A 56,695-nucleotide genomic window follows, 5' to 3' on the forward strand; every position below is an offset into this window, starting at 1 on the left:
TGCGCGACCTCTCTGTGACCTGCGCTCCCCGAACAGTAATCCTCAACAACCGACAATTTCGCCTGCTCTGTGTACTTTTTCATGACACCCCTGGATGTTGATGTCCAACATTTCGGGGTCAGATCAATATAAGTGGACACCATTTTTAGCCTTTTTAAGCGGACGCCCATGCCACAAGAACGCCGTTCCTATTCCAAGTCCTTCAAGGCCCAGGTCATTGCTGAGTGCGCCCAACCTGACACTTCAATTGCCAATGTCGCCTTGACCCACAACCTCAATGCAAACCTCGTCCATAAATGGATTCGGGTGCATGCGCAGAAAAACCTGACACTTCAAACCGCCTTCATCCCGGTCAAGACATCGCCGCCGGCGCCGATGCATCAGGCCCTTCCTGCTACGATCCTAATCGAAGTGCCGCATTCAAAAGGCGTGGTCGTGGTGCGTTGGCCGGCAGAAAATGCAGCGGCGTGTTCTGCTTTCCTGCGAGACCTGCTGCGATGATCCGCATCGACTCCATCTGGCTCGCCACCGAGCCCATGGACATGCGCGCCGGCACTGAAACTGCGCTGGCGCGGGTTGTGGCGGTGTTCGGTGCGGCGAAGCCGCACTGTGCTTATCTGTTTGCCAACCGTCGTGCCAATCGCATGAAAGTGCTGGTGCATGACGGCGTGGGGATTTGGCTTGCCGCCCGGCGTTTGAATCAAGGACGTTTCTTTTGGCCGGGCGTGCGGCACGGCTCTGAAGTCGAGTTGGATGCAGAGCAACTTCAAGCCTTGGTGCTCGGCTTACCTTGGCAACGCGTCGGTTCCGGAGGAGCCATCACGGTGCTCTAACTTGTCTGCCATGGCGCGCTTGCCAGCGCAATTGGCCCATCAGTCTATCGTCGCCACCAGCCCTCTCTGGCAAAATCGGCGGCATGACTTTGCATCCAAATCTCGATCAATTAAACCCTGAACAACTGCGTGCCCTGGCGGCGCAGTTGATCCAGCGCGTCGAGACAATGCACAAGCAAATCACCCATCACAAGTCGGTCAACGAGAAGCTGGCCCACGAGATCGCGCTGCTCAAGCGCTTCAAGTTTGCCAAACGCAGCGAGCAACTAAGTCCAGATCAGGCCAGCTTGCTCGATGACTTGATCGATACTGATATTGCCGCTATCGAAGCCGAGCTTAAGGCGCTGCAACCGACACCTGTCGAAGCCAAAGTGCGCCAGCAACCCAAGCGCGCACCGCTACCACCGCAGTTTCCTCGCACGCTGATCCATCACGAACCGGACAACAGCCGCTGCCAGTGCGGCTGCGCCCTCAAGCGCATTGGCGAAGATGCCAGCGAAAAGCTCGACTACACGCCAGGCGTGTTCACCGTCGAGCGTCATATCCGTGGGAAATGGGCCTGCGAGCAGTGCGAAACGCTGATCCAGGCGCCGGTACCGGCGCACGTCATCGACAAGGGTATCCCAACCGCGAGCCTGCTCGCCCACGTCATGGTGGCCAAGTTCGCCGATCATCTGCCGCTGTATCGCCAAGAGAAAATCTTCGGCCGCGCCGGATTGCCTATCGCCCGTTCGACCTTGGCGCAATGGGTAGGCAACTGCGGCGTGCAACTCCAGCCGCTAGTCGATGCGCTGCGCGAAGCCGTGCTGACGCACGGCGTCGTCCACGCCGACGAGACGCCGGTACAAATGCTGACGCCTGGTGCGAAGAAAACTCATCGTGCTTACGTCTGGGCCTATGCCACCAGTCAGTTCTCCGACTTGGCGGCGGTCGTTTACGACTTCAGCCCAAGCCGCGCTGGCGAACATGCCCGAGCCTTCCTGGGTAATTGGAACGGCAAGCTGGTCTGCGATGACTTTGCAGGCTACAAGGCAGGCTTTGAACTGGGCGTTACGGAGATCGGCTGCATGGCCCATGCGCGCCGAAAGTTCTTCGACTTGCATGCGACCAACAAGAGCCAGATCGCCGAAAAAGCGCTGCACTACATCGCGGCCTTGTACGAAGTTGAACGAGAAGTCCGCGAGCTGGAACCGGGTGATCGACAGCGAATACGGCAGGAAAAAGCAGCGCCAATCGCCGACGCACTTCATATCTGGATGATCGCCCAAAGACAGCTTGTGCCTGAGGGTTCGGCCATCGCCAAGGCGCTGGATTACAGCCTCAAACGCTGGATAGCGCTGACGCGCTATCTCGATGACGGTGCTGTGCCCATAGATAATAACTGGTGCGAGAATCAAATCCGGCCGTGGGCTCTTGGGCGCTCGAACTGGCTGTTCGCGGGCTCGTTACGCAGCGGTAAACGTGCGGCGGCGATCATGAGTTTGATCCAGTCGGCGCGGCTCAACGGACATGATCCGTACGCTTACTTGAAGGATGTTCTTACACGCCTGCCGACGCAGCGGGCGAGTGAGATTGCGGAGCTGCTGCCACATAAGTGGCAACCGGTTTAGTTACGCAATGCGTGATGCCCGGACGGATACATTTTTAGGGCAGGAACCAAGGGTTCTGCTACGCTCTTGACGGCTGTATGCCTTAGGCCTTACGTCGTCGAGTGATTCGAATCACGTGGTGAGGGTCGCATCTGAGAATTCCGATACGCCGTGGATCGGTGAGCACTTATAGTATTCATAGCGACGTTTGGCAGCTCCAGGGCTGAGATGGCTAAGTCAGGCGTTTGTTGTTGCTTACAGCTCCCGTAAAGGCTCCCAATTTCCTCACCATTGAGCAGACCTCTGATTCGGATTCGTATTTTTAGAATGCGACGAAGATTTTAGCGATATCATTTTGAGTCGATTACGCTCATTTACTGTTGCTGCACCGGTGTATGGTAAGCGATCCATAAACCCCACCTACCACCGCCGCTCGACACACCTGCCGCACGTGGGGCACTGATCTGGAGCACGCGGTAGCTGAAGAGCGGCGGCTTTCCTTTTCCCTTGCGCTTGCGATTGATCAACTTCGGTGCGGCAATCTCTGCCGTGGTGACATTGGCGCAGTTGAGCACCACGCAGGTTTGCAGCAGCATTGACACTTCATCACGGGTGTCGGACAGGACTCTCGCGGCCACTTCTGCTCCAGAAGAGTGTTCCAACGCTTCTGCTGCAATCTCCGGCAGCAGCAGGAACGGCGATACGCGAAACTGGCGCAGTTTGCTTAGTGGCAACCCGGCGGCGATGTAGGGTTCGGTCAATAGCTGATTAGTCAGGCTAGCCTCGCCAGGAACGTAGTCACTGACTTCGTTTTCATGGGGCACGAAAGCGCCGCCCATGGGCAGCTTCCATAGCCCGGTACGATCTTCCCAGTACAGGGGGATGACGATCACCCCGCCGCGCTCTTCCTGTAGAAAGCCCCGGGTATCCGGCAGCCAATTGGCGACTTCCGGGGACATCGTCAAGCACAGGGCGATGCGCTTGGATGAGCGGATACCTCCCTGCTTGTCACCACCAGCACCATCCGGCCAGAGCCAGGGGGCTTCAAGGGCTACCACTGGATACGGCAGGCGAGCCATATCGACATGTGCCTGGCGCAGCTCGTTCATGTCTACCAACTCGGCGCAGTTGGGCAGCAGGAATTTCACGCTGTCACGCAGTTGCTTCGCTACAAACGTGTGGGCCGTACGAATACCGGGAAGATCCTGGCTCAGCAACGGTAGGCACACCTCCAGTTGCTCCAGGGCCTGAGTCGCATAGTTCAAGCTGCGGACGTGATCGGTCTTATCCATCATGCGGAACTCCTCAGCGCTGTGTGACGCTGTCAGTAGCTTTTTTCCTGCCGCGCTCTTCCAGCAGCGTTCTCGGCAGCACAAACCCTTCAAAACTGCGCTGGGTGATCGGGTTGTTGGCCTTTTCTGCCCCAATGCGATAGCGCATCAACCCATCCGCAACTGCAAAGGTCAGGTCCACGCTGGTGTCGGTCCTGCCATTGAGGTGCCCGCGGCTGAGCAGGCGGAACAGTGACCACGGCCCGCGATAGCTAAGGCTGGCGGTGTTACCGGTGCTGTGCACCAGGGGCAGTTGGCTGCCGTTGGTGTTGCCCAGACTGTTGGGCCACACCAGCCCGGTGCGTTGCGGCGCGCCATGCTGGTAAGGGATCAGTTGGCCGTCGACGCTGAGCATGCTGCTCAGGCGGGTGGCGCTCAGGGCCAGAGGTTCGATGGTGAGTTGCACGGCCAGGTGGCCACGATGGTTGAAGAAGGTGTCGCGGATGCGCTCGACCTTTTTTAGCTGCTCCAGCACGTCGCTGCGCACTAGGTAGCCGCCGAGGCTGTCGGAGTACAGGGCGTCGAGGTTGTCTTTGAGGAACACGTTCAGGTATTGATCGTGGAATTGCTGCAGGCGCCCCTGTGGGCCGAAGAAGGCTTCGAAGTCTTCCAGCGAGGCGTCCTCGCCGCTGGCCTTGAACGGGTAGCGGCCTGCCAGGCGGTCGCGGTAGAAGCTGTAGATTTCACTGTCCCAGCGTTTTTCCAGTTCGCGCAAGGCGGCAATCACCAGTACCTGTGAGGTCTGGTCGGCGAGTTTTTTGACGTGCTGGTTCAGCGGTTCGGGCAGGCCCACGGCGACGCGTTGCAGGTTGGCAATCGGGTCAGCGCCGTCCAGGGAGAAGCGGTTGAGTACGGTTTTCAGCGCCGCCTTGCCGGGGTCGGGGTTGTCGTGCACGGTTTTGGCATAGTCGTAGACGGCACTGACCGAACGCAGGGTTTCTTCGTAGTAAGACGGCTGTTCGCCTCGTGCGCTGATCAGCTCTGAAAGACTGGAGAATGCGCGCCGAATCCCTGCTGCCTGTTGTTGCCCCTCCGACACCTTGTCCAGCTTGAGCGGCGCTTGCCCTTCAGCCAAAGGCACGGCCGGGTAGATCACGCTGTTGTCGCGCAGGGTTTCCAGCAACCGTCGTAGCGGTGCGGCCGGGCCGGTGACTTGTTCCAGGACCGCCACGCCGTGGCTGAGGTCGTCGAAGTCGGTGACCGCGAACTGATTCAGTGCGCGTCGCCAGCTGTCCACGTAGTCGGCGCTGTACAGGGCGCGGATACGTTGGGTCAGCACTTTGCGGTCTTCGGCTGAGTAGTCCAGGCGTTGTCGTTCACCGAGCACCCACTGGTCAATCATGGCCAGTTCGATGATGCCCTCGGTGCCGGGTTCGAAGTAGTCCTTGAAACCCTTGGCGGTGAGCAGCGGCGGCAACTGCAGGCCACTGCCCTCTTGATCGGTGTTCAGTGGGCGGTAGACGATATCGAATGCCGGGCCGACCTCATTGCGCAGGTCCAGTGGGCGGTGCAAACGCTCCAGGGCATCCTGTTTCAGGCTCATGTAGACCCGTTCGGCCATGGGTAACTGGCGCAGTTGCTGTTGCACCTGGGCGATACGTTCGCGGTAGTGCGGCAGGTCGGCGTCGGCGTATTTCAGCGCGTAACCCAGGTGCCCCATCAAGTCGGCCTGCAACTGGCCCTGGCCCGGATAGGCGCGCTGCCATTGCTTGGCGACCCATTCTTCGACGATGGCCGGGCGGCGGTTTTGCCGTTCTTCGAGCATGCGGTAGACGCGCAAGGCCGCCAGTTGCTGATTGCTGCCGGCGGGTGCGGTGTTGATGGCATCCAACACACCGCTGGCAATCGCCGGCAGAAAGCGTTTGGACAACAGATTCAGATACGCCTCATCCACCGTGGGACCAATCGCCCTCCCCTGATACAGGCCCATATCCGATAGCAACGGCCACGCCTCGCGGTAGTCGCCATACACCAGCACCGCATCGCGGATCTGGTCCAGTGGCACCAGCAGGTTGCGACCGGTGGTGTCGACCTTGGCGTCAATGTCTCGCCCACTGAAGTCCTGGCTCTTAGCCAAGACGCTGGCAGCCTTGTCGCGGTTGATATTGAAGTAAAACTGCCAGGTTCCGATGACCACCAGAGCGCCCAAGGACGCGACACTGAACCCGGCGATCAGCCGCCGCCGTTTGTTGCGGGCGACCTTGATGTTGTCGCCCGCCAGGCCCGCTTCGGGATAGATCACCCGTTGGAACAGTTGCTGGGCAAAGTAGATCGCCGTGCCACCGGCCGGTTTGACCTCTGGTGGCGGTGGCGGCAGTTGATAGGCTTGCCCCGCTTCTTTGACGAAGGCGTTGCTCAGGGTGCCTTGCTGCAAGACCGAGGAAAAATACAACCCGCGCACCAACGCCGGTGTGGTGAAACGATCGCTGCCGAGCATTTCACTGAGGAAGCCGAACAGGGCCGGGCGCAAGCCCGCCATCTGATGCATCAGCGCCTGCAAGCGATCACACTCATCCAATGTGCGCGACGCCCTGGTGCTGTTGAAAACCTGCTCGCTCAGGCAGTCAACAAAGGTTTGGTATTGATGCGTCAGCTCCGCCAGCCAGGCATCAAAATCATCCACCGCGTCCAGACTGAAGGTGAAGCCCAGCAGGTCTTCGCGGCCACTGCGCGATAACCGGGCGAAGAATTCTTCGAAGCCTTCCAGCAGGTCGAACTTGCTCAGTGTGATGTACACCGGCAAGCGCGTTCCCAATTGCCGCGTCAGTTCAAACAGCCGGGTGCGCAGCAAGTTGGCGTGGGCCTTGCGCTGTTCGGGACGTTGCGCCAGCAAGGCTTGCACATCGATCACCAGCACCACGCCGTTCAATGCCCGCCGACTGCGGTTGCGCGTTAGCCAGTCGAGCAGGTGCGACCAAAGGCGCGGGTGAGTGCCGGGAGGCAGTACCGGTTTGACCTTGCCCTGCACGGCTCCCGACTGCGCAGCATCGTCACCGGTTGGCTCCGGATGGCTGAGAAACTCACCCGGCGGGTCGATCAAAACTGCTTCGTCGCCAATCCACCAATCCACCGGATAGGCCAGTTGCTCTTCCTGATGGGCCCTGACCCCAGCCTTGGTCACATGGGACAAGGCAAAGCTCTGATTGGAGCGCGTGATCAGGCTGGTCTTGCCGGCATTTTCCTCACCCAGCACCAGGTACCACGGCAGCTGATAGAGCGAGCGGCGGCGCTCCATGTTGTTCAGCAAATTGCCCAGGCTCCGATCCAGGGACCGTTCCTGCGCCTCGATATAAGGCAGGCAAGGATCAGCCTGCACCGCCGCCTCATGCTGACGTTCAACCTGCAAACGCTGGTAACGATTGCGCACCCGCCACGCCCAGATCAGCAGCGGTACCACCAGCACCACGACACTGGCCGAGATCCGCATCGCCAACTCACCCAGCGGCTGACGCTCACGTCTGCGCTGCCAGCATGGGCTGAAGCTCATTTTGATTGTGTATTCAGATACCTGCCCCAATGCTCCATCATGACCCGACGCTTCTCGAAAAGGTCTCCCCGCGCATAGGCTGCCTCGGTCTTGTCCCTGATCGTATAAGCAAGGGCGGCTTCTGCCACCTCCCGTGGGTAGTCGGTCGTTTCCCTGGCCCAGTCCCGAAAGGTGGAGCGAAAGCCGTGTGCGGTGAGGTCTGGACGCTCTAGCCGCCTCAGGAGTTGAAGCAAGGCCATGTGGGAGAGGTGAGTACCGGTTTTGTTTTCGGGGAAAAGGTAGTCTGACTCGTTCGATGCATCCTTGATCAGAGGGCGGAGCAGCTTGATGGCCTGCGGGCAGAGCGGAATGCGGTGCTCCTTCGGAACCTTCATGCGCTCGGCCGGAATCGTCCAGACCTTGGCGTCCAGATCAACTTCGGCCTTGCAGGCACCAATGGTCTCGCTCGTGCGAGTCGCCGTCAGGATCAGAAGCTCGAATGCCCTGGCCGCTACACCGTCCAGTGCGCGCAAGGTATGAACAAACGTGCTGGCCTCTTCATAGGGCAGGGCAGCGTGGTGTTTGACCTTCTGGATCTTGGATTTGCGTGGTAGCAGATGGTCCAGGTGGCCCTTCCAGCGCGCCGGGTTCTCCCCTTTGCGATAGCCGCGAACCGTCGCCCAATCCAACACGGACTCAATGCGACCACGCACGCGCGATGCGGTTTCAGTCTTTACCGTCCAGACCGGCTCAATCACTTGCATGACCAGTCCCGTGTCGAGGGTACTCACCGGCAGGCTGCCGAACACCGGGCTAGCGTAGGCGTCCAGCGTGCTCTACCATTGAGCGGCGTGCTTGGCGTTCTTCCAACTGCTGCGGTGGGCGGCGATGTACTTCTTCGCGCACTCGTCGAAGGACAGTTGATTGGCTTGGTCGGCCTTCCTGGTAGCCACCAAGTGGCGCTTCTCATCCAGAGGATCGATGCCGTCGAGCAGCTTCCTTCTACAGTTGAGTGCCTTGGTTCGCGCTTCGGCCAGGCTGACCGTATGAAGCGGTCCAAGACCCATGCCTCTGGCCTTGCCACTACGCATGTAACGAAACAACCAAGATTTGACGCCAGCCTTAGTGACTTGCAGGTAAAATCCCACGCCGTCGCAGTACAGGCCTGGTTTTTTCGTACGTGAAACCGACAAAGCAGTTAGGCGGAAGATAGTTTTCATGGTGATCTTGACCCACGAATTGACTATCAAAACCCTAGGTTATTTGGGTGGTTGTTGAAAGCCCCTGTCAGGCGAGTGGTTTTTACAATGTTCAGCGATTCAAGGGGTTGCGTGGACATTTTGGCTGTTGATGGACTTTTCTGGAAGAGCGCCGCTTGGGTCACTCTCTCCGCCAAATCGTCCTATCTCTCCGCCATTATTGAATAACGAAAACCCCCGATAACTTAATTGTTGTTGGGGGTTTTTTGTGTGGGGCAGAAATTTCAAGATGAATCCTGCTACGGTCATTTATCAGATGGCATCATGGGCCGTAACACCGTCATGCGATACCCAGTCATAACAACAGGGCGACGGCTCTGGAACAAGGACAGTCAGGCGCGTATTTTCGAGAGCTATATCCTCAGTGAAAAAACCGCGCTGGACGCTGCACGAGCGGGGCTGCTATCCGATATTCAGAAGGGCGGAAAAGTGCATGGCCGATGATGTGCTAATCAACAACGCCTCGAGCATTGAGCGCCGTGTCGCTTGCGCCCGCGAGGAGTACGCAAAGGACCCTGCCAGTTTCGCTACTGACTTCACCCGTCAGGACGCAGCGATTCTTAATATTCAACGTGCGTGCGAAGCGGCGCTGGATATGGGGCAGCATCCTGTTGACCAACCTGAAGAGCATGGTCGGTTTTCGCAATATCGCCGTGCACGAGTATCACCCCCTCCAATTGCCGATTACCGTTGCGATCATCACTCAGCATTTGGGTGATTTTTTGGCGTTCAGTTCATTTATCCTGATTAAGGATGCGAGTCAGTCAAGCGCTACCCCAGACACTCGAGTCAGATGAAGAGAAAGCCTGCAGAACTCAATGTTCAGCAGGCGTTTTAGTCGGTGCTCCTCCCTTCTGAATGTTCCCGTGATTTACTCCCCAGGGCCCTTAAGCGCCTTCGGCCTGCCATTGCGTGGGCACTGTTTTTTCAACGTTAAACCGTCAGGTTCGCTGTCGTTTTTTACACATCAGCCAAGCCTTCGAACGAACCGAGCGCCTTCGCACGGCGTCGTCCCCTCCGTTAATTCGCGCTTCCTCTCATCAGCGCATCAGCCCAACGTTTCCGCATTCACAAAAAATAGGTTGAATAGTCACAGAAAATGTTATTTAAATAACAAAAATAATAACGCTGTGGTGCCTGCCACAGCGTGCACAAGGTAAAGATATCCATGAATAAGATCGCGGTCATCGGTAGCAACATGGTGGATTTGGTTACCTATATCGACCGAATGCCCCGTCAGGGCGAGACACTTGAGGCTCCGAGCTTTGCCATGGGCTGCGGCGGCAAGGGGGCGAACCAGGCAGTGGCGGCGGCCAAGCTTGGCAGCGAAGTGTTGATGCTGACCAAGTTGGGCGATGACATGTTTGCCGATAACACCCTGGCCAATTTTCAACGCCATGCCATCGACTCGCGCTACGTCACGCGGGTGCCGGGGGTGTCCAGCGGCGTGGCGCCAATCTTTGTGCAGAGCGATTCCCACAACAGCATCCTCATCGTCAAAGGCGCCAACGCGCACTTGAAGCCGGCTGATATCGACGCCGCGGACGCGGCTTTACGCGAATGCAGCCTCATCGTCCTGCAGTTGGAAATCGACTTGGCAACCGTCTACTACGCCATCGAGTTTGCCAAACGGCACGGCATTCCGGTGTTGCTCAACCCGGCCCCTGCGGTCGCGGGTTTGAGCCGCGAGCATCTGGCGCAGCTGGATTTTTTCATTCCCAATGAAAGCGAACTGTCACTGATCACCGGCAAGTCGGTCGAGGGGCCTGAGAGTGCGTTACTCGCCGCGCGGGTGTTGGTCGCCCAGGGTATCCGCCACGTTATCGTCACCCTCGGCGAGCATGGCGCGCTGTATGTGGGCGAGGAGGGTGAGTTCCATGTGCCTGGGCGCGAGGTCGAGGCCCGGGACACCACCGGCGCTGGTGATGCCTTTATCGGTTGCTTCGCCCACTACTGGACCCAGCAGGGCGATATGCGTGCGGCCATGACCCGGGCGGTGGCGTATTCCGCCTGTTCGGTCACCGGCCTCGGCACCCAGAGTTCCTACCCCGACGTTGCCCGGTTCGCCGAGTTTTTTGACCCGTCCTGAGTCGTCTATCACCGATGTCGGCCATCCCTGTATGGCTGACGCGCCGTATACCCCACGGAGAATAACAATGACAAAAGTCCCGCTCCAACAAACTGCCGATGGTTTTTATCTCAATCGCACGCCCTGGTTCGCGTTTTTGCTGCTGTGCAGTATTTTCGCCCTGTGGGCGGCGGCGGCCAGCATGAATGACGTGCTGATCGCGCATTTCAAGAAAGCCTTTTTGCTCAGCGATTTCCAGACCGCGTTTGTGCAGTCGGCGTTTTACCTGGGCTACTTTTTCGTCGCGATTCCGGCGGCCTTGGTGGTCCGTCGCTTCGGTTATAAAAGCACGATTCTGGTGGGTTTGATGCTCTACATGGCGGGCTGCGCGCTGTTCTTTCCTGCCGCATCCAGCGCCACCTACGGCATGTTCCTGATGGCGCTGTTTGTGATCGCGTGCGGGCTTTCGTTTCTCGAAACCGCCTGCAACACCTACTCGACCTTGATGGGCCCGCGGGAGACCGGCACCCGCCGCCTGAACATCTCGCAGACCTTCCACCCGTTCGGCGCCATGGCCGGGGTGTATGTCGGCAGCTTCGTGATGTTCAAGGACACCGATGCGACCCACGAACAACTGACCCAGATGAGCGCCTCTGAGGCGGCTATCCAACAGTTGGAAATGATCCAGTCGACCCTGCTGCCGTACAAGTGGATGATCGCGGTGCTGGTGCTGATGTTTATCCTCATCGCCATCACCCGCTTCCCCGCGTGCCGGGGCAACGTCAAGGCTGATGTGAAAAAGCCCAGCCTCGGCCAGAGCCTGGCGCGCCTGTCGCGTAATCCGCGCTTTACCTTCGGCGTGCTGGCGCAGTTTCTGTATGTGGGTGCCCAGGTGGGTGTTTGGAGCTTCACCATTCGCCTGGCGATGCAGATGGGCGGGATGAACGAGCGCAGCGCGTCATGGTTCCTGCTGACGACCTTTGCCGCTTATTTCGTCGGCAAGATGATCGCCAATCTGTTGATGCGCAAGCTGCACCCTGCCAAGGTCCTCGCCATCTACGGCGTGCTGACAATTGCCTTGCTCGCCTACACCATCCTGGTACCGAATATCAGCGCGGTGTACGCAGCGGTCGCGGTGAGCATTTTCCTCGGGCCGTGCTGGCCGACCATTTATGGCCTGACGATTGAAGGACTGGGCGAAGACACCAGTGTCGGCGGTTCTCTGCTGGTGATGAGCATCGTCGGCGGCGGGGTGATTCCGGTGTTCCAAGGCCTGCTGTCAGATGCCACTCACGGCAATATGCAGTTGGCCTACAGCGTGCCCCTGCTGTGTTTTGTGGTGATTGTGGCCTACGCCTATTCCTGCATGCGTCACAGTCGCGCCGCGCAGCCTCGGGCTGGCGCTGTGGTGGCCTCATGAAAACCTTCACGCTGGCCTTGTCTCCCGAGCAGTTCAGCGGCGTCGAAAAGACCCTGCTGCAATCGGCCGATTTTCGCGTGCTGGCCTGGACCTACCCCAGTGGGGTCAAGGCGCTGGCGTTGGAAAATGCCCGCGGACGCGTAGTGGCCTTGCCTTACCAGGGGCAGATGATCTGGTCCGCGACCTTCGACGGTTGCGAGCTGACCATGCGCAATATGTTTCGCCAGCCCAAGCCCAGTTCGACGGTGATCGGCACCTACGGCTGTTTTATGTTCCACGCCGGGCTGCTGCGCAACGGTTGCCCGGCCCCGGCCGACGACCACCCGCTGCACGGCGAAATGCCCTGCGCGCCGATGGACGCCGCCTGGCTGGAAGTGGGGGAAGACGCCGCTGGCCTTTACCTGCGCCTAGGTGGTGACTACGAGTATGTGCAGGGGTTTGGCGACCACTATCGGGCCACACCCACGCTGACCCTGCGTGTCGGCTCGGGGGTATTTGATATTGGCATGGCGGTCACCAATCTTGCGGGCAAGGCCATGGAACTGATGTATATGGCCCACATGAACTACGCCTACATTCCCGGCGCCAGCCTGGTCGAGCCCTTGGCCGGCGCCCGTGTCCGGGTTCGCAGCAGCGTGCCGGCCCACGTCAAGCCAACTCCCGAGTGGTCGGCCTATATGGCTGAGTTGAGCCAGGACCCCTTGCGCTTGAACACCCTGGACAGCCCCGCGCTGCAGGATCCGGAAATTGTCTGTTTCTTCGAAGAGGTGCCCGGCGATGCTGCAGGTCATGCGCATTTTCTACTGGACCATCCCGAAGGTTCGGCGTTTTACACCCGCTATCGGCCCGATCAGTTCTCCCATGCCACCCGCTGGATCCTGCATAACGCCGACCAAGGTGTCGCCGCATTCGTCTTGCCCTCTACCTGCGAACCCGAGGGCTACCTGGCGGAAAAAAACAAAGGCAATGTGCGCTCATTGGCCGGCGGGCAACGTGCGCTGTTCAGCGTGAGCACCGGTTATTTGTCGGCTGAAGAACGTTGCCGCCTACGGGATGAATTGGGCGGCTGATGAGGCGTGGCGAGGGAGGTTCACACCACCCATTGCGCGCCGTATTGCGTGATCAGCTCACGGTATGGTTTGGGCAACTTCTTATCGGAGACCACCACGTTGAATTGTTCCAGGGTGGCGAAATGCGCGGTGCGCACGACGTCGAACTTGCTGTGGTCGGCCAGCAGCATGCGGTGCTGGGCCTGGCGCAAGACCTTCTGTTTGACCGCCACTTCATTGAAGTTGAAGCAGGTCACGCCGAAGGTTTCGCTGACGCCTGCGGCCGAGATGAATGCCCAGGTCAAGCGCACGTTGTCGAGGATGCTGCTCTCGTTGGCATGGTCGAACACTTGGTTCTTGCGATGGAAGGTGCCGCCACACAGGACGATCGTGCAGTTGGGTTTTTGCGCCAGCTTGAGCAACACGTTGAGCGAGTTGCAAACCGCGGTGAACTCAAGTTCATCGGGGATGAAATCAATCACAAAGGGCACCGTGGTACCGCAGTCGAAGAATACCGTGTCGCCGCGCTTGATAACCGCGGCCGCGAGCTTGCCGATGCGGCGTTTCTCTTCCACATGCCGAGTGCCTTGCTCCGTGACTTTGTAGTCGGGCGCGCCTTCCGGGTCGAATGCGAGCGTGATATGCCCGCCGAGTAGATGGAACTTGTCCGGGTAGCGGTTGAGATCCCGGCGCAGGGTCATTTCCGAGACTTCCAGCAACGCGGCCATCTCCCGCAGATGGATCGCCTTTTGGTCCTGCAGGGCTTGTTGGATCAGTTTGATGCGTTCTGATTGTTTGCTTTCCACAGGTATTCCGATCGGCCAGTTATGTTGTAATTGCATCATTTATTGGTATTATATTAACATTCGCTGGGCGCGTCTTCTAACACATTCGCCCATCGTGCTCCTTAACCAGGAACGGATTTCATGACCTCAATCACACCCGCAGCACTTGCACCGTTTATCGATCACACCTTACTGGCGCCCGACGCGACGCGGGAGCAAATTGCAGCGTTATGCAAAGAAGCGCAGGAATATGGGTTCTATTCCGTGTGCGTGAACTCGGGCCAGGTGCCTTTTGCCGCTCAGTTGCTTGCAGGGCAGAAGGTCAAAGTCTGCGCAGTGATCGGGTTCCCACTGGGTGCGGGGCTGAGCGAGAGTAAAGCCTTCGAAGCCCAACAGGCAATTGCCGTGGGCGCGGGAGAGATCGATATGGTGCTCAATATCGGCGCCCTGCGCGAAGGGCGCCTGGATACAGTGCGCGACGATATCGCCGCCGTGCATCAAGCTTGTGGTGCGGTGCCGCTGAAAGTGATTCTCGAAACCTGCCTGTTGGACGAGGAGCAAAAGATCCGGGCCTGCGAAGTCTGCCGTGAACTGGGCGTGGCTTTCGTCAAGACGTCGACGGGCTTCAGCCGCGGTGGCGCCACCGCTGAAGACATCGCCCTGATGCGCCGCGTCGTCGGCCCGCAGATGGGGGTCAAGGCGTCAGGTGGGGTGCGCGACTATGCGGCTGCAGTGGGCATGATCGAAGCCGGCGCCACCCGCCTAGGCACAAGCTCGGGGGTGAGCATTGTCAGTGGCAAGCTCGAGGATGCGGCGGGTTACTGAATTCGTTTTGTACCCGACCATTTAAAAAGCCTGCTGAACTCAATGCTCAGCAGGCTTTTTAATGGGGACTGGTCTGTCAGGCAGGTTGGGCCGCGAGGCTGTTACTCACATTACGCCCCAGCACCAACACTGTGGCAAACCCACATCCCACCAACGCCGTAGCCAAGCTTAACAACACTGAACTGCCCATCTGATCGACGATCCGCCCGCCAAAGAACGAGCCCAAGGCAATGATCACCTGGAACAAGGCGACGAACAGCGGCATGCCGCGTTCCACATCCTTGGGCGCGACCACAAACATCCAGATGCTGGCGCAGGCCGGGAAGGCGCCAAAGGCGAAACCCCAGAGCGCAATGAGTATCGCTGCGCCGGTCAAACCGGTGGCGAAGTGGGGGAACAGCGCGGTGCTGGTGCCGATCATCAGCGCGACCAGCAGCAGGGTGTAGCGCACGCTGCGGTTGGCGGCGAAGCCGGCGAAAATGTTACCCGCGACCCCTGCCACACCAAACATCAACAGCAGCGAGCCAATTGTCGGGCCATCGAAGCCGGCGCTGTTTTTGAAGAAAGGTGCGACATAGGTATACGCGGCAAAGTGCGCCAGGCCGATCAGCAATACGGCGATCAGTCCGACCCGAGCCCGTGGGTTGATAAACAACGCCGGCAGGTCACTGACGTGAATGGCCTTTTCCGGGTTGAGCCGGGGTAGCAGGAAGACCTGCGCCAGGACCACCGGTATGCCCAACAGCGCGGTGACCAGGAAGGTCATGCGCCAGCCCATCAGGCCGCTGAGCCAGGTCCCTACGGGCACGCCCAGTACGGTGGCCAGTGTCACCCCCATCATGATGATCGATGTGGCTTTCGCTACGCCCACACCCTTGGGGGCCAGGCGGCCGCTGAGGGCAATGGCCGTCGCCCAGAAACCGCCGATGCTGATACCCAGCAAGACGCGGCCGAACAGCAGCAGGCTGAAGTCACTGGCGAAGGCCACGACTGAGTTGGCGATAATCATGACCAACGTCAGGCCGATCAGCAGATAGCGACGGTCCATGGTGCCAATGATCACCGACAGCAGGGGGGCGGCGAGGGCGGCCATGATGCCAGGCAGGGTGACCATCAGGCCTGCGTGGCCGGCAGTGATGCCCAGGTCGCTGGCGACGTCGTTGAGCACGCCCACGGGCAGAAACTCACTGGTGACCAAGGCGAACGCGCCCACGGCAACCGAGAGAATTGCCAACCACTGCTGTTTGACACTTTGTTGATTATGTTCGGGAAGGCCGCGAGGGGCCTGGCTGGCACTTGGCATGGTTGGGTTCCAGGATGAGCGTCGCCTGAAGCCAGGCGAGGGGGAGGTAATTTGGACGCGATTATAGGAATCAGTGTTGAACATCGGGCAGGCGCTCGTTTCGATAGTAATCATCAGTGCAATCGATACGACGCTCTAGCACGCACTACACGTTCAATGCACCTTTCGTACAGGCTTTCAAAATGCTGCCTACGAGCAGCGCATTGCGGTACTCCCGGCAACTTATTACTTTGTGGTAGCGCTCGAGATCGGGCGCCTCCAACCGCAAAGGAACTGCATCGTGAACAAAAATACGAAAGAAACCACCGGCAAGATCGCGACGTTGGCGGCGGAAGTGCTCACCAGCCAAAGCGCCTCAACCATTGCCAAAAGCCTCGCCGCTTCAGCTTTAGCCCAAAAAGGCACCGACAAGCAGACGAGTGCAGAGATGGAGCAGAAAGCTGGAAAGGTGCTGGGCAGCGATAAATACAGCGAAGATACCAAAGCGCTTGCCGCCTCGGTTCCGTCTCAAGCGAACAAGGAGCGCGGAAGCTAAGTCACCCCGCTAGATAGGAAAGGCCCGGTAGTCGAATCGGCTACCGGGCCTCAGTCATCGCCCAAGCCGTTCTGACAGGCTCTCGATAAACACCGTTTGCGCCCGACTCATCTTCTGTTCCCGATTCCACAGCAAATGAATATCCACGTCCGCGATCCCCTCATCTGGCGGCAGCCGCCACAGCAGCCCGTTCTTCACATCCTCTGCCACCACATGAATCGGCAAACAGCCCAAGCCAAACCCGGCAATCACCAACCGACGCACTTCTTCCGGGCTTGAAGAGGGCGCCACGATCCGTCCGCGCATTCGTACAATCTCTTTGCGCATGGCGTTGGATCCGAATCCCGCAAGCCTTCCACAATACCGCAGCCAGATGGACACCCGCAGCCAGGACCTGGTCAAAAGGCTGGCTGACCTCGAGGCGGTGATCGACACCCCTGAGGTACGCTCGCTCTATGACCAGTTCCAGGTTTCGCTGCGCCTTTACCAGCAGGGCCTGGCCCAATCTTTCGTCCTTGCCGACAAGCAGCAGGGCGCCGAACTCAACAAGCTGCTGCTGGTGGACATGAAAACGGTGATTGATGGCTCCGGTGCGCAGCTCAATGCCCTGGCCGACTGCTACAACGCGCAGATCAACCAGCAGGGACAGGTGGCCGAGGCGCAGTACGGTCGTTCGCGCACCATGGTGTTCGGCTTCGTGCTCCTGGCGGCGTTGAGCACAGTGGCGCTGGCGTGGTTGCTGACGCGCAGTATTGTCGGCCCGCTGAGCCATGCGGTGCGGGCTGCAGAAAACGTGGCCCATGGCGACCTGACCCAAACGGTGGCTGTTACCGGTGACGACGAAGTGACCCGCCTGCTTGTAGCACTCAAGACCATGCAAGCCAACCTGCGCGGGACCTTACAACTGATCCGTCAGTCGGCGGGGCATATGGCATCGTCCGCCACCGACCTGAATGGCATCACTGATCAAAGCAGCCGCAGCCTGCAAAAACAGACCGCTGAAATAGAGCAAGCCGCCACCGCCGTCAACGAGATGACCTCGGCGGCGGATGAAGAAGCGCGCAATGCGGTTTCCACCTCAGAGTCCACCCGCCTCTCTAATGAAACGGCGCGCGAAGGCCAGCACCGTGTCGGCGAAACCGTCAGCGCCATTCAGGCCCTGAGCACAAATATTGGTGAAACCTCGACGCTGGTGCAGACCCTCGCTGAACAATCGCGTGATATCGGCAAAGTGCTCGACGTGATTCGCTCCATTGCCGAACAGACCAACCTATTGGCCCTCAATGCCGCCATCGAGGCTGCCCGGGCCGGTGAGTCCGGACGTGGCTTTGCGGTCGTGGCTGACGAAGTGCGTGCACTGGCACACCGTACGCAGCAGTCGACGCTGGAGATCGATCAGATGGTGACCGCGATGCGCACGGGGTCTGACCATGCGTTGACATCAATGCAGTCCAGTACCCAGCGCGCTGCCGCTACCTTGACCATGGCTGAAGGTGCGGGAGGCGCGTTGAGTCAGATCACCGACTCCATCGACCAGATTCACCAACGTAACCTAGTCATTGCCAGCGCCGCAGAAGAGCAGGCTCAGGTTGCCAAGGAAGTCGACCGCAACATCGTCAACATTCGCGACTTGTCGGCGCAGTCCTCATCCGGCGCCGGGCAGATCAATGGGGCGAGTCGCGAGCTGGCGCAGTTGGCAGTTTCGTTGAGCGAGGCGGTGGCGCGTTTTCAGCTATAGCGCGATTTACGGTGAAGGCGTGTGAGCATCGGGCACCCATTCCAACACCCGGTTCCTCCCGCCTTCGGCCAGCAGATAACTCCCTCGACCGGTCGGCACAATGATCACCCTTGTTGTCGGGGCTAACCCCAATCGCTTTGCAACATTGCCGTGTAGTCTTTGCCACCGTAAAACACACCCGGTATCGACACCGTTTCGGAATCGGGCCCTACCATGAACGCGATGACGGTGGTGCGTCGACAGTGAGTGATGCGCAACTCGGGTAGCAGGTCGTCACGGCAAGTGCCACGCAAGGGAAACAGGGAAAGCCTTTCGCAGTAGCCGATGAGATTGTCGATAAAGCGCGCAGCAGTAGAGGGGCGCGCGGCATCGCTGACACAGTCTTCAAGGGCGTCGAGTTGCGCCAAGGCTTGAGGCGAAAAGACGACCGTGTAGCTCACGTTTTCCCCGTGTCTTTTCGCTGACGCTGGGTCGAGCGCATTTGGAAGTCCGCCGAGGTTGGGTAGGATTCAATCCTACTGGACCATTGACGTGATGCAAGAAGCAACTGATCGATGCCGATATCCGGCGACTCGTCGTCTATCCAGAAGTGATGGGTTTCCATGAGTGTGTACGTCTCCCGTTGTGTAGGTCAGGTCGCAAGTATTGACCCATTTCAACGATTGCGTGGCCGCAGAAACCCAATAACCCACTGATATGTATGACTTTATATTTGTAGCAAGGTGATAGCGGCAAAGTCATCGGTCCCCCTGCAACGTAGCGCCCACGCGCCCACGATGATCGGGCTGGTATTGCCGCAGGTGATGCGTAATATGGGCTTGATAAAACGCCGCGGGCGGACCTTGCCGCCAGCGGCGCTGGAGTTGGAGCGGTGGGTGCGGGAGATGCCGTTTCGGTCAGCGTGACACCGGGTCCAGCCCGGTGGATTGCACCACGGGTTGCGCCTGAGGCGATGACAAATATTGAAGCAGCGCTTTGGCTTGGGCCGTCAGCGCCATCGCGCTGAGAGCCACCGCCGCCAGGGTGTTGAGCAGTGGCTTCATTGTGCAGCCTCTTGCATCACCTGCCCTCGGGCGTTGGCGTGGCGATACAGCGCCAGGGTCGAGCACAGCGCACACGCCGCAGCAAACATCATCCAGTAGGCGGGCGACGCTTTATCGCCAGTGATGTGAATGAACCACGTGGAGATCGCTGGGGTGAACCCACCAAAAATCGCCGTCGCCAGGCTATAGGCCAGGGAGAAACCCGCCACGCGCACTTCCACCGGCATGATTTCAGTGAGGGCCGGGATCATGGCCCCGTTGTACATGCCGTAGAGGAAGGAGAACCACAGCAGGGTTTCCAGCATGTGCGCGAAGCTGGGTGCGTTCACGACGTAGGACAATGCTGTATATGCCGTCAGAACGGTCAGTACAGTCATGGCGATCAGCACCGGCTTGCGGCCGAAACGGTCGCTCAAGGTGCCGCCGATCGGCAGCCAGATAAAGTTCGACACCGCCACCAACAAGGTCACCAGCAGGGCGTCGGAGGTGCTCAGTTGCAGCACGGTCTTGCCGAACGTCGGCGCGTACACGGTGATCAGGTAGAACGCCGTCGTGGTCATGGCCACCATCAGCATGCCACCGATCACCACGGTCCAGTTCTTCACCAGGGTCGCCAGCACTTCGCGCAGGGTTGGACGGTGCTTGCGATTGGCGAACTCTTCAGTTTCCTGCAGGTTGCGACGCAGGATGAAGATGAACGGGATGATCACGCAGCCGATGGCGAACGGAATGCGCCAGCCCCAATCGGCGACCACAGCGGGCTCCATCCACACGTTCAGGCCATAACCCAATGCGGCGGCGATCACGATGGAGATCTGTTGGCTGCCCGACTGCCAGCTGGTGTAGAAGCCCTTGCGTCCTGGCGTTGCCATTTCGGACAGGTACACCGACACGCCGCCCAGTTCCGCGCCGGCCGAGAAGCCTTGCAGCAAACGGCCCAGCAAGACCAACAAAGGTGCCCACAGGCCAATGGTGTGATAACCGGGCACCAACACGATCAGCAGCGTGCCGCTGGCCATGATCGACAGGGTCACGATCAGCCCTTTGCGGCGCCCGACGTCATCGATGTAGGCGCCCAGGATGATTGCGCCCAACGGACGCATCAGGAAGCCTGCGCCGAATACGGCGAAGGTCATCATTAATGACGCAAACTCATTAGCGGCAGGGAAGAACGCGGCAGCAATGTAAGTGGCGTAGAAACCGAACAGAAAGAAGTCGAACTGTTCGAGGAAGTTACCCGAAGTAACGCGAAAAACCGCGCCAACTTTAGAATGGGCAGATTCGGGCCGGTTAGGGCTAGTCATGGTTTTGTGTCTCCAGCGGTCTTTTTAAAGTGCTTGATTCGCCTATGACCGAGGATAGTGGCTGACACATTTAGAAATGAAAAGTAACAAATTTGGATGGATTGATGTTTGTTAGCTATCAATCCGCAGCGCAGTCCAAATGTCGTAGCGCACCTATGAAGCCGGGAAACTATTTGACATATTTGATTTGTGATCACATATTGGGGCCATAAGAACGACAACACAGGTTTTGCCTCATGACAGACAGTCCGCTCCTCCTGCCCACCCTGCGCCAGGTGTCCCGCGATACTTTGCAAGACCAGGTCTATCGCCAGATCCGCGAAGCACTGATGAGTGGCCGTTTTCAGCCAGGCCAGAAACTCACCATCCGCGGCCTCGCCGAAGCCCTCGGTTCCAGCCCGATGCCGGTGCGTGAAGCCCTGCAACGCCTCAGCGCCGAAAACGCCTTTGAAGTCACCGAAACCTCCCGTCTGCGCGTACGCCTGATGACGGTAGAACGTCTGCGTGAAATTCGTGATACACGGGTCGCCCTTGAAGGTTTACTGGCCGAAAAGGCCGTGCTGCTCCTGCAAAAAGCCGACCTCGACGAAATCACCGACCTCTGCCAACAGATGCAGCACGCCGCCGACGAAGTCGATGTGTCCCGCTACCTGTGGACCAACTTTGCGTTTCACCGGCGTATCTATGCCGTGGCCCAGGCCGAGTTGACCATGGCCGCCGTGGAAAACTTCTGGCTGCACATGGGCCCGTGCTTTGCGCTGGTCGCCCCGGATAAAGCTCACCTGCAACGCTCGATGGAGGCGCACACGCGCATCGTCGAAGCGCTGGCTGCCCGTGATGGCGCTGGCGCGCGCGCGGCGGTGACCGATGACATCATGCAGGCCGCCGATTCCCTGGCGCGCCTGCTCGTCAAGAACGACCGTTCGCGGTCGTCTGTTTCAGGAGGTAAACGTGCATGAGTGTCCTACAACGGCTGCAGCCCTATCCTGGGTTACGTGTGTTGATTTCCGGTGGGGCTGCCGGCATTGGTGAAGTGCTGGCGGCGGCCTATCTCGAAGCCGGTGCCCAGGTGCATGTGTGTGATGTGAGCGAGCCCGCCCTGGCAGCGTTTCGCGACAAATACCCTGGCACGGTCGGCACCCGTGCCGACGTCAGCGATGCCGCGCAGATCGAGGCGGTGTTCAAGGTGCAGCACGAGCATTTCGGCGGCCTCGATGTGCTGGTCAACAACGCCGGAATCGCCGGGCCTACTGGCGGGATCGATGCCATCAGCGACGCCGAGTGGCAAGCCACTATCAACATCAATCTCACCGCGCAATACCGCTTTGCCCACCACGCGGTACCGATGCTCAAGGCGTCGCCCCACGGCCATCTGCTGCATATCGCCTCGGTGGCGGGGCGTTTGGGCTACGCGTGGCGTACCCCGTATGCGGCGACCAAATGGGCGATTGTCGGTTTGATGAAATCCCTGGCCTCGGAGTTGGGCGAGAGCGACATCCGCGTCAACGCCTTGCTGCCTGGCATCGTCGAAGGCCCGCGCATGGACGGCGTGATCCGCGCCCGTGCCGAGCAGGTCGGTGTGCCCGAAGCCGAGATGCGTCAGGAATACCTCAACAAGATTTCCCTCAAGCGCATGGTCACCGCCGAAGACGTGGCCGCCATGGCGTTGTTTCTCTGTTCACCCGCCGCGCGCAACGTGACCGGCCAGGCGATCAGCGTCGACGGAAACGTCGAGTACCTGTAAGTCACGGAAGAACACCTCGCGCTTTACCCAGGATTTTTTTCATAAGAATAAAAGTCGGAGAATCGTCATGTCCAAAAAACGTCCTGTCATCATTACCTGCGCTGTCACCGGCGCGATTCATACGCCGTCGATGTCACCGCATTTGCCGATTACTGCGCAGGAAATTGCCGATGCCGCCATCGGTGCCGCTGAAGCCGGCGCTGCGATTGTTCACCTGCATGCCCGTGACCCGAACGACGGCCGTCCGAGCCAGGACCCCGCACTGTTCACCGAATTCCTGCCGCAAATCAAAGCCGCCAGCGAAGTAGTGATCAACATCACCACGGGTGGCGCACCGACCATGGGCGTGGAAGAACGCCTGCAACCGGTGATGCAGTTCAAGCCGGAATTGGCCTCGCTGAACATGGGCTCGATGAACTTCGGGCTGTACGAAATGCTCAACCGTTTTACTGACTTCAAGCACGATTGGGAAAGGCCATACCTGGAAGAAAGTGACGACCGGATCTTCCGCAATACCTTCCGCGACATCACTCACATTCTCAACGCCTGCGCCGAGAACCGCACCCGTTTTGAGATCGAGTGCTACGACATCGGTCACCTCTACACCGCTGCCCATTTCCTGGAGCGCGGCTTGCTCAAGCCACCCTTGTTTATCCAGTCGGTGTTCGGCCTGCGCGGTGGCATCGGCGGGCACCCGGAAGATCTGGCGCACATGCGACGTACCGCCGACCGCCTGTTTGGCGACGACTACGTGTGGTCGATCCTCGGCGCCGGACGTGGGCAGATTCCGTTGGCGACCATGGGCTTGTCCATGGGCAGCAATGCGCGGGTTGGCCTGGAAGATTCACTGTGGGACGGTCCGGGAAAACTGGCGGCGTCGAATGCCGACCAGGTACGGCGCATTCGTACGGTGATCGAAGCCCTGGGGCATCGCGTCGCCACGCCGGACGAAGCGCGGGAAATTCTTGGGCTCAAGGGGCGCGACCAGGTCAACTTCTAAACACACACACACAGGGCCGCGGCAAAGCGCGGCCTGTATCCCGCACAACAACAATAAGGGGATCACACCATGCGTATCGAAGTGCTTGTCGACGTCAAGACCACCCTGGGCGAAGGCCCGGTGTGGGACGTCGAGCAACAACGTTTGTACTGGATCGACAGCGCCGACGGCCGCATCCTGCGCTGCACCGACGACGGCCGTGAATTGCGTGCCTGGGAGGTGGGCCAGAAAATCGGCTCCATGGCCCTGCGCCACAACGGTGAGAGTGCCATCGTCGCCCTGCAAAACGGCGTGCACACCCTCGACCTCAACAGCGGCGAGCTCAACCTGATCATCGACCCGGAACCGCAGTTGCCAAACAACCGCCTCAACGACGGTAAGGTCGACCGCCAGGGCCGCTTCATCTTCGGTTCGATGGACACGCTGGAGGACAGCGCCAGTGCCAAGCTCTACCGGCTCGATGCCGACCTGAGCCTGCACACCCTGGACGAAGGCATCATCGTGTCCAACGGCCCGTGCTGGAGCCCGTCGGGTGAAACCTTCTACTTCTGCGACACCTGGTCCGGCGATATCTGGGCTTACGACTACGACCTCACCACCGGCAACGTGAGCAACCGCCGCACCTTTGCCAACGTCGACACCCGCACGGGTGGCGCCGCCGATGGCTGCACCGTGGATGCCGAAGGCTGTCTGTGGCAAGCGCTGGTCTACGCCGGAAAACTGGTGCGCTACACCCCCGATGGCCAGGTCGACCGCATCATCCCGATGCCAGTGAAAAAGGTCACCAGCCTGACCTTCGGCGGGCCGAATCTCGACACCCTGTTTGTGACCTCCATGGCCAAGCCGCCGCTGCCGCGTTTCCCGGCAGACGGCCAGCAGCGCGGTGCGCTGTTCGCCATTACCGGGTTGGGCGTGCAAGGAATAGCTGAGCGAAGGTTCGCCAGCTAGCGCGTTTTTTCAATAAGGCATATTCCTTCGCAACCTTGTGTCAGTGCGCGCCTTCGCGCGCCTGGAGAGGCCCATGGCAACTATAAAAAAAGCGTCGCTGCGCAGCATTCACCGGCATTCCTGGGTGTCGCTGCTGGTCTGTTGGATGATCTGGATCCTCAACGCCTACGACCGTGAGATCGTGTTGCGCCTGGGGCCGACCATCTCCAAGCATTTCGATTTGTCCGCCGACCAATGGGGCACCGTGGCCACGGTGGTCATGCTCGCGCTGGCGCTGTTGGATATCCCCGGCTCCATGTGGAGCGACCGTTATGGCGGCGGCTGGAAACGTGCGCGCTTCCAAGTGCCGTTGGTGCTGGGTTACACCGCGATTTCGTTTCTGTCCGGCTTCAAAGCCTTGAGCGGTAACCTCGCGACCTTTATTGCCCTGCGCGTCGGCGTCAACCTCGGCGCCGGTTGGGGCGAGCCGGTCGGGGTGAGCAACACCGCCGAATGGTGGCCGGTGGAGCGTCGCGGGTTTGCTCTGGGCGCGCACCATACGGGCTACCCGATTGGCGCCATGCTCAGTGGCATTGTCGCGAGTTTTGTCATCACCGTGTTTGGTGAGGACAACTGGCGTTACGTGTTCTTCTTCGCCTTCGTGGTGGCGCTGCCGCTGATGATTTTCTGGGCGCGTTATTCGACGGCCGAGCGCATCACGGCGCTGTACGTCGACATCGCCGCCAAAGGCATGACCCCGCCCGACAGCGCACCGGCCAGCCAAGTCAAAGGCGAGGCCTGGCGTACGTTTATCGCCACCTTGCGCAACCGCAATATCGCCCTTACCGCCGGTAATACGATGCTCACGCAAGTGGTGTACATGGGCGTGAACATTGTACTGCCGGCCTACCTTTACAACATCGCCGGGCTGTCGCTGGCGGAGTCGGCGGGGATGAGCGTGGTGTTCACCCTCACCGGCATTCTCGGGCAGTTGGTGTGGCCGTCGCTGTCGGACATCATTGGCCGGCGCACCACCCTGATCATCTGCGGGCTGTGGATGGCGGCGAGTGTCGGTGCGTTCTACTTCGCCAATACGCTGACCTTGATCATCGTGGTGCAACTGTTGTTCGGCCTGGTGGCGAATGCGGTGTGGCCGATCTACTACGCCGTGGCCTGCGACTCTGCCGAGCCGTCTGCGACCTCCACCGCCAATGGCATCATCACCACTGCAATGTTTATCGGTGGCGGCCTGGCGCCGGTGCTGATGGGCAGCCTGATCGCCATGGGCGGCGGCTGGACCACGCTGCATGGCTACACCGTGTGCTTTTTCGTGATGGCCGGCTGCGCCCTCGGCGGCGCGCTGCTGCAGCTGTTTTCACATCGCCCGCCGGCGTTGGCTGTGCAACTCGACTCCTAGAACAACACTGATGCGCCCCCCAGCCCGGCTGGCGGGGCGCCAAGAGGAATTGCCGATGACTATCGCCATCCCCGCCCGCGAGCCGCAGGCGTTAAACAAACTGATGTTCGTCAAGCTGATGCCCTTGCTGATCATCGCCTACATTTTGAGCTTTCTGGACCGCACCAACATCGCCCTGGCCAAGCATCACCTGGATGTCGACCTGGGCATTTGCGCCGCTGCATACGGATTGGGCGCGGGGCTGTTTTTCCTGACCTATGCGCTGTCGGAAATCCCCAGCAACCTGATCATGCACAAGGTCGGCGCGCGGTTTTGGATCGCCCGGATCATGGTGACCTGGGGCCTGATCTCGGCGGCGATGGCCTTTGTGCAGGGCGAGACCTCGTTCTACGTGCTGCGCCTGTTGCTGGGCATTGCCGAAGCCGGTCTGTTTCCCGGTGTCATGCTCTACCTCACCTACTGGTTCAACCGTGAACAACGGGCGCGTGCCACCGGTTACTTCCTGCTCGGCGTGTGCTTCGCCAACATCATCGGCGGCCCGGTAGGCGCGGCGTTGATGCGCATGGACGGTCTGCTCGGCTGGCACGGCTGGCAGTGGATGTTCCTGCTGGAAGGTTTGCCGGCGGTGGCTTTTGCCTGGGTGGTCTGGCGCAAACTGCCGGACCGTCCGAGCAAGGCGCCGTGGCTGTCGGCCGAGGAAGCGCATGGGATCGAACAGCGCATCGCCCTGGAAACCGAAGAGGGCGCGGGCGAGGGCGGGCACTCGTTGAAAAACTGGCTGACCCCGCAAATTCTGCTGGCGATCTTTGTGTACTTTTGCCATCAGATCACCATCTACACGGTGATTTTTTTCCTGCCGAGCATCATCAGCAAGTACGGCGAACTGAGCACCATGAGCGTCGGCTTGCTGACCTCATTGCCCTGGATCGCGGCGGCTCTCGGCGCGGTATTGATTCCGCGTTTTGCCACCACGCCCGGGCGTTGCCGTCGCTTGTTAGTCACAGGGCTGTTGACCATGGCGTTGGGCCTGGGCATTGCCTCGATGTCGGGGCCGGTGTTCAGTTTGCTGGGCTTTTGCCTCTCGGCGGTGATGTTCTTTGTGGTGCAGTCGATCATCTTTTTGTACCCGGCCTCGCGCCTCAAAGGCGTTGCGCTGGCGGGCGGGCTGGGTTTCGTCAACGCCTGTGGGCTGTTGGGCGGGTTTGTCGGGCCGTCGGTGATGGGGGCGATCGAGATGAGCACCGGCAACGCGATGAACGGCTTGAAAGTGATTGCGGTGGTGTTGGTGATCGCGGCATTGGCAGCCTTGCGTTTACGTCAGGGCCAGGAGCAGGCGCCTGCGCCACAGGCAATCATGAAACCAGCAACGAAATAGGAAAGCCCGACGCCAGCACCCCATACGCCACCATCGCCGCCAGGCACAGGCCGACAAACACCCGCAGCAGTGTGCGGGCGGTGGGGTTGGCAATCAGCTGGATGACCCAGATACAAAACCCGGCCAATACAATGGCCGAGGCGAGAATGACCAGCACGGTAGTGTTCCTGCGACCTTGGAGAGCTGTTTTATAGCCGCAAAGCGGCTGGATGAACAGTGTGCACATAGACGCAGGCCCCCGCGCTTTCTAAACTGCGGCTTGTCTTGGGGAAAGGGGCAGGCGCCGATGAATCGCAATGAATTACGCAAGGCCGACATCAACCTGATGGTGGTGTTCGAAGCGCTGATGCTCGAGCGCAACGTGACGCGGGTGGCGGAGAAGCTGTTTCTCGGCCAGCCGACCATCAGCTCGGCCCTCAACCGCTTGCGCACCTTATTCAACGACCCACTGTTCATTCGTGTCGGCCACCGCATGGAGCCCACCGCGCGCGCCGAGGAAATCATCCAGCACCTGTCGCCGGCCCTGGATTCATTGTCATCGGCCCTGAGCCTGACCCACGATTTCGACCCGTCCATCAGCACCATGACCTTTCGCATCGGCCTGTCCGACGATGTCGAGTTCGGCCTGCTGCCACCGTTGCTACGCGCGTTGCGCCAGGAAGCGCCGCAAGTGGTGTTTGTGGTGCAGCATGTGGACTACTGGCGCATTCCGGACCTGCTGGCCTCTGGTGATATCACCGTCGGCATCACCCAGACCCGTGGCTTGCCGGCGAATGCCAAGCGCAAGCTGCTGCGCCATATCCGCCCGCGCTTGCTGCGCGCCGATGCCTCTGACACACCGCTGACCCTCGATGAATATTGCTCGCGGCCCCATGTGCTGGTGTCCCACACCGCCAACGTGTCGGGGTTTGCCGATGAATGGCTGGCGGAAATCGGCCGCAAACGCCACGTGGTGTTGTCGGTGCCGCAGTACAGCGCATTGCCGGCGTTGCTCGCCGGCACTGACCTGATCGCCAGCCTGCCGGACTACACCGCCGAAGCCATGGCGGTGTCGGGCCACCTGTTCTGTGAGCCGTTTCCGTTCGAGACGCCGACCCTGGATTTGTCGATGGTCTGGCTCAGTCATGTGGACACTGACCCGGCTGAACGCTGGGTGCGTTCGCGGCTTGAGGCCTTCATGAGTGATCGAGGGTTGGCGACCCAGGCCTGACTCGCATGGTATACCTGCGAAACTTCCTACAATAAATTTGGAGCCCTTCATGCCACACCTGCACCTGGAATACACCGCCAACCTGACAGGCCTTGCCGTCGAGAAAGTCCTGTTGCGGCTCAACAACGTGCTGATGGTCTCCGGCCAGTTCGGTTCCGAGTTCGATATCAAAAGCCGTGCGGTCAAGGTCGAGAGTTTCCAGGTAGGCACTTCCCTCGATCCGCGTGGGTTTGTCGCATTGAAGCTTTCGCTGCTCAGCGGGCGGTCACCACAGGTCAAGAAGCAGTTGTCGGAAAGCTTGCTGGCGGCGTTGCAGGACGCGAGCGACTGGCCGGCGGATATACAGGTTCAACTGAGTGTCCTGTTGGTGGACATGGACCGCGATGCCTACAGCAAAGCCGTCATCGGCTGACACCGCAACGATGCCACCGGCGTAGGGTCCTTTCACAGCAAGCCCTGGTCCGCGCAGACTTTTACAACCTGCTCACGAAACCAGGTATTGGCACTGTCCTGTTCACTGGTTTCATTCCACTGCATCTCCAGCGTGAACCCCGGCAAACCGTTGGGCGCCTCGCAATGGCCGAACACCGCCGCAGGCGCCAACAGCTTTTGCACGCGGCGCGGCAGGGTGACGATAAAGTCGGTGCCGGTGATCATCTTCAGCGCCGCACTGTAGCTGTTGGCGCGGGCGATCACTTGGCGCTTGTGGGCCTGGCGCGCCAGCCAGCCGTCGATCATGTTGGTGTCGGAGGTCCACGGCGTGGGGAACACATGCCGTCGCTCGACAAAGGTTTGTAGGCTGAAGGCCGGTTCGCGCGGCGCTGAGCGTTTATCGAACACGCACACCAGGTCGTCTTCGAGCAGCATCTGCTTGCGGAAGTCTTTATGGGCGCGGTGGAAGTTGGGGCCGAAACAGATCACCAGATCGAGACGGCCATCGCGCAGGTCGTCGGCGGGGATGTCGGTTTCCAGCTTCTGTACATTGACGATCACCGGCAGGTCGGCGCGGTCGAAGTGCTTCAACAGGCGCGGCAGGATCAACTGTTCGAAATATTCCGGCGCGCACACGTTGAACGTCACGGCCTTTTGCGTCGGGTCGAAAGCCTGGCCACCGGCGTGGCACAGGTTGATGCTCTCGAGAATTTTCTGCACATGGCCGTACATGGTGGTGGCCTTGTACGTCGGGCGCATGCCCGCTCGTGTGTTGATAAACAACTCGTCTTCGAAACTGGTGCGCAGCTTCTTCAGGCTGTAGCTCACGGTGGACTGGCTGACAAACAGCGTTTCGGACACCTCGGTAACGCTGCTCTGATCATAGACGGCGATAAATACCATCAAGTCCTGCATGTCGAGCTTTCTGAGCAAGTTACTGTTTAACATCGGTTTCGTCCGTAAACCCGTTGTACCGAACTCAGTACAAGACAACGCAAAAGCTTAACGGAACGAGCGTGCCATTAGAAAGCTCTGTAGGGCGTTTCTATGTTTGGCGTGAGACAAATACTGTTTGCAACACGACTTCAGTGGATATGGTGTGCGTAGTGTTTTGGGTTAAAGCGCGTGACGATCAGCAGCATCACTACGATCACCGCCGTCAGCGACCACCAGGCCCATTCGAAGCTGCCCAGTTGATCGCGGATCATCCCCGCGATCAGCGGCGACAGCCCGGCTATCAAGTAGCCGATACCTTGAACAAACGCCGTGAGGCCACCGGCGCGGCGCGGGTTGTCCAAGTGGTCGAGGGACAGGATCAAGCTCATCGGGAACAGCCCGCCAATGCCCAGGCCGAGCAGGCAGGGCCACAGCAGGCTCAGGTATTGCGGGCTGAGAATCAACCCGCAGAAACCGAGGATGATCAGCACCAGCAGCACCGCAACCACACCGCGTTTATCCCGGCGACGGTTGGCGATGGCGGGGGTGATCAAGCCGGACACCACTTCCATTGCCGTCAAAAAGCCCAGCAGCAAACCGGCGTTCTGTTCGCTCCAGCCTTGCTCCACGTAGTACGGCGCCAGCCAGGCGAGTACGCAGGTGTAGGACGCAGTACCAAGGCCGAAAAAGACGGCCAGCAACCAGGCCCGGCCGTTACCGAAAAACGATGCCTGTGGGCCGGCATTGGCTTGCGGCAACGGCGGCAGCACCGAGCGCTGCGCAACCCAGAACGCCAGCGCCAGTACCGCGAGCACTGCCCAGATTGCCAGGCCAATGCGCCAACTGCCGGTCTGCACTTGCACGAAGGGCGCGAACGACGCCGCCAGCGCAGCGCCCCCCATGATCGCGGTGACGTACAGGCCCATGAACAGCGAGACGTTATCGCTGAATCGCGACTTGATCAGCGCCGGCATCAATGCCTGGATCATCGCAATGCCCACCCCGGCCGCGATGGCGCTGACGATCAGCTCCAGCGCCGAATCGAGGAACAACCGCGACAGCGTAGCGATGCCAATCACCAGCAGCGACAGCCCAATGCTGCGGTGTTCGCCAAAACGCTTTGCCAGGCCCATGCCAAAGAACATCGCCAAGCCCATGGCCATCACCGGCAACATGGTCAGCAACGCAGCGCTGCTGAAACTCAACGGCACGTCGCCGCGAATCGATGACAACAGTGGGCCCACGGCGGCCATTGATGGGCGCAGGTTGAGGGCGACCAGCACGACACTGATCATCAGCCAGAGGGCGGTGGTGGGTTTGGTGTGAACGGTTTCCATGGGCGGGCCTTGAGTGAGCAAGGGCGAATCAGGCCATGGAGGGGAGGCGTGGGGCAAATGAGAAAGTCGCAGTGCCTATTGAAAAATTGCAGCTGACTGATTCTCCGTTGATCAACATGTGGGAGCAGGCAAGCCAGCGCCCACAGTTTTTAACCGCGTTGGGTCAGTAGCCCACGGTGAAACGCTGGCGGGAGTGCTTTGGTGATTCCACTTCGTCGATAAGGGCAATCGCGTAATCAGCAAAACTGATCCAACTACGCCCTTCACGGCTCACCAACAAATCGTCCTTGCCTACACGGAATTTACCGGTGCGTTCGGTCTCAACAAACTCCGCCGAGGGCGACAGGAAGGTCCAATCCAGTTCCTTCTCCTGACGCAGCGCATCGAGAAACGCAGCCCCCGCGCTGGCCTCGGCTTTGTACTCTGCCGGGAAGCCTTCGCTGTCGATCACCCGACCGCCACCCGGCAGCAACAGCGAACCGGCACCGCCCACCACCAGCAGGCGTTTCACCCCGGCTTTTTTCACCGGCCCGATCACGGCGCTGGCGGGCAGGGTGGCGAAGTGTGCGGCGCTGATCACCACATCGCTGCCGCTGACGGCGTGTGGCAGGGCATCTGCGTCCAGTGCGTCAACCTGTTTGACGGTGACGCCAGGGCGAATGGCCAGCTTGTCGGTATTACGTGCGATGGCTACAACGCTATGCCCACGGCGCAGCGCTTCTTCCAGCAGTTGGCTACCGGCACGGCCAGTGGCCCCAATGATTGCAATCTTGCTCATGACGTTCTCCAGGACGGTTAAGGTTTGAAACGCTTCACCACTTCATTTCGCCCTTGGCGACTTTGGCGCTCAGCGCCAGCGAGCTTTCGTCGGCGAGGGTCGGGAAACGCTTTTTCATGGCCGCGATCAGGGCAGCGGAATCCTTGGCTTTGGCGGTCTCGACGTCAAAGGCCTTGATGTAGTCGGCGGTAAAGGCCACCGATTTCAGCGACGGTGTGCCCAGGTAATGGCCTGGAACCACGGTGCGAGGTTTGAGCCGTTCGATGCGTTGCAGGGTGGCGAGCCAATCTTTGTGGGATTGCGCGCTCTGGGTGTCGGCCATCCACAGGTGGATGTTTTCAGCGACGACCACACCACCGACCACGGCTTTGATCGACGGGATCCACACAAAGCTGCGATCCGTCTGCGGGCCATCCAGACCGATGACATCCAGTTGTTGGCCTTCGAGGGTCAAGCTGTGGCCTTCAAGCACCTGCGGGACGATGGTTTTGGCCGGCTTGTCGGCGCCCATTTTCGGGCCCCAGAACTCAAGCTTTCCGGCAACGGTCGCCTTGATGTGGTCGACCACCGGTTGCGGTGCAAGCACCTTGGCGTCGGGGAACGCGGCGGTGAGGGTGTCGAGGCCGAAGTAGTAGTCCGGATCGCCATGGCTGATGTAGATGGTGGTGAGGTGTTTGCCGCTGGCGCGGATCTTTTGCACCAACTGCTCGGCCTGGCCCTTGCCGAATTGCGCGTCCACCAGGATGGCGTCCTTGGCACCGCTGACCAGCACCGAGCTGACCGGGAAGATCGCGGCTTCGCCTGGGTTGTACACGTCCAGCGTCAGGTCGGCCGCAGCCGCATGGGCGGCGAAGGCCAAGGCAGCGGTGGCCAGGGTCAGGCGCTTGAAGGTTGAGAACATCGGACAGCTCCAGCATGGGTAAGGGATGCACAGAGCTTAGTTGCACAAAACCAGACTAAAAATGCGATGCTGGGACATAGTTTGTTTCTAAAATCGGGCAGATCATGGATCGTCTTCAAGCAATGCGCGTGTTTGTCACGGTGGTGGACCTGGGTAGCCAGTCCGCCGCCGCCGACCATTTGGACCTGTCGCGGCCGGTGGTGTCGCGCTACCTGGCCGAGCTGGAAGACTGGGTCGGCGCACGTTTGCTGCACCGCACCACGCGCAAGCTCAGCCTCACGGCGGCCGGCAGTGAAACCCTGCCGCGCTGTCGGCAAATGCTGGAACTGAGCGGCGATATGCAGGCCGCTGTCAGCGAGCCCGACGACGCGCCCCGCGGCCTGCTGCGCCTGAGTGTGAGTACGTCTTTCGGCCAGGCGCAATTGGCGCAGGCCATCGCCGAGTACGTCAAGCGCTACCCGCTGGTGACGGTTGACCTGCAGATGCTCGACCGCACGGTGAACCTGGTGGATGAGCGTATCGACCTGGCCATCCGCACCAGCAATGACCTGGACCCCAACCTTATCGCCCGGCGGCTGACGGTGTGTCGCTCAGTGGTCTGCGCCACGCCGGCTTATCTGCTGGAGCATCCGGCCCCGCAGAAAGTCGAAGACCTGGCCGGGCACAACTGCCTCACCCACTCTTATTTCGGTAAAAGCCTGTGGCATTTCGAAGAGCGTGGCGAGCACGTTTCGGTGCCCATCAACGGCAATATCACGTCCAACGAGGCCAGCACCTTGTTGCGCGTGACGCTGGCCGGGGCAGGGGTGTCGATGCTGCCCAGTTACCAGGCCGGCGACTACATCCGCCGCGGTGAACTGGTACGCCTGCTGCCCGATGCAGAGCCTCGCCGGATGAACATTTACGCGGTATACGCCTCGCGCAAGCACATGCCATCGGCGCTGCGCAGCCTGTTGGATTTCCTGGTGGTGCGGTTCCCGGAAGAGCCCGCATGGGATGCGGGTCTCTAGGTCGACATAAGCGTGTTGAATGTCGCCTGATAATGGCAACTCGCGCGCGTTGACCTATGCTTTGGATAGCACCCTGTAGATCCGCTCAGAGGTCTGTGCCATGAGTATTAAAACCAGAAAATACCTGATGATTTTCAGCCTGTGCGCACTCGCCAGCGCGCTGTACGGGGCTGCCGCCTACCGTGTGGAGCAAACGCGTCTGCAGCCGACCTTTGCGATCAGTTGCCATCAGGACCAATGTGTTCCGCGTACCGGCAGTTTCAGTGCCTTGCGCTAAAACCGCCCGCTCCCACAAAAGCCCGCGCTTACATTCAGCTTTGCGGCGCCTCGGCCTTCAGCTGTTCGCGAAACGCCTTGGGCGAAAACCCGACCCGTCGGCGAAACAGCCGTGAGAAGTTGGTCGGGTCGGAAAAGCCCAACACCTCCGACATTTCATTAATGGTCATGCTGGTGTAAGTCAGCAGACGCTTGGCTTCCAGCAACTGGCGGTCATGCATGATCTGCAGCGCAGGCTGCCCACCCAACTCCCGACATGTTCCGTTCAGGTGTGAGACCGAGATCCCCAGCTTGTGGGCCAGGTCCTCGATCTTCGGGTGTTCGCGGTAATGCTGCTCGACCAGTTGGGTAAAGCGCCGGAAGTATTCACGCCCCCTGGGCGCCCGAGGGTGGCGATGCTGGATGGCCTGGCGGCTGATCCACACCAGCAGCACGCTGACCAGCGCATGCATCATCATGTCTCGCGCTGGCTGGTCGTCGGCGTATTCATCCTGCAGACGGGCAAACTGACTGTTCAGGTAATCACTGTCTTTGCCTGCCGGGTAACTGCCCAATGCCTGCAAGCCGTCTACCGTTGCGCCCAGCTGTGCTTGCAGATGGCTGACCAGCGGCGCTGCGAGCGTCACGACATAGCCTTCAACATCCTCGGGAAAGCGAAACCCGTGCACGCACAACGGCGGCAATACCTGCAGGGTCGCTTCATTCAAGGTGGTGCGCTGGCCTTCGATTTCCAGCTGTGCCTGGCCTTTGTGCACGTAGAGCAGTTGGCACAGATCCGCGTGCCGGTGGGGTTGGATTTCCCACTGGTATTCCCGACTGCGCCGGGAAATGGTTTCACAGTGCAACAAATCGGGGGTCGGCCATTGCTGGTCTTCCCCGTAAAGCTTGAAGACCGGAATCGCGGTTTTGGTCATGGTTTCAATCCGATACGCAGGACAGTGGTGCGGTAATCGCCCCAATTGGCAAAAAGCGCAGGCTTTGGCTCAGTTTTCACCTTCTTATGCTGCTCGCTCAAGTGAAAAATGTCAGCCACAAGACCAATGACAACTCTTTCACCCTGTCCGTTCGGGTGGAACTTGCGGGCCATAAAAATAATGAAAACGCTGAAAACCCAAGTCGCCATCATCGGCGCCGGTCCCTCTGGACTGCTGCTCGGTCAACTGCTGCACAATGCGGGTATCGAGACCCTTATCCTAGAGCGCCAGAGCGCCGATTACGTGCAAGGGCGCATTCGTGCCGGGGTGCTGGAGCAAGGCATGGTCGACCTGTTGAGGCAGGCCGGCGTCAGCCAGCGAATGGACAGCGAAGGCCAGGTGCATAACGGATTCGAGCTGGCGCTGAACGGCCAGCTCACCCATATCGACCTCAAGGGCTTGACCGGCGGCCAGTCGGTGATGATCTACGGCCAGACCGAAGTCACCCGCGACCTGATGGCCGCGCGTGCCGCCGCTGGCGCCACCACTTTTTATGAAGCCCATAACGTGCAGCCCCACGGCCTTAAAAGTGATCGACCCTGGCTGACGTTTGAGCACCAGGGTGAGGCGTTTCGCCTGGAGTGCGACTACATTGCCGGTTGCGACGGTTACCACGGCGTTGCGCGCCAATCGATCCCGGCCGAATCGCTCAAGGTCTTCGAGCGGGTCTACCCCTTCGGCTGGCTGGGTATCCTGGCCGACACGCCGCCCGTGCACGCTGAGCTGGTGTACGCCAAGCACGCGCGCGGCTTTGCCTTGTGCAGCATGCGCTCGTCGACCCGCAGCCGCTATTACCTGCAAGTGCCGCTGGAAGAACCTATTGATGAATGGCCTGACGCACGCTTCTGGGACGAGCTGAAAACCCGCCTGCCCAGCCACCTCGCCGAGAACCTGGTGACCGGTCCGTCGATCGAAAAAAGCATCGCGCCGCTGCGCAGTTTCGTGGTGGAACCGATGCAGTACGGCCGCCTGTTCCTGCTGGGTGACGCGGCGCATATCGTGCCGCCCACCGGCGCCAAGGGCTTGAACCTGGCGGCGAGTGACGTGAGCACACTGTATCGGATTCTGCTCAAGGTCTACGGCGAGGGGCGCGTGGACTTGCTGGAACGCTATTCCGCCATCTGCCTGCGGCGGGTGTGGAAGGCCGAGCGGTTTTCCTGGTGGATGACCTCGATGTTGCATCAATTTCCCGAGGCGGACGGTTTCAGCCAGCGCATTGCTGAGAGTGAGCTTGAGTACTTCATCCACTCCGAGGCGGGGCGCAAAACCATCGCAGAAAATTACGTCGGACTTCCTTACGAAGCTATCGAGTAGCCTGCTATCGTATCGAGCATTCCCGCGGGCCGACTTTCCCGCGGGCCCTGCTCGAAGGTCTTGCCGTGACGCACCTCAATCAGCCCGCTCCGCCGCTTCCCGCTGTGCGCAGTATCCTCGCCTCATTGATGATGGCGATCTTCCTGGGTGCCCTGGACCAGACCATTGTCGCAGTGTCCATGCCGGCCATTTCGGCGCAGTTCCACGACGTCAACCTGCTGGCCTGGGTGATTTCCGGCTACATGGTGGCGATGACCGTGGCCGTGCCGATCTACGGCAAGCTCGGCGACCTGTATGGGCGCCGGCCGATGATGCTGATCGGCATGGGCCTGTTCACCCTGGCCTCGCTGTTCTGCGGCATGGCGCAAAGCATGGAGCAACTGGTGCTGGCGCGGATCCTCCAGGGCATCGGCGCCGGCGGCATGATTTCGGTGAGCCAGGCGATCATTGGCGACATCATCCCGCCCCGTGAACGCGGACGCTACCAAGGCTATTTCAGCAGTATGTACGCGGTGGCCAGCGTGGCCGGGCCGGTCCTCGGCGGCTACATGACCGAGTACTTGTCGTGGCGCTGGGTATTTTTGATCAACCTGCCATTGGGCGCCGGCGCCTGGTACGTGGCCCATCGCACCCTGGTGGGGCTGCCGGTGCCGCAGCGCAAGCCGATCATCGATTACCTCGGCACTGTGCTGATGATCGTCGGCCTGACCGCGTTGCTGCTGGGCATCACCGAAATCGGCCAGGGCCATCATTGGCGTGACAATGAAGTACTGGGCCTGCTGGCGTGTTCGCTGCTGGCGTTGAGCCTGTTTGTCTGGCACGAACGCCGCGCGCGTGAGCCGTTGTTGCCGATGCATTTGTTCGCCAACCGCAGCGCGGTGTTGTGCTGGTGCACGATTTTCTTCACCAGCTTCCAGGCGATTTCCCTGACGGTGCTGATGCCGCTGCGTTATCAGACGGTGACCGGCTCAGGTGCCGACAGCGCCGCCCTGCACCTGCTGCCGCTGGCAATGGGCTTGCCGATGGGCGCCTATTTTGCCGGGCGCATGACCTCGGTGACCGGGCGTTATAAACCGATGATCCTCAGCGGCGCGCTGTTGAGCCCCTTTGCGATTCTCGGCATGGCCTTGAGCGCGCCTCAGGCGGTGGGGCTGACAGCCGTGTTTATGCTGCTGTGCGGGATCGCGGCCGGCATGCAATTTCCCACCTCGCTGGTGGGCACGCAAAACTCGGTGGAACAACGCGATATCGGCGTCGCTACCAGCACCACCAACCTGTTCCGTTCCCTCGGTGGGGCAGTGGGGGTGGCGTGCATGTCGGCGCTGTTGCTGGCGCTGTTGCAGGATTCCAGCTTCGCCCACCTGGCCAGCGGCGCGCTGGCCGTTGAAGGTAGCTCCGGTAATGTGTTGCTTGATGGCCTCAACGCGGCTCCCGGCCCGGCGCAGGACGCCTTGCGCGGGGAATTGGCGGTGACGTTCCGGCATTTGCTGATGGTGAGTGCGGCGGTGTCGTTGTTGGGCTTGGCGGCGGCGATTGCGATGCCCAACCGCGTGCTGCGCGGTCGCGAAGACAAGGCAAAATAACCGGCATGATGCAGTTCAAAATGTGGGAGCTGGCTTGCCTGCGATAGCGGTGGTTCAGCTTGCACAGCTGTTACTGATACACCGCTATCGCAGGCAAGCCAGCTCCCACAGGAGATTGCATTTCAAGTCCAATCAGGGGCTGTAGTAACCCACCGCCACCATGAAATGTCCGGCCTTGCGCACATACGCATGCTTGTTCTCGACCTTGCCGGTCACCGGGTTTTTCCAGCGGTATGTGTATTCACCCTGGTCCTGCTCGGCCATCAGCTTGAGGATCGGCTCGCCCACCGGCTTGCCGTCGGGGTCCTTGATCTTGCTGAAGTCGGTGTTGATCAGCCGCAGGGTGGTGCCGTGGGCCACGTAGCGTCGGGTATTGAGGTCGACGACAAACACGTAGAGGTCATCCTGCAAGAAGCCGCCTTGCAAGGAGTTGATCGCCTTGAGCGTGCCCGACTCATCCTTGAGCAATGCGTTCACCGCCTTGTTGCGCAGGGCGCGTGCCTGTTCCGGTGTGGCCCGCGGCAAGTAATAACCCACGGCCAGGATGCGTTCGCCCACGCGCTGGTAGAACACGTGCTTGTGCTCGACCTTGCCATCGTTCCAGTTCTGCCAGCGGTAATCGGCCTGCTGGATGCCCTGGCCTTCCGGCACCTTCAGCGCGTCTTTAAATGACTGGCGCAGATCCGGTCCCAGTACGTCGGACACATCGCGTCCGATCAAGGCGGAGGAGGGCCCGCCACTGGCCAGCAGCACGCCCTGGGTATCGACCACGAACACATAGCGATCCTGATCAATAAACTCCCCCTGGCGACTGAACGCAGCAAAGGCCTTGTCGCCGTTGCTCTGGTAGTAGGCCAAGGCTTTCTCCAGCAGCGCCTTGGCCGCCTGCGCATCCTCATCCTGAGCCGTCGCGGCATGCGCCTGGCTGAAACACAACAACAGCAGCCAGGTGATTCGAAGCAATCGCGTCATAACCTATCCCTCGTTTTTATTGATGTGACAAGAGCGTAGCTCAGGGCGCCGCCAGCCATTGACTGACGATGCCGTCATACACCCCGGTGGCCACGCTCAGGTGCAACCATTGGTCGACATAGCTTTTCCATGCCACATCGTCGCGGGGCAGCATGAAGGCTTTTTCGCTGTACTGCATCTGCCGCTCAGGGTTGACCGCGCACAGCCCTGGCTTGAGCTTTTGCTGGTAACGCGCTTCGCTGGCGTCGGTGATCATCACGTCGGCCTTGCCCGCCAGCAGTTCGTCGAAGATGGTCACGTTGTCATGCAAGCGGATTTGCGCCTGGCCCAAGTGGGCGCGCGCGAATATTTCGTTGGTGCCGCCGGCGGGCTCGATCACGCGGACCTGCGGTTGGTTGATCTGCTCGACGGTCTGATAACGCTGCACATCGGCGCAGCGCACCAGCGGGATCTTGCCGTCGACGCCGAGGGCCTGGCTGAAGAAAGCTTTTTTCTGGCGCTCCAGCGACACCGAAATGCCGCCCACGGCAATATCGCAGCGTTGGGCGAGGAAGTCCGGCATCAGGGTTTTCCAGGTGGTGGGCACCCACTGGATGTTGGCGTTGAGGCTCTTGGCCAGGGACTCGGCCATGGCGATGTCGATGCCTTCGTAGCTGCCATCGGCGCGCAGGGAGGTGTAGGGCTTGTAGTCGCCGGTGGTGCAGACGCTGAGCGTGCCGCGTTGGAGCACCTGGTCTAGACGCGAAGGGGCGACGTCGGCCAGGGCGCTGGTGGCCATACCTAATACACACAGGGCAAAAAGAGCTTTCATGCGGTCGAGTCCTTGGGGCATGGTCTTGGGCGGTCATTATTTCCAGCGTTGGGCAGTGTGGCAAGGCGCTGCGAATGTTTAGCCAAGTCGCAACCAAACTCCATCAACCCTGAATTTACCCACCTGTGCAGGCGTGTGAGGCTGGCCGCTATCTTCAGCACTGTGATCCCTGCATGGACGGCTCTCTCGACACCCACCCCGCGACACTGCCGTCCGATCTCGCGTTCTGGGCCTTGTTCCACTGCCGTCACGCACGCCCACCAGATACCTCATTCCTACGTTGATCCATCCCTTGGATGGCGTGCACCTGCGCGTCTGCTTTACACAAACGTATGAGAATGCCCATGAGTGTGTTTGCCTGCCTGAACGAAGCCCAGTCTTACCTCGAACACAACCCGGACATCGAAATGTTCGAGCTGTTTATCCTCGACAACAATGGTGTGCCACGCGGCAAATTGCTGCACCGCGATGAACTGCTGGCGGTGTACGAGAGCGGCCGGCCCTTGCCCAGCACTATCCTGGGCCTGACCATCAATGGCGACGACGTGGAAAACTCCGGGCTGGTGTGGGAGGTGGGCGATATCGACTGCCGCGCCTACCCGATCAGCGGCAGTTTGCATCGCATGCCGTGGCGTCTGATCCCGACGGCGGCGGTGCAGGTCAGCATGCACCCCACCGAAGGTCTGCCCGCCACCGTGGCTGATCCCCGGCATTTGCTGGCCAAAGTGATCGACGGGCTCAAGGCCGATGGTTATTACCCCGTGATGGCGGCGGAGTTGGAGTTTTACCTGCTTGACCAAAAACCCGACAGCAATGGCCGGCCACAACCGGCGCGGGATGTGGATGGCGGGCGCCCGCGTTCGACCCAGGTCTACGGCCTGCGCGAGCTGGAACAGATCGAGCCGTTCCTCGCCGACCTCTACAGCGCCTGTAAACTGCAAGGCATCCCGGCGCGCACGGCGATTTCCGAATACGCCCCCGGTCAAGTGGAAATCACCCTGGAACACCGTACCGACGCCCTGCAAGCCATGGATGAAGCGGTGCGCTATAAACGCTTGGTCAAGGGCGTGGCGCACAAACACGGGATGACCGCCTGCTTCATGGCCAAGCCGTTCGATGACTTGGCTGGCACTGGCATGCACATGCACGTGAGCCTGGCGGACGCCGCGGGCAATAACCTGTTCGCCAGCGAAGCCACTGACGGCACGCCGCTGCTGCGCCAGGCGGTGGGTGGCATGCTCAGCACCTTGATCGATTCGCTGTTGCTGTTCTGCCCCAATGCCAACTCTTACCGTCGCTTCCAAACCAACAGCTACGCGCCGCTGGCCGCCACTTGGGGCGTGGACAACCGCACCGTCAGCCTGCGCGTGCCTGGTGGGCCGGCCAACTCCCGGCATATCGAACACCGCATCTGCGGCGCCGACGCCAACCCTTACCTGGCGGCTGCCGCAATCCTGGCCGGCATTCACCGTGGCATCCGTGAACAGCGCGACCCCGGCCCTCCGGTGGAGGGCAACGGTTACGCCCAGGCCAAGGAGCTGCTGCCGACCGACTGGCTTACCACTCTGCGCGCGCTGGAAGGTTCAAGCTGGGCGCGGGAGGCATTTGGCAGTGAATTCCTCGGCGTGTACCTGGCGGTAAAACGCGCTGAGTATCGCCAGTTCATGGGCGAGGTAGGGGAGCAGGATTGGCGCTGGTATTTGCATCAGGCGTGAGCCGGTGAAAGGGCGGTGGCGGCTTCGACCTTTTTTTCACGTTGTGGTGTTTAAGCTGCCAATCAAGGTCGTTCACTACTGTTCTACTTACATGAGCTCGCGATGCCGTCACCACCACCATCCTCCATCGAGATCGAATACGCCGAGCGCTGTGACCGTGAGCACGCTCGGGTTTGCGGCGATACGCGCCCGCCGGGACTGCGGCGGCGCCTGGCGTCATGGCGCGACGAGTGGCTGGTGCGCCAGGCGTTGAAGGTCGCCGGTGAACCTGGGCTGGTGCTCGATCTGGCCTGCGGTTCCGGGCGTTTCTGGCCGGTGTTGGCCGAACACGTCAACCGGGTGATCCTGGCAGCGGACAATTCCCAGGACATGCTCGACCACGCACGCAGTCACCACCCGGCGTCCTTGCTCAAACGAGTCAAGACGTTTCAGGGCTCGGCATTTTCAATCGGCTTGTCGGCGAATGCAGTGGACTGCATTTTCTGCCTGGAGTTGTTTCGCCATGTCCCCAGCAGTGAAGGGCGCTTGGCGTTACTGCGCGAATTTCACCGGGTCAGCCGCGACACGGTGATCGTTTCTGTCAATTCTCGTACCGCCGTAGAGGACGAGTTTCGGCAGGCCGGCTTCAAGGTCCTGAATTATCAGGAATTCATGCCAGGCTCAAGCGTGTGGCGGGTTTACGTACTGCGTAAGAGAGGATAAGTCCCGCCTGTCGGACTATTCTTCAAGTCTTGCCTGAGTTTTCATGGTCGCCTCTGCATTGCGGATGCTCGCAAGTCCCTTTCGCGATATATACTGCGCGCCATTCTTCAAGGGAGAGCCGTGTGGCCATCGATATTCACTGGATCTGCGACAACGATAGCCTCGGCCAGCATTGCGCCGAATGGCAGCAGTTGCCATTCGTCGCCCTCGACACCGAATTCATGCGGGTCGACACCTTTTATCCTATTGCCGGGCTGATCCAGATCGGTGATGGCGTGCGCGCTTACCTGATCGACCCCCTGACCATCGACAACTGGCAACCGTTGGCCGCCCTGCTGGAAAACCCGGCGGTGATCAAGGTGGTGCACGCTTGCAGCGAAGACCTGGAAGTGTTGCTGCGCCTGACCGGCAGCCTGCCTGTGCCGTTGTTCGATACCCAATTGGCTGCCGCTTATCTGAATCTTGGCTTCTCCATGGGGTATTCGCGCCTGGTGCAAGCCGTGCTGAATATCGAACTGCCCAAGGGCGAGACCCGTTCGGACTGGCTGCAGCGGCCGTTGTCCGAGACGCAGATCAGCTACGCCGCCGAAGACGCGCTGCACTTGGCCGAGGTGTACATCCGCCTGCGTCCGCAGTTGTCCGACGATAAATACGCCTGGGTGTTGGACGATGGTGCCGAATTGGTCGCCAACCTGCGCCGCGAAGTCGACCCTTACGAGGTGTACCGCGACGCCAAGCTGGCGTGGAAACTCTCACGTGCCCAACTCGCCGTGCTGCGTGAGCTGTGTGCCTGGCGCGAGCAGCAAGCCCGCGCCCGTGACCTGCCGCGCAACCGCATCATCCGCGAACACGCGTTGTGGCCCCTGGCCAAATCCCAGCCGGATAACCTCGCCGCCCTGGGCAAGATCGAAGACATGCACCCGCGCACCGTGCGTCAGGACGGCCCGTTTCTGCTCGACCTGATCAAACGTGCCGGCAGCGTGCCGATGGACCAATGGCCACCTGCCGTTGCCGAGCCTTTGCCGGTGGATGCCGCTGCATTGATCAAGCAACTGCGCGCCTTGGGCCAAACGTTCGCCGAGCGCCTGAACATGGCTCCGGAACTGATGCTGCGCAAGAAAACCCTCGAAGCCCTGGTCAAAAGTGGCTACCCCGATGGGCCTTATAAATTGCCAGACTCGCTGCGTGGCTGGCGCCGCGAGTTGATGGGCCAGGCGCTGCTCGACAGCCTGGCCACTGTCGGAGAACAGCCTTGAAACGTATTTGCTCCATCTATCGCAGCAAGAAAAAAGACGGGATGTACCTCTACGTGCTGAAAAGTGATGCTTTGGAGCGCGTGCCTGAACCCTTGATGGACGCCTTCGGCAAGGCGCATCACGCGTTTGACATGGTGCTGACGCCGGAGCGCAAACTGTCCCGTGAGGACATCGCCGTGGTCCTGGAAAACCTCGACAAGCAGGGTTACCACCTGCAAATGCCGCCGGCCGAGGACGAGTACATCGAACACTTGCCCGAAGAGCTGCTGCGCCGTAACGACCCGATGTGATCGGTGAGTGCCCTGTTCAGGGCACAGTCTTCAATGGAATCGTATAAGTGGGCGGTGGCCGTAAGGATGCGGGCGGCCGTCCGTATTGTTTTTGAAAGGTTTGAACCATGCGTGTTCTGATTGCTGAACAGGATCACCCGCTCTACGCTCGATTGCTGGGTGACCTGGCCCCGGACCTTGAGGTGCTGACCAGCGGCGACTCCGCCCAACTGTCGCGCCTGGCCGCCGATTGCCCGGTATGGCTCGGCCAGCCCGACCTGCTGGCGACGTTGTTGCGCCAGGGCCATCACCCGCAATGGCTGCAATCGACCTGGGCTGGCATTACGCCGCTGCTGGCCGAAGGCTTGCCGCGCGACTACCGCCTGACCCGCGCGGTCGGCATCTTTGGCCAGGTCATGGCTGAATTTGTCCTCACCTATATGCTCGGCCACGAGCGCGAAGTGTTGGCGCGCCTGGTCAGCCAGGTCGAGCGCAAGTGGGACAACCGCTTGGGCCAGAGCCTGGCGGGGCGTAAGGCGTTGATCGTCGGCACCGGCGACATCGGCCAGAGCGTTGCCGGGTTCCTCGTGCCGTTTGGCGTGAAGCTGTATGGCATCGCAAGCGAAGCGCGTGAGCAGGCACCGTTTCTCGAAGTGGCTGGGCTCGACCAACTGGGCCGGCTGGTGGGGGAGGTGGACTACGTGATCAACCTGCTGCCCAACACGCCGAATACGCATGATGTGTTCGACGCAGCGCTGTTCAAGCAATTCAAGCCGACGGGGGTGTTTATCAACGTCGGGCGCGGTGTGGCGGTGGTCGATGCTGACTTGGTCGAGGCCTTGAAGGAAGGGCATTTGGCGGGCGCAGTGATCGATGTCTGCCGTCAGGAGCCGCTGCCCCAGCGTCATCCGTTCTGGACCGCCTGGGGGTTGTTGTTGACTGGGCACAGCTCGGCGCCGACTTCGCCGCCGATGATGGTGGCGCTGTTCCTGGAAAACCTGCGCGCGTATCAAGCAAAGACTGCGTTGCGCGGTGAAGTGAGTTTCGAGCGCGGGTACTGAGTCGACCCTGCTACTCGAGCCACATCTGCCCTTACATCTTGCCCCTGACATGAACCCTGACAGTTGCGCTGGAACCTCCTCAATGGGTTTGCACACCCAGTGAACGCCGAGGCCGCTAATCGCGTGCCCGGCAGGACGTTCCTTCAGCTATGGACAGGTGTGCACATGATCGCCAGCAATTCCTCACGCTCCAGTTTCCCCCACGCATCCATCTCGACACAACCACCAGCATCCATCGTCGACCCCGGCGCAACGAGCGTGCCCGAACCTTCGGCGGCCCTGGCAACGCAGCCGACAGCACAGGCCCCGCGCCAGGCGACGGCCCCACCGCTGGGTAATTTCGGCGGGGCGCTGGCCTGGCCAGTGCCTCTGTCCAAGTCCGACCAAGATGCGATCATCACACTGTTGCAGGACCCCGACGCCACTCTACCGGGGCTGCCGCTGGTGGATGCACGCAAGGGTGCATTGGGTTATTTGCTGAGTGGCAGTTCGGTCGCCAATGCTGACCTGAATACACCCGACATCACCCTGCAAAAACTGCTCGGATCCTCTAAGGCTCAAGCGTTAGGGCAGGCCCTGCAAACCCGGGTGAACGGCATTGCGACGGCCACCAGTTGCAACGACTATTTGCTGGCCGCCATCCACCTGGGCCTGGACCCGGCGCTGCGCGTTGCGCGCCCAAACAGCGTCGCCGGGTTTGATCTTGCGGCGCGCCAATATTGGGGCAAACCTGCGTCAGAGGTGATTGACGGGCTCAGTCGTCATCTGATCGAGCAGGGCAGAGCCACGGTGCAAACCGCGAACCTGGCAGCCTGCCTGCTGCTGGCCAGAACCGCCCCGGAGTTATTGGTCAAAGACGTTCCAGCCAGCGTGACCTACGGCAGCCTGCTGTGGACGCAACTGGTGATAGCCACGGCCAAGGTGGAAGCCGACTCGCCCGGACGTGCGCACACGATGAGCTACGCCGAAGTCTTGGCGCATGCCGATACCCTCACTGGGCGCGGGGTTGGCGTGCAAGCGGCCGAGCAACTGGCCCTCGTGAACTGGGGGGCGGCCAACGCATTGCTGAACGTCGCTTCAGCGATGCCCAGCGAAACCGAGATGGAGCGTGTACGCACACGTTATAACCGTCAACTCAGCACGCTGACGGACGCGTGTGCCGCGGTGCAAACGCCGATACCCAGCCGACGGGCCATGGCGCTTGCCACGCTCAAGGCGCACTTTCCAACGCTGGATCCGCAGGTATTCGAACTGCCCGCCTTACAAAAGGCCTGGCTTAAACCAGGAAGGCCGGGCGCGTTTCCCGGGCTGTATTCGATGCTCGATATCGTAATGGAAGGCGGCAAACTCAATGCCCAGGAGCATTGGTTGGCGCGGGATAAGCGGGTGCCGGGCGAGGTGTTCTGCCAGCTGTATGAAACCGGCCGGCTGGACGTCAACGATGCTTTCGGTGCGCAGTATGACAAGGCCATCGCGTCACACGAACAGGGTCACGCAGGCCTGGTCCAGTATCTGATTTCCACCCTGCCCGTGGAGGACAGAAACAACTTCGAATATGGTGCGCTCGAATTTTTTCGCACCGATCAATACAAAATAGCCGGGGATCTTTTTTCGCCGCAGGCCCTGCACACTCGCGGGCATACGCTGCAGGTGAAAACCACCCTGGATGGAGCGGTCAATATTTATGAGCTGGATACCAGAAATGGCAGCATCAAAAAACAGAACTATCTGATAGCCCGCTATACACCGCCCTATACGGCAAAAAACCTGGAGTCCCGAGACGCAAATATCGTCAGCAAGACCAGCCTGTTTGATCCACCACCCGGGCAGTACACCGAAAAGCCGCTGCCCTCCGTCCACCTGCAGTCCTATGGTTCCGGCCGCAGCAAAGCCATCGGCAAGGTATTCGTCAAGGCGCTGGGGTTGGGCAATGACGACCTGTTGCAACAGGCACGCGGCGTGACGTCATTTGATCAGGGCAGAGCCACCGACCAGGCCATCGGCGAGTTTTTCCTCAACCTCATCCCACTGCGATCGGCCATCGTCAACTTTATGAACGGCAGAGTCGCCGACGGCCTGTTTGATCTGAGCCTGGATGTAATGGGTCTTGTCACCTTGGGGGCGGGCAAGGCTGCGCAGGCCGGCAAGGCACTTTCGAAAGGTATCAGCACACTCGGCGGGTTGTCGAAGGTTGCGCGATTTGTGGGCGCCGCGGCGATCGAAATGTTCAACCCGTTCAACGGCCTGGGCGATTTGGCGATGGCGGGCGGGTACGCGCTGGGTACTGTCACGCGGTTGGCGTTCGCCAAGGGACGCGAAAGCGTGAACATGCTTCGCGGTGCAACGGGCAGTTATGACGTGCTCAAGGCCGCCAGCCAACAGCACGGCGTGGCAGCCACTGGGACGTTCAAGGCCGCAGGTCAGAGCATCGAAGGCGGCGCGGTGCTCAAAGACGGCAAATGGTATGGCCTGGATGCGCGCACGCTGCAGGCCTATGGCAGCCCGCTCGAAGGGTTTTCTCCCGCCACACGGGCCGTCGACGGCGTGATAGATGTAGCGCCGGGTAATGAATTGAGCAATGCGCGGTTTGCCAATTACGGCGTCGTCGAATCGAAAATAGCCGGGGTTTCGCGCAACGCCCAAGGGGTCTATGTGGGCGCCGACGGTCACCGTTCCCATATCCGCCATACCGACAGCAGCGGCGACACCGCCGTCTATGAAGTTCGCCAGGTGACTCGCACTGAAGAGGGCGTGGTGCAGGCGCGGATTTATCATAATAACCGGCAAACCGAGCTACTGGTCCAGCACGTACAGGGCGATCAATGGCAGCGTTTGACGGCGCGGGGCGGTAACGGGTCTTCCGTGAAAGCAGACCTGGGACCAGTGATTGGCGGCGGCGGCGAGAGCACTCTTTACGCAAGCCTGGATGGCAAAAGTGTTTACAAAGACCTTCACACGAAAGCCGCCACGAAGATCCCCGATTACGCCACTTCCGAGGCGCACCGCCTGAATACCTACTATGGTGCCGGTTTTGCAGAGGCCATGGTGGAGGACGGGCGCTCCTACATCAAAATGAAAAGACTGGATGGCATCGCACTGGATGATGTGCCCAAGCGCAGCTTGCCCCCAGTGGTCCGCATCTGGCTGGATGACGCGTTGAAAGGCATGGAAGACAAAGGGATCTACCATAACGATCTGCATTTGAATAACTTTCTGTACTCGTTGAAAGATAAAAAAGTCTATCCGGTGGACATTCAGTCACTGAGCCCGGAAGTGTTGGCGAGCGACAAGTTTCTGCATGACATGACCCTTAGTGATTACGCACGCAAAAAGGCTCAGTTGCAGAGGGACTTCAACGAACTCGTGCGTGCTGGCGACAGGTAATCACTATGAACATCATTGATTTCCCTTCTCGTCAGCAGCAGGTCATCTCGTCCAGCCCGGCGGTCCAACAGACGACGCAGCCGTCTGTGGACGTCGTCGGCAAAACCCATCGTGCCTCGACGTTACATGCGTCATTGGGCGACAAGGGAAACCTTGCAACGCTGGGCCTCAAGCTCTATGAGATCGCCGCACGCCTGGCCGAAAACCCCACTGCCGACATGATCAAGACCACACTTCAAACCACGCCTATGGCCGTGCGGCCTGAATCATCCGACGTCGCAGCACTGGGTAGTACGGTCAATCTCGCGGCATTTATTCAGGGCAAGGGACTGGGCTTGCCGTATAACCTGTTTTCGCTGACATCCCTGGCCGACGCAGTGAGCGACCGGGCCTTGCAGCACCCGCTTGGCAACTTGAGCGGCGCGCTCTCATGGCCGAATCCTTTGAGCCCGGATCAACAGGGCAGGATGCGCGACATCACCCAGCGGCATGATCATGCACAGGGTGAGCAGCCGCTGGTGATGCAGACCAAAGGGGTTCTGGACTTTCTCAGTTACCCCAAAACGCTTTCCCCTGATGAGTTGGTTGACCCGGTCAAGGCGCTGAACACGCTGATCGGCTCCGCCGCAGCGCAGCGCTTGGGGCAGACGCTGCAACACCGACTGGGTGGCATCGCCACCGAGAACAGCGCGAATGACTACCTGCTCGCGGCAATCAATCTGCACCTGGACCCTGAATCAATCTCCGCGCCGCACCGCAATAAAGTGGCCGGCTTTGACTTGATGCAAGAGCAACATTGGGGCGAGCCTGCCGCGGTGGTGGTCGAGGGCCTGCGCCAGCATCTGATCACCCAGCGCAAAAGCAGCCCGCTGATGGCCAACGCTGGCGCTTATTTGCTGTTGGCAAACAAGGCCCCCGAGTTTCTGGTCAAGGACCTGCCCGGCAACCTCACGTACGGCAGCCCGGCGTGGGTCAGCCTGTCGGTGGCGGCGGCGACGATTGAGGCACAGTCGCCGGGAACGGTTGCGAACATGACATTCGCCCAGGTCATGATCCGGGCAGAACATGCGGCCATGGTCGATCCCGTGATGACCGAACGTGCCCGCAAAACGGCGCTGGCAGATTGGGGCGTGGCCAATGGTGTGATCGACAGACGCGGCGATGATCAATACTCGAGCGAACAACTGGACAGTGTCAGGGCGACGTTCAATGTCCGGCTTGGTCAGCGCTTGTCGGCTTCACAGGCATTGAATCAAGCGATGCCGATGCGCCGAGACATCGCGCTGGCCAAACTCGTCGAGCGGTTTGGCGACCTTGGCGCGTTGTTTGAAGAGAAGCTGTTAGCCACGCACAACTACGCTGGGCCGGGGCATCGCACATCGCTGGTGGGGGACCATTCGTTGCTCGATATCGCAATGATGGATTTGCCCAGCCCGGCGCCATTCGTCTCGGCGGATAATCGCCTGCCGCTGGCAGCCTTGAATGCCAATCCCAGGTTTGGTGTGACCGAGGCGTTCGATCAGCAGTTCGACACATTCATCAGCGGCAAAAAATCCGCCATCGGCATTACGGTCAAACACCTCATTGCACAATTGCCTTTGGAGCATCGACGTAATTTCGAGTTCGGCAAAATCACCCTGTTTCAGCAGACTTCCCACACGCTTGGGCTGGATTTCACCTCAAAAACGCCAGGCCCGAAGCAACCGCGGTTGCTGGTAAAGACTGAGCGAAACGGCGTGGCCTCGGCGTATGAGATCGATTTTCACAACGGCACGGTACAACCTGCACAGCTCTACAAAGCCCGCGAGCAACGCTCAAGGGACGCCAATCGGGTACAGGAGACCAAGGTATTCACACCCGCCGAAGCCGTAGGCGAGCTAAGTCGCGAGCGGACCTCGGGAACGGCGCCGCCGGACAGTTTCAACAGTGCGCGAAGTGAAGCGATCGCTGCTGCATTCGTCGAACATCTGGCGCTGGACGACCCTGCCATCAAGGAAGAGGCCAGGGGCAAGACCACCGGAGACCGCCAGCATGACAGGGCCAAGGCGTTTGAAACGTTTTTGCTGAACCTGGTGCCGCTGCGAGCGGCCATTGTCAATTTCCAGAATGGCAACTACGGCGACGGCGCGATGGACCTTGCGTTGGATGTATTTGGTTTTCTCACGGCGGGCATGGCCACCGCCGGCAAAGTCGCCAAGATCGGCGCGACGGCCATTTCCACTGCAAGCAAAGCGCTGCGTGCGACCAAGGTAATCGGCACCGCTGCCATCGGTGCGTTCAATCCACTGGGCGGGTTTGGTGATCTAGCAGTGGGTAGCGTCAGCTTCGCGGTTGCAAAAGGCAGCGCCGCGATCAATCGGCTGCGGGGTGCCACGGGCAGCTATGACGTGCTCAAGGCCATGAGCAAAGACTATGACGCTGCGGCCATTGGCACGCTCAACGTGGCCGAACGTCGGGTGGTTGGCGCGGCGGTACTCAAGGACGGCCGCTGGTACGCGTTCGATGCCGACGTAATGCAACCTTACGGCCGCCCTCTCGAAGATTTCACCGCGCATACCCGGGCCGTGGACTGCGCAGTCAGCACGGCGCATATCGAGCACACCAGCGAATTGGATAATGCGCAGTATCGGCAATTCAAGGTGGCGGAGTCGAACCTGGATGGGCTGACGCGCAATAGCCAAGGGGTGTATGTCGCCGCCGATGGTCACCGTTCCCATATGCGCCATACCGACAGCAGCGGCGACACCGCCGTCTATGAAGTTCGCCAGGTGACTCGCACTGAAGAGGGCGTGGTGCAGGCGCGGATTTATCACAATAACCGGCAAACCGAGCTACTGGTCCAGCATGTTCAGGATGACCAGTGGCAGCACCTCGCCGCGCTGGGCGGCGCCCACATTGACGCCACGCACCTGCGCGCATGGGAGGCGCTCTCCACCCAGGAGCAGCAGCGGCTCACGCTGAAGGGGTTTGCGAGGCAGCACCGCTTGAACCTGCCGACCCTGACGTATTACGTGCAGCCCGACGGGACGTTGAGTGCTGCAGGCGTGATCGTGCGCGACCGCGCGGCAGGTGCGCCCTCGCGCACGCTGACTCCCCACCATCTGCGTGATTGGCAGGGCATGACCCAACAAGCGCGGGATGCGGCAACCATGGAAGGATTCGCCAGCCTCCATCATCTTGATGTGGGCGACTTCAAATCCTGCGTCAAACACACCGGCGGCCTGCTGCCACGCGGCGAAGCGCTGTTGTTCAGGGCCGGCGGCGGCAAGTACAACCAGCTGACTGACGATCATTTGCTGAAGTGGCACCGGGTCTCCCGGCAACCGAACAATCGGGTGACCCAAGAGGCGTTCCGGCGACAACACACGCTCAATCCAGTGGACTGGAAAACTCATGTGTATAGCGATGGCTCCTTCAACACCTCGGGGGCGCGACGTCTGAGCAGGGCGCAGGAAAACCTGGCTACCCAGCCGGCTGCCAGGTTTCCTGCCCCAGGCGCGACGCGCAAACGGCCTGCACCGGATAGCATGCCCCCGGCGCAGGATGCCCCACTGGATTTGTCCAAACCCGCCGACGGCGATCCTCCGGCCGCTGAGCCGATTATCAAGACCGAGCCGGAGGTTGTCCCGTTGCGCACGTTGGCGACTCATTCGGTGGATAATACGCTGCCGATTTTACAGGACCCGGCCAACCCAAGGCTCAGCCTGACCCAGGCGATTGAAGGGCCGATCGATGATATTCGCATTGCGCATTGGTATGGGTTGCTTGACGGGTTGGAGCCGGCGCAGAAAAAGGTGGTGGCCAACCGGATCAAAGACTCGATCAAGGACTGGCTGCGAAGCGAAGGCAGCCATGGGCCGCGTTTCGACCAGATGCTTGAAGTGGTGACGCCGCTGGATGACGGCGGGCCAGCCCGTGGTGCGTCGGTATGGGCGCGGCGAGACATCGCGCAATTCGAAGTGCTCGGCCCTTACGCCGGCAAATATCATGCAACCGACGCCTCCCTGTTTCAGGAGCAGCGCAAGCAAGGCTCGCGTGCAGTGCTGACGTACCTGTTCGGCACACGCTCGGGCACGCGCTCGGTGAGTGCCTTGAACAGCGGTAATACTCTGAGCCTGGTGAACACGTCACAATTGAGGAATGGGCCCGCTTGGCAGAGCAACAACGTGATTTCCATCGCCGTGGGCAAGAACCTGTCGTTTTATGTGGCGCTCAAGGACATCAAGGCCGGCGATGAGTTGTTGCTCGACTATGGCCCGCTCTACGACGTGACGCCGGGGTTAGTGCCCAAACAGGAACCTGCCGTCTGAGGTTGTGCGGCGAGACCTTCAAGGCTCGCCGCACAACAGGGTGCCGGGCTCAGAGGCTGAAATCACCCTCCGACACCAGCTCGCTCAACGGCCGGCGCGGACTCGGCGTTTCACGCCCTTGCAGGTAATCCGGCAAGGTCGATTTATCGCCCAGCTTGCCAACCGCCACGGCCGCATGCAGCGCATAACCGTCTGGAATCTTCAGCTCTTTGCGGGTCAGCTCCTGATCGAAGCCGGCCATGCCGTGGGTGTGCCAGCCGCTGATACTGGCTTGCAACGCCAGGTGGCCCCAGGCCGAACCGGTGTCGAAGGTGTGCCACAGCGCCGGGGTTTCTTCGGTGGCGCCGGGGGCGGTGAAGTCGGTTTTCGACGCGATGATCACCAGGGCCGACGCGTGTTGCGCCCAGCCACGGTTGAATTCATTCAGCAAACCCAGGAAACGTTCCCAGTCCGGCGTGTCGCGGCGCGCGTAAAGAAAACGCCATGGCTGCGAGTTGTAGGCGGACGGCGCCCAGCGCGCGGCTTCAAAGAAACTCAGCAGGGTTTCCTGGGAGATGGTTTCGCCGGTGAAGGCGCGGGGTGACCAGCGGTCGGTGAACTGGGGATCGATCGGATAGTCGGCAACACGTGTCATGGAGCAGTTCCTGATCGTCAATTCGGCGTTCAAGGCTACTGCGCGCTCACTAGACTGACAAGTGGTGTTAGACCGCCAGTCGTAAGCGCTTGGCCCCAGGGGCCGCGGGCACTAGACTGGCGGCCTTTTCACCTACCGATACTGATGTAGAGCCATGGCCGCCAAAGTCGAACCTTTCTGGATACGCAAAACCCTTGAACACCTCGATCAGGAGGAGTGGGAGTCGTTGTGCGACGGCTGTGGCCTGTGCTGCCTGCAAAAGCTCGAGGATGAAGACGACAACAGCGTCTATTACACGCGTATCGCCTGCAAACTGCTCGACCTGAAAACCTGCCAGTGCACCGACTACCCGAACCGCCGTGCATCGGTGCCGGACTGCATCCAGCTCACCCCGGGCCAGGCGGATCAGTTCAAATGGCTGCCGCCGACCTGCGGCTATCGCCTGGTCAGCGAACGCAAGGACCTGCCACTGTGGCACCACTTGGTCTGCGGCGACCGCGATGCTGTGCACCAAGAACGCATTTCCCAGTCCGGGCGCATGCTCAGCGAAGGCAGCGTGCCCGAGGACGACTGGGAGGATTACCTGATTTTTCGTGCCGGCTGAAAAGGAGTGTGTATGAAAGGGGGGCGGTTGGGGGTGAGCCTGGTAGTGCTGGCGCTGAGCATGCCAGCGTGGAGCGCGAAGAAAGTTGACTTGGATTATCACGTCAAACTCCTGCCCCAGAGCGATCAGGCCGAGGTGCGCGTAAGCCTGTCACAGGGCTCGGCAGTGCGCAGCCTGGACTTCGACCTCGGCCACGACGGTGACTACAGCGACTTCAAGGCCGATGGCCGATGGAGCATCACTGAGCACCGTGGCCTGTGGCAACCCAGCGCCAACAAGGCCAGCCTGACCTACCGCGTGCGCCTCACCCACGCGCGCAAGCCCGGCACCTATGAAGCGCGCATGACGCCGAGCTGGGCGCTGTTTCGCGGTGAGGACCTGGTGCCGACGGCGCGGCTCGACCAGCAAGACGGTGTCGAGTTGGTCTCCCGGCTGGTGTTCGAACTGCCGGCTGGCTGGAAAAGCGTCGAAACCGCATGGCCGCGTATCGGCAAGAACAAATTCCGCATTGATAACGTCTCCCGCCTGTTCGACCGGCCCACCGGCTGGATGCTCGCCGGCACCCTCGGCAGCCGTCGCGTGCGCCTGGGCGAGACTGAAGTCAGCGTGGCCTCGCCAAAGGGCCAGGCCATGCGGCGCATGGATGTGCTGACGTTGCTGACTTTTGTCTGGCCCCAAGTAGAAGCAGCATTCCCACGTCGTCCGGCCAAGCTGCTGGTGGTGGGCGCCAGTGACCCGATGCGCCGTGGCGCGCTCGCGGCGCGCGACTCGATTTACCTCAACAGCCGCACGTCGCTGGTCGGTGAGAACGGCATCAGCCCGTTGATCCGTGAAGTGGTGCAGGCGATTGGGCGCTTCAACGATCACGACGTCAGTGACTGGGTCAGCGAGGGTTTGGGCGAGTATTACGCGATCGAACTGCTGCGCCGAGCCGGAGGTATTACCGATGAGCGGTATGAGGCCATCCAGGCACGCCTGGCGAAGGAAGGCAAGGACGTGACCAGCCTGCGCGGCGAGCATGTCAGCGGCGCGACGGTGGCACGGGCGGTGGTGGTGTTACAGGAGTTGGATCGCGAGATTCGGGTGAAGACTCATAACAAACGGTCGCTGGATGACCTGGCTCAGGCGGTGATGCGCGCGAACAGCATCACCACTGCGGAGTTCGTAAAGCTGGCTGAGAGCATTACTGGCGAGCGCTCAGTGGTGCTGGACAGCAAATTATTGCGTTGACGCAAATCATTGTGGGAACTGGCCTGCCTGCTATAGCGGTCTATCAGCTACTGAACCAGCAACCTGACACACTGCTATCGCGGGCAAGCCCGCTTCCACATTCAACCGAGTTCGGCTGGACTACTTGGTTGCTTTTTCAGCCGCCACTTCCGCCTTGGCCTTCAAGTTCTGCAACTCTTGCCCGGCCCGCTCGATCTTCGCACGCACCGTGTTCATTTCCTGGCGGCCCTGTGCAAGTTTGTCCTTGAGCGAACTGTGCCCGGTGAACCCACGCGCCAGCGCCACGCCGCCGATCGCCACTTGGATCAAGCCGAAAATCCCGCCACGGCGCAGGCCTTTGCCCACCATCATCACGCCACCGGCCACCGAGCCGATGCGCTCCCAACCGTGCACGTTTTGCTGCGGCTGCGTTTCAAACGGGGCGTGTTCGATGATAGGACGCAAGGTTTTGCTGTCGCTCATGATCTGTCTCCAACGTGGGCTAGTGATATGTAGCTGACTGCTGGCACCTGCCGGATGTTCCGGAAAAATCAGTACTTGGGGCCCGAACGGGTGTTGTTGCCCTTGGCCAGTCGATCGTAGAGCACCACGTTGACGGTGGCGGCGAGGTTCATGCAGCCGGTGGTCGGGATGTAGACCACGTCTTCGCACCAGTCGCGGATCTCTTTGTCGAGGGAGCCGTCTTCCGGCCCGAAGATGTACAGCGCGCGGTCGGGGTGGGTGTATTCAGGCAGCGCGCGAGCACCTTCCACCAGCTCCACGGCGACAGGGATGCAGCCCAGGGGCAGGATCTTTTTCAGGTCATCGATGCCGATCAGCGGAATGTCGTGGTGGACTTTCTTGGTGTCGGTGATGAAATCCCGGGCGCGCGCGTAGCGCACGCCGGTGTAGAACACCGAGGCCACGCCGTAGCAACCGGCGGCACGCATGACCGAGCCGACGTTTTCGGGGGATTTGGGGTTATACAGACCGATGCAGCTGTAGCGTTTATTGCCCACGGGGAAGGGTGCCTTAAAAAGGCAGCATTATAGCGGCAAGCTACAAGCTGCAAGTTAAAAGCGGAGCGGCTTTTTCTTGCAGCTTGCAGCTTGATGCTTTCAGCCGTCTTTCTTCATAAGGCCAGCCAACGCCGCAAACGGGTTATGCGTCGCCTTGGCAATTGTCGGGCTGCTGGTGGAGCCTTCGCCGAAGTACTGCTGGTCGGTGTAGCGCGAGTGTTCGTTGTCGTGGCAGTACAGGCACAGCAACTCCCAGTTGGAACCGTCCTGGGGATTGTCATCATGATTGTGGTTGCGGTGGTGTACGGTCAGCTCACTCAGGCGTTTGCCGGCGAACTCACGGGCGCAGCGGCCGCACACGTGGGGGTACATTTTCAAGGCTTTGTCGCGATAGCCCATTTCCCGGTCGCGCTGGGCATCGGCGAGGATACGATCCAGCTTGGCGGTGTGGGAGGGCGGATTGGTCGAGCTCATCATGGCTCCTGGCTATTGGGTGGTTCACGGATAAGGTTGATTCTAGCCGCTTGCGTTGTAAATGACCGCTTCACTTTGTCGATAAGGAGCTCAATATCATGCGTCTGCAATCATGGACTGTTGCGTTGTTGCTGTGTGGGGTGGTTGCCCAGGCCCAAGCGTTCTCCACGCCAAAACCCGGCCAAGTGATCGAGGTTGCACTCGAACACTTGCACCCGACCCAGGCCGTGGTGGGCTTCGACCAGATCTACTACAGCCTCGGGCTGTTTGCCGACAAACCCGCCAAGGTCTTCGATGAGTACTGCGAAACCAACGGCCAGGGCGAAGCAGACAAGGTGCCCAAGGACGCAGACCTGCACAAAGCCTCCAGTTTCACCTGCAAGGACCCGGTGGGCACCCATCCCGAGGACATGAAAACCGTGGTGGTCGGTCCCGCTGGCCAGCTGTACCTGACCGACGGTCACCACAGTTTCACCACTTTATGGGAAGTGCCCGGCGGTGGCCCTCGGTTGA

51 protein-coding genes and 6 pseudogenes (1 of these 57 cut by a window edge) are annotated in these 56,695 nt (G+C 60.3%); 34 read left to right on the plus strand and 23 right to left on the minus strand.

Annotation, left to right across the window (positions count from 1 at the left end):
- The first annotated feature begins 168 nt into the window (after positions 1-168).
- From AACY52_RS16560 to AACY52_RS16570, 3 genes are all read left to right on the plus strand, one after another.
- Positions 169-501 (plus strand): transposase, encoded by a 333-nt coding sequence (locus AACY52_RS16560; RefSeq protein WP_005740947.1) that lies wholly within the window; start codon positions 169-171, stop codon positions 499-501.
- A complete protein-coding gene (gene tnpB / locus AACY52_RS16565; RefSeq protein WP_031598365.1) occupies positions 498-833 on the plus strand; it encodes an IS66 family insertion sequence element accessory protein TnpB in 336 nt (111 codons plus the stop codon). The genes AACY52_RS16560 and tnpB overlap by 4 nt, the downstream gene beginning before the upstream one ends.
- A gap of 83 nt (positions 834-916) precedes the next feature.
- Positions 917-2,443, plus strand: a complete 1,527-nt coding sequence (locus AACY52_RS16570; protein WP_339506980.1) for an IS66 family transposase — start codon at positions 917-919, stop codon at positions 2,441-2,443.
- 353 nt (positions 2,444-2,796) lie between these two features.
- On the opposite strand, the gene AACY52_RS16575 is transcribed toward AACY52_RS16570, so the two are convergent.
- The 4 genes from AACY52_RS16575 to AACY52_RS16590 all read right to left on the minus strand — a co-directional run bounded on the left by AACY52_RS16575 (position 2,797) and on the right by AACY52_RS16590 (position 8,439).
- Entirely contained in the window at positions 2,797-3,717 is a 921-nt protein-coding gene (locus AACY52_RS16575; RefSeq protein ID WP_339560627.1) for a hypothetical protein, read from the minus strand.
- 10 nt (positions 3,718-3,727) lie between these two features.
- Positions 3,728-7,240, minus strand: a complete 3,513-nt coding sequence (gene tssM / locus AACY52_RS16580) for a type VI secretion system membrane subunit TssM (RefSeq protein ID WP_339560628.1) — start codon at positions 7,238-7,240, stop codon at positions 3,728-3,730.
- On the minus strand, positions 7,237-7,983 hold the full coding sequence (locus tag AACY52_RS16585) for a site-specific integrase (protein ID WP_339560629.1): 747 nt from the start codon (positions 7,981-7,983) through the stop codon (positions 7,237-7,239). The genes tssM and AACY52_RS16585 overlap by 4 nt, the downstream gene beginning before the upstream one ends.
- Positions 7,984-8,055: 72 nt before the next feature.
- On the minus strand, positions 8,056-8,439 hold the full coding sequence (locus AACY52_RS16590; RefSeq protein WP_339560630.1) for an Arm DNA-binding domain-containing protein: 384 nt from the start codon (positions 8,437-8,439) through the stop codon (positions 8,056-8,058).
- Positions 8,440-8,751: 312 nt separating this feature from the next.
- Here AACY52_RS16590 and AACY52_RS16595 point away from each other — a divergent pair.
- From AACY52_RS16595 to AACY52_RS16615, 5 genes and pseudogenes are all read left to right on the plus strand, one after another.
- Positions 8,752-8,922: pseudogene (locus AACY52_RS16595) on the plus strand (nucleotidyltransferase domain-containing protein); the annotation flags it as partial.
- Positions 8,912-9,275: pseudogene (locus AACY52_RS16600) on the plus strand (DUF86 domain-containing protein). The pseudogenes AACY52_RS16595 and AACY52_RS16600, both read left to right, overlap by 11 nt.
- Before the next feature lie 371 nt (positions 9,276-9,646).
- Positions 9,647-10,567 (plus strand): ribokinase, encoded by a 921-nt coding sequence (gene rbsK, locus AACY52_RS16605; RefSeq protein WP_339414933.1) that lies wholly within the window; start codon positions 9,647-9,649, stop codon positions 10,565-10,567.
- A gap of 67 nt (positions 10,568-10,634) precedes the next feature.
- Positions 10,635-11,966 (plus strand): L-fucose:H+ symporter permease, encoded by a 1,332-nt coding sequence (gene fucP / locus AACY52_RS16610; RefSeq protein WP_339540364.1) that lies wholly within the window; start codon positions 10,635-10,637, stop codon positions 11,964-11,966.
- Positions 11,963-13,036 (plus strand): aldose 1-epimerase family protein, encoded by a 1,074-nt coding sequence (locus AACY52_RS16615; RefSeq protein WP_339437257.1) that lies wholly within the window; start codon positions 11,963-11,965, stop codon positions 13,034-13,036. The genes fucP and AACY52_RS16615 overlap by 4 nt, the downstream gene beginning before the upstream one ends.
- Positions 13,037-13,056: 20 nt before the next feature.
- Here the strand turns inward: AACY52_RS16615 and deoR are convergent, their stop codons facing one another.
- Positions 13,057-13,857 (minus strand): DNA-binding transcriptional repressor DeoR, encoded by an 801-nt coding sequence (gene deoR, locus AACY52_RS16620; protein WP_370468031.1) that lies wholly within the window; start codon positions 13,855-13,857, stop codon positions 13,057-13,059.
- A gap of 84 nt (positions 13,858-13,941) precedes the next feature.
- Between deoR and deoC the strand changes: the two genes are divergently transcribed.
- Positions 13,942-14,625 (plus strand): deoxyribose-phosphate aldolase, encoded by a 684-nt coding sequence (gene deoC / locus AACY52_RS16625; RefSeq protein ID WP_339414930.1) that lies wholly within the window; start codon positions 13,942-13,944, stop codon positions 14,623-14,625.
- A 76-nt stretch (positions 14,626-14,701) separates the two neighbouring features.
- On the opposite strand, the gene AACY52_RS16630 is transcribed toward deoC, so the two are convergent.
- Positions 14,702-15,928: an MFS transporter gene (locus AACY52_RS16630; protein ID WP_339414929.1), complete on the minus strand. Its 1,227-nt coding sequence runs from the start codon at positions 15,926-15,928 to the stop codon at positions 14,702-14,704.
- Positions 15,929-16,208: 280 nt separating this feature from the next.
- Here AACY52_RS16630 and AACY52_RS16635 point away from each other — a divergent pair, with 280 nt between their 5' ends.
- Positions 16,209-16,463 (plus strand): hypothetical protein, encoded by a 255-nt coding sequence (locus AACY52_RS16635; protein ID WP_339456429.1) that lies wholly within the window; start codon positions 16,209-16,211, stop codon positions 16,461-16,463.
- A 54-nt stretch (positions 16,464-16,517) separates the two neighbouring features.
- Here the strand turns inward: AACY52_RS16635 and AACY52_RS16640 are convergent.
- Positions 16,518-16,763: pseudogene (locus AACY52_RS16640) on the minus strand (LysR substrate-binding domain-containing protein); the annotation flags it as partial.
- Position 16,764: 1 nt separating this feature from the next.
- Here AACY52_RS16640 and AACY52_RS16645 point away from each other — a divergent pair.
- A pseudogene (locus AACY52_RS16645) lies at positions 16,765-18,201 on the plus strand (methyl-accepting chemotaxis protein); the annotation flags it as partial.
- A gap of 122 nt (positions 18,202-18,323) precedes the next feature.
- Here the strand turns inward: AACY52_RS16645 and AACY52_RS16650 are convergent.
- Entirely contained in the window at positions 18,324-18,641 is a 318-nt protein-coding gene (locus tag AACY52_RS16650; protein ID WP_339560631.1) for a type II toxin-antitoxin system RelE/ParE family toxin, read from the minus strand.
- A 345-nt stretch (positions 18,642-18,986) separates the two neighbouring features.
- Here AACY52_RS16650 and AACY52_RS16655 point away from each other — a divergent pair.
- Positions 18,987-19,106, plus strand: a pseudogene (locus tag AACY52_RS16655) (LysR family transcriptional regulator); the annotation flags it as partial.
- Here the strand turns inward: AACY52_RS16655 and AACY52_RS16660 are convergent.
- Both AACY52_RS16660 and AACY52_RS16665 read right to left on the minus strand, forming a co-directional pair.
- A pseudogene (locus tag AACY52_RS16660) lies at positions 19,098-19,184 on the minus strand (ABC transporter substrate-binding protein); the annotation flags it as partial. The pseudogenes AACY52_RS16655 and AACY52_RS16660 overlap by 9 nt on opposite strands.
- Before the next feature lie 56 nt (positions 19,185-19,240).
- The gene (locus AACY52_RS16665; protein ID WP_339414926.1) at positions 19,241-20,548 is read right to left on the minus strand and encodes an MFS transporter; all 1,308 of its coding nucleotides are present in this window, start codon (positions 20,546-20,548) and stop codon (positions 19,241-19,243) included.
- 236 nt (positions 20,549-20,784) lie between these two features.
- Here AACY52_RS16665 and AACY52_RS16670 point away from each other — a divergent pair, with 236 nt between their 5' ends.
- The 6 genes from AACY52_RS16670 to AACY52_RS16695 all read left to right on the plus strand — a co-directional run bounded on the left by AACY52_RS16670 (position 20,785) and on the right by AACY52_RS16695 (position 27,011).
- Complete coding sequence (locus AACY52_RS16670; RefSeq protein ID WP_339414925.1) at positions 20,785-21,507, plus strand: GntR family transcriptional regulator; 723 nt, start codon at positions 20,785-20,787, stop codon at positions 21,505-21,507.
- Positions 21,504-22,292 carry an SDR family oxidoreductase gene (locus AACY52_RS16675; protein WP_339414924.1) on the plus strand — a complete coding sequence of 263 codons (789 nt, stop codon included), beginning with the start codon at positions 21,504-21,506 and terminating at the stop codon, positions 22,290-22,292. The genes AACY52_RS16670 and AACY52_RS16675 overlap by 4 nt, the downstream gene beginning before the upstream one ends.
- A 67-nt stretch (positions 22,293-22,359) precedes the next feature.
- On the plus strand, positions 22,360-23,292 hold the full coding sequence (locus AACY52_RS16680; RefSeq protein ID WP_339414923.1) for a 3-keto-5-aminohexanoate cleavage protein: 933 nt from the start codon (positions 22,360-22,362) through the stop codon (positions 23,290-23,292).
- 69 nt (positions 23,293-23,361) lie between these two features.
- Entirely contained in the window at positions 23,362-24,240 is an 879-nt protein-coding gene (locus AACY52_RS16685; RefSeq protein ID WP_339414922.1) for an SMP-30/gluconolactonase/LRE family protein, read from the plus strand.
- Between the two features lie 73 nt (positions 24,241-24,313).
- Complete coding sequence (locus AACY52_RS16690; RefSeq protein ID WP_339427833.1) at positions 24,314-25,636, plus strand: MFS transporter; 1,323 nt, start codon at positions 24,314-24,316, stop codon at positions 25,634-25,636.
- A gap of 55 nt (positions 25,637-25,691) precedes the next feature.
- Entirely contained in the window at positions 25,692-27,011 is a 1,320-nt protein-coding gene (locus AACY52_RS16695; RefSeq protein WP_339414920.1) for an MFS transporter, read from the plus strand.
- Here AACY52_RS16695 and AACY52_RS16700 read toward each other — a convergent pair.
- Positions 26,989-27,168: a hypothetical protein gene (locus tag AACY52_RS16700; RefSeq protein WP_339414919.1), complete on the minus strand. Its 180-nt coding sequence runs from the start codon at positions 27,166-27,168 to the stop codon at positions 26,989-26,991. The genes AACY52_RS16695 and AACY52_RS16700 overlap by 23 nt on opposite strands.
- Before the next feature lie 129 nt (positions 27,169-27,297).
- Here AACY52_RS16700 and AACY52_RS16705 point away from each other — a divergent pair, with 129 nt between their 5' ends.
- Both AACY52_RS16705 and AACY52_RS16710 read left to right on the plus strand, forming a co-directional pair.
- Positions 27,298-28,221, plus strand: a complete 924-nt coding sequence (locus AACY52_RS16705; protein ID WP_065874789.1) for a LysR substrate-binding domain-containing protein — start codon at positions 27,298-27,300, stop codon at positions 28,219-28,221.
- 49 nt (positions 28,222-28,270) lie between these two features.
- Positions 28,271-28,633 carry a 5-carboxymethyl-2-hydroxymuconate Delta-isomerase gene (locus tag AACY52_RS16710; RefSeq protein WP_339414918.1) on the plus strand — a complete coding sequence of 121 codons (363 nt, stop codon included), beginning with the start codon at positions 28,271-28,273 and terminating at the stop codon, positions 28,631-28,633.
- A gap of 32 nt (positions 28,634-28,665) precedes the next feature.
- Here AACY52_RS16710 and AACY52_RS16715 read toward each other — a convergent pair whose 3' ends face one another.
- From AACY52_RS16715 to AACY52_RS16730, 4 genes are all read right to left on the minus strand, one after another.
- Positions 28,666-29,601 (minus strand): LysR family transcriptional regulator, encoded by a 936-nt coding sequence (locus tag AACY52_RS16715; protein WP_339560632.1) that lies wholly within the window; start codon positions 29,599-29,601, stop codon positions 28,666-28,668.
- Positions 29,602-29,738: 137 nt separating this feature from the next.
- Positions 29,739-30,926 carry a cyanate transporter gene (locus AACY52_RS16720; RefSeq protein ID WP_339438727.1) on the minus strand — a complete coding sequence of 396 codons (1,188 nt, stop codon included), beginning with the start codon at positions 30,924-30,926 and terminating at the stop codon, positions 29,739-29,741.
- A gap of 163 nt (positions 30,927-31,089) precedes the next feature.
- Complete coding sequence (locus AACY52_RS16725; protein ID WP_339414915.1) at positions 31,090-31,704, minus strand: NAD(P)-dependent oxidoreductase; 615 nt, start codon at positions 31,702-31,704, stop codon at positions 31,090-31,092.
- 34 nt (positions 31,705-31,738) lie between these two features.
- The gene (locus tag AACY52_RS16730) at positions 31,739-32,605 is read right to left on the minus strand and encodes an MBL fold metallo-hydrolase (protein ID WP_339560633.1); all 867 of its coding nucleotides are present in this window, start codon (positions 32,603-32,605) and stop codon (positions 31,739-31,741) included.
- A 104-nt stretch (positions 32,606-32,709) separates the two neighbouring features.
- Between AACY52_RS16730 and AACY52_RS16735 the strand changes: the two genes are divergently transcribed.
- The gene (locus tag AACY52_RS16735; protein ID WP_339437272.1) at positions 32,710-33,615 is read left to right on the plus strand and encodes a LysR family transcriptional regulator; all 906 of its coding nucleotides are present in this window, start codon (positions 32,710-32,712) and stop codon (positions 33,613-33,615) included.
- Between the two features lie 100 nt (positions 33,616-33,715).
- Positions 33,716-33,892, plus strand: coding sequence for a hypothetical protein (locus tag AACY52_RS16740; protein ID WP_339414912.1), 177 nt, complete (start codon positions 33,716-33,718; stop codon positions 33,890-33,892).
- 34 nt (positions 33,893-33,926) lie between these two features.
- Here AACY52_RS16740 and AACY52_RS16745 read toward each other — a convergent pair whose 3' ends face one another.
- Together AACY52_RS16745 and AACY52_RS16750 are read right to left on the minus strand one after the other, a co-directional pair.
- Positions 33,927-34,805 carry a helix-turn-helix domain-containing protein gene (locus AACY52_RS16745; protein ID WP_339414911.1) on the minus strand — a complete coding sequence of 293 codons (879 nt, stop codon included), beginning with the start codon at positions 34,803-34,805 and terminating at the stop codon, positions 33,927-33,929.
- Complete coding sequence (locus tag AACY52_RS16750; protein WP_339414910.1) at positions 34,802-35,017, minus strand: hypothetical protein; 216 nt, start codon at positions 35,015-35,017, stop codon at positions 34,802-34,804. The genes AACY52_RS16745 and AACY52_RS16750 overlap by 4 nt, the downstream gene beginning before the upstream one ends.
- Here AACY52_RS16750 and pobA point away from each other — a divergent pair.
- Positions 34,995-36,179, plus strand: coding sequence for a 4-hydroxybenzoate 3-monooxygenase (gene pobA / locus AACY52_RS16755; RefSeq protein WP_339438740.1), 1,185 nt, complete (start codon positions 34,995-34,997; stop codon positions 36,177-36,179). The two genes, AACY52_RS16750 and pobA, sit on opposite strands and share 23 nt — an antisense overlap.
- A gap of 65 nt (positions 36,180-36,244) precedes the next feature.
- A complete protein-coding gene (locus tag AACY52_RS16760; protein WP_339414909.1) occupies positions 36,245-37,762 on the plus strand; it encodes an MDR family MFS transporter in 1,518 nt (505 codons plus the stop codon).
- Between the two features lie 132 nt (positions 37,763-37,894).
- On the opposite strand, the gene AACY52_RS16765 is transcribed toward AACY52_RS16760, so the two are convergent.
- On the minus strand, positions 37,895-38,734 hold the full coding sequence (locus AACY52_RS16765) for a cache domain-containing protein (protein WP_339414908.1): 840 nt from the start codon (positions 38,732-38,734) through the stop codon (positions 37,895-37,897).
- A gap of 40 nt (positions 38,735-38,774) precedes the next feature.
- Positions 38,775-39,545, minus strand: coding sequence for a transporter substrate-binding domain-containing protein (locus AACY52_RS16770; RefSeq protein ID WP_339414907.1), 771 nt, complete (start codon positions 39,543-39,545; stop codon positions 38,775-38,777).
- A 344-nt stretch (positions 39,546-39,889) separates the two neighbouring features.
- Here AACY52_RS16770 and AACY52_RS16775 point away from each other — a divergent pair, with 344 nt between their 5' ends.
- The 7 genes from AACY52_RS16775 (at position 39,890) to AACY52_RS16805 (ending at position 52,242) form a co-directional block, all read left to right on the plus strand.
- Positions 39,890-41,260 carry a glutamine synthetase family protein gene (locus AACY52_RS16775; RefSeq protein ID WP_339414906.1) on the plus strand — a complete coding sequence of 457 codons (1,371 nt, stop codon included), beginning with the start codon at positions 39,890-39,892 and terminating at the stop codon, positions 41,258-41,260.
- Positions 41,261-41,362: 102 nt separating this feature from the next.
- Positions 41,363-41,962, plus strand: coding sequence for a class I SAM-dependent methyltransferase (locus tag AACY52_RS16780; protein WP_339414905.1), 600 nt, complete (start codon positions 41,363-41,365; stop codon positions 41,960-41,962).
- A gap of 122 nt (positions 41,963-42,084) precedes the next feature.
- On the plus strand, positions 42,085-43,218 hold the full coding sequence (gene rnd / locus AACY52_RS16785) for a ribonuclease D (protein WP_339414904.1): 1,134 nt from the start codon (positions 42,085-42,087) through the stop codon (positions 43,216-43,218).
- Entirely contained in the window at positions 43,215-43,508 is a 294-nt protein-coding gene (locus AACY52_RS16790; protein WP_069022347.1) for a YcgL domain-containing protein, read from the plus strand. Before rnd ends, AACY52_RS16790 begins: the two co-directional genes overlap by 4 nt.
- Before the next feature lie 107 nt (positions 43,509-43,615).
- Positions 43,616-44,548 carry a D-2-hydroxyacid dehydrogenase gene (locus AACY52_RS16795; protein WP_339414903.1) on the plus strand — a complete coding sequence of 311 codons (933 nt, stop codon included), beginning with the start codon at positions 43,616-43,618 and terminating at the stop codon, positions 44,546-44,548.
- A 165-nt stretch (positions 44,549-44,713) separates the two neighbouring features.
- Complete coding sequence (locus AACY52_RS16800; RefSeq protein ID WP_339560634.1) at positions 44,714-47,932, plus strand: hypothetical protein; 3,219 nt, start codon at positions 44,714-44,716, stop codon at positions 47,930-47,932.
- A 5-nt stretch (positions 47,933-47,937) separates the two neighbouring features.
- Positions 47,938-52,242 (plus strand): SET domain-containing protein-lysine N-methyltransferase, encoded by a 4,305-nt coding sequence (locus AACY52_RS16805; RefSeq protein WP_339560635.1) that lies wholly within the window; start codon positions 47,938-47,940, stop codon positions 52,240-52,242.
- 49 nt (positions 52,243-52,291) lie between these two features.
- Here AACY52_RS16805 and AACY52_RS16810 read toward each other — a convergent pair whose 3' ends face one another.
- Positions 52,292-52,876 carry a nitroreductase family protein gene (locus tag AACY52_RS16810; protein WP_339414900.1) on the minus strand — a complete coding sequence of 195 codons (585 nt, stop codon included), beginning with the start codon at positions 52,874-52,876 and terminating at the stop codon, positions 52,292-52,294.
- Between the two features lie 154 nt (positions 52,877-53,030).
- Here AACY52_RS16810 and AACY52_RS16815 point away from each other — a divergent pair, with 154 nt between their 5' ends.
- The gene (locus tag AACY52_RS16815; RefSeq protein ID WP_049709459.1) at positions 53,031-53,480 is read left to right on the plus strand and encodes a YcgN family cysteine cluster protein; all 450 of its coding nucleotides are present in this window, start codon (positions 53,031-53,033) and stop codon (positions 53,478-53,480) included.
- A gap of 12 nt (positions 53,481-53,492) precedes the next feature.
- The gene (locus AACY52_RS16820) at positions 53,493-54,710 is read left to right on the plus strand and encodes a hypothetical protein (protein WP_339560636.1); all 1,218 of its coding nucleotides are present in this window, start codon (positions 53,493-53,495) and stop codon (positions 54,708-54,710) included.
- Between the two features lie 120 nt (positions 54,711-54,830).
- On the opposite strand, the gene AACY52_RS16825 is transcribed toward AACY52_RS16820, so the two are convergent.
- From AACY52_RS16825 to AACY52_RS16835, 3 genes are all read right to left on the minus strand, one after another.
- Positions 54,831-55,172, minus strand: a complete 342-nt coding sequence (locus AACY52_RS16825; RefSeq protein WP_339414898.1) for a DUF2892 domain-containing protein — start codon at positions 55,170-55,172, stop codon at positions 54,831-54,833.
- Positions 55,173-55,240: 68 nt separating this feature from the next.
- Complete coding sequence (locus AACY52_RS16830; protein ID WP_339414897.1) at positions 55,241-55,708, minus strand: RNA methyltransferase; 468 nt, start codon at positions 55,706-55,708, stop codon at positions 55,241-55,243.
- A gap of 99 nt (positions 55,709-55,807) precedes the next feature.
- Positions 55,808-56,182, minus strand: a complete 375-nt coding sequence (locus AACY52_RS16835; protein WP_057723014.1) for a YajD family HNH nuclease — start codon at positions 56,180-56,182, stop codon at positions 55,808-55,810.
- Between the two features lie 98 nt (positions 56,183-56,280).
- Here AACY52_RS16835 and AACY52_RS16840 point away from each other — a divergent pair, with 98 nt between their 5' ends.
- Positions 56,281-56,695, plus strand: partial view of a ParB/Srx family N-terminal domain-containing protein gene (locus AACY52_RS16840; RefSeq protein ID WP_339414896.1) — the start only. The gene runs 506 nt beyond the window's last position; 415 of the gene's 921 nt are visible here — the first part of the coding sequence; the start codon lies at positions 56,281-56,283; its stop codon lies off the right edge, out of view.

Origin of the sequence: Pseudomonas sp. EA_65y_Pfl1_P113 (assembly GCF_963970525.1) — a bacterium.
Taxonomy (GTDB): domain Bacteria; phylum Pseudomonadota; class Gammaproteobacteria; order Pseudomonadales; family Pseudomonadaceae; genus Aquipseudomonas; species Aquipseudomonas tritici.

Coding starts and splice junctions, on each gene's coding strand:
- AACY52_RS16560 (WP_005740947.1), top strand. CDS start 169: ATGCCACAAGAACGCCGTTCCTATTCCAAGTCCTTCAAGGCCCAGGTC.
- tnpB (WP_031598365.1), top strand. CDS start 498: ATGATCCGCATCGACTCCATCTGGCTCGCCACCGAGCCCATGGACATG.
- AACY52_RS16570 (WP_339506980.1), top strand. CDS start 917: ATGACTTTGCATCCAAATCTCGATCAATTAAACCCTGAACAACTGCGT.
- AACY52_RS16575 (WP_339560627.1), bottom strand. CDS start 3,717: ATGATGGATAAGACCGATCACGTCCGCAGCTTGAACTATGCGACTCAG.
- tssM (WP_339560628.1), bottom strand. CDS start 7,240: ATGAGCTTCAGCCCATGCTGGCAGCGCAGACGTGAGCGTCAGCCGCTG.
- AACY52_RS16585 (WP_339560629.1), bottom strand. CDS start 7,983: ATGCAAGTGATTGAGCCGGTCTGGACGGTAAAGACTGAAACCGCATCG.
- AACY52_RS16590 (WP_339560630.1), bottom strand. CDS start 8,439: ATGAAAACTATCTTCCGCCTAACTGCTTTGTCGGTTTCACGTACGAAA.
- rbsK (WP_339414933.1), top strand. CDS start 9,647: ATGAATAAGATCGCGGTCATCGGTAGCAACATGGTGGATTTGGTTACC.
- fucP (WP_339540364.1), top strand. CDS start 10,635: ATGACAAAAGTCCCGCTCCAACAAACTGCCGATGGTTTTTATCTCAAT.
- AACY52_RS16615 (WP_339437257.1), top strand. CDS start 11,963: ATGAAAACCTTCACGCTGGCCTTGTCTCCCGAGCAGTTCAGCGGCGTC.
- deoR (WP_370468031.1), bottom strand. CDS start 13,857: ATGCAATTACAACATAACTGGCCGATCGGAATACCTGTGGAAAGCAAA.
- deoC (WP_339414930.1), top strand. CDS start 13,942: ATGACCTCAATCACACCCGCAGCACTTGCACCGTTTATCGATCACACC.
- AACY52_RS16630 (WP_339414929.1), bottom strand. CDS start 15,928: ATGCCAAGTGCCAGCCAGGCCCCTCGCGGCCTTCCCGAACATAATCAA.
- AACY52_RS16665 (WP_339414926.1), bottom strand. CDS start 20,548: ATGACTAGCCCTAACCGGCCCGAATCTGCCCATTCTAAAGTTGGCGCG.
- AACY52_RS16670 (WP_339414925.1), top strand. CDS start 20,785: ATGACAGACAGTCCGCTCCTCCTGCCCACCCTGCGCCAGGTGTCCCGC.
- AACY52_RS16675 (WP_339414924.1), top strand. CDS start 21,504: ATGAGTGTCCTACAACGGCTGCAGCCCTATCCTGGGTTACGTGTGTTG.
- AACY52_RS16680 (WP_339414923.1), top strand. CDS start 22,360: ATGTCCAAAAAACGTCCTGTCATCATTACCTGCGCTGTCACCGGCGCG.
- AACY52_RS16685 (WP_339414922.1), top strand. CDS start 23,362: ATGCGTATCGAAGTGCTTGTCGACGTCAAGACCACCCTGGGCGAAGGC.
- AACY52_RS16690 (WP_339427833.1), top strand. CDS start 24,314: ATGGCAACTATAAAAAAAGCGTCGCTGCGCAGCATTCACCGGCATTCC.
- AACY52_RS16695 (WP_339414920.1), top strand. CDS start 25,692: ATGACTATCGCCATCCCCGCCCGCGAGCCGCAGGCGTTAAACAAACTG.
- AACY52_RS16705 (WP_065874789.1), top strand. CDS start 27,298: ATGAATCGCAATGAATTACGCAAGGCCGACATCAACCTGATGGTGGTG.
- AACY52_RS16710 (WP_339414918.1), top strand. CDS start 28,271: ATGCCACACCTGCACCTGGAATACACCGCCAACCTGACAGGCCTTGCC.
- AACY52_RS16715 (WP_339560632.1), bottom strand. CDS start 29,601: ATGTTAAACAGTAACTTGCTCAGAAAGCTCGACATGCAGGACTTGATG.
- AACY52_RS16720 (WP_339438727.1), bottom strand. CDS start 30,926: ATGGAAACCGTTCACACCAAACCCACCACCGCCCTCTGGCTGATGATC.
- AACY52_RS16725 (WP_339414915.1), bottom strand. CDS start 31,704: ATGAGCAAGATTGCAATCATTGGGGCCACTGGCCGTGCCGGTAGCCAA.
- AACY52_RS16730 (WP_339560633.1), bottom strand. CDS start 32,605: ATGTTCTCAACCTTCAAGCGCCTGACCCTGGCCACCGCTGCCTTGGCC.
- AACY52_RS16735 (WP_339437272.1), top strand. CDS start 32,710: ATGGATCGTCTTCAAGCAATGCGCGTGTTTGTCACGGTGGTGGACCTG.
- AACY52_RS16740 (WP_339414912.1), top strand. CDS start 33,716: ATGAGTATTAAAACCAGAAAATACCTGATGATTTTCAGCCTGTGCGCA.
- AACY52_RS16745 (WP_339414911.1), bottom strand. CDS start 34,805: ATGACCAAAACCGCGATTCCGGTCTTCAAGCTTTACGGGGAAGACCAG.
- AACY52_RS16750 (WP_339414910.1), bottom strand. CDS start 35,017: ATGATGGCGACTTGGGTTTTCAGCGTTTTCATTATTTTTATGGCCCGC.
- AACY52_RS16765 (WP_339414908.1), bottom strand. CDS start 38,734: ATGACGCGATTGCTTCGAATCACCTGGCTGCTGTTGTTGTGTTTCAGC.
- AACY52_RS16770 (WP_339414907.1), bottom strand. CDS start 39,545: ATGAAAGCTCTTTTTGCCCTGTGTGTATTAGGTATGGCCACCAGCGCC.
- AACY52_RS16775 (WP_339414906.1), top strand. CDS start 39,890: ATGAGTGTGTTTGCCTGCCTGAACGAAGCCCAGTCTTACCTCGAACAC.
- AACY52_RS16780 (WP_339414905.1), top strand. CDS start 41,363: ATGCCGTCACCACCACCATCCTCCATCGAGATCGAATACGCCGAGCGC.
- AACY52_RS16795 (WP_339414903.1), top strand. CDS start 43,616: ATGCGTGTTCTGATTGCTGAACAGGATCACCCGCTCTACGCTCGATTG.
- AACY52_RS16800 (WP_339560634.1), top strand. CDS start 44,714: ATGATCGCCAGCAATTCCTCACGCTCCAGTTTCCCCCACGCATCCATC.
- AACY52_RS16805 (WP_339560635.1), top strand. CDS start 47,938: ATGAACATCATTGATTTCCCTTCTCGTCAGCAGCAGGTCATCTCGTCC.
- AACY52_RS16810 (WP_339414900.1), bottom strand. CDS start 52,876: ATGACACGTGTTGCCGACTATCCGATCGATCCCCAGTTCACCGACCGC.
- AACY52_RS16815 (WP_049709459.1), top strand. CDS start 53,031: ATGGCCGCCAAAGTCGAACCTTTCTGGATACGCAAAACCCTTGAACAC.
- AACY52_RS16820 (WP_339560636.1), top strand. CDS start 53,493: ATGAAAGGGGGGCGGTTGGGGGTGAGCCTGGTAGTGCTGGCGCTGAGC.
- AACY52_RS16825 (WP_339414898.1), bottom strand. CDS start 55,172: ATGAGCGACAGCAAAACCTTGCGTCCTATCATCGAACACGCCCCGTTT.
- AACY52_RS16835 (WP_057723014.1), bottom strand. CDS start 56,182: ATGAGCTCGACCAATCCGCCCTCCCACACCGCCAAGCTGGATCGTATC.